The sequence below is a fragment of the Actinoplanes sp. CA-051413 genome (assembly GCF_050955795.1).
Lineage (GTDB): Bacteria > Actinomycetota > Actinomycetes > Mycobacteriales > Micromonosporaceae > Actinoplanes.
In genome coordinates, this window is sequence record NZ_CP192100.1 from 8585856 (window position 1) to 8643526 (window position 57671).

Genomic DNA, 57671 nt, shown 5'->3' on the forward strand with positions numbered 1-57671 from the left:
TCAGCACGTCGACCTGCTCGAAGGCGGTGGTGAAGTCGCGCGTGATGAGCGTGCGGACCTTCTGCGCCTGGCCGTAGTACGCGTCGTAGTAGCCGCTGGACAGCGCGTACGTGCCGAGAATGATCCGGCGCTTGACCTCGGGACCGAAGCCGGCGTCCCGGGTCAGCGACATGACCTCCTCGAGCGAACGGTTGCCGTCGTCGCCGACCCGCAGGCCGTAGCGCACGCCGTCGAAGCGGGCCAGGTTGGACGAGGCCTCGCTGGGCGCGATGAGGTAGTAGGCCGGCAGGGCGTACTCGAAGTGCGGGCAGGACACCTCGACGACCTCGGCACCCAGCTTGACCAGCGCTTCGACCGACTCGCGGAAGGCCGCCAGCACGCCGGGCTCGGCGCCCTCGCCCGCGAACTCCTTGACCAGGCCGAGCTTGACCCCGGTGAGGTCACCGGTGGCACCGAGCCGGGCCGCGGCGACGACGTCGGGCACGGGCTGCGGGATGGAGGTCGAGTCACGCACGTCGTGGCCGGCGATGACGGAGTGCAGCAGGGCCGCGTCCTCGACGGTCCGGGCGCAGGGGCCGGGGGTGTCGAGCGAGGACGAGAAGGCGATGAGGCCGTAGCGGGACGTGCCGCCGTACGTCGGCTTGGCGCCGACCGTGCCGGTGACCGCGCCGGGCTGCCGGATGGAGCCACCGGTGTCCGTGCCGATCGCCAGCGGCGCCTCGTAGGCGGCCAGCGACGCGGCACTGCCGCCGCCGGAGCCGCCGGGGATGCGCCCGAGGTCCCACGGGTTGTTGGTGGGGCCGTAGGCCGAATACTCGGTGGAGGAGCCCATCGCGAACTCGTCCATGTTGGTCTTGCCGAGCATGACCGTGCCGGCGGCGCGCAGCCGCTCGACGACCGTCGCGTCGTAAGGCGGCTTCCAGCCTTCGAGGATCTTGGAGGCGGCGGTGGTCGGGATGCCACGCGTGGCGATCACGTCCTTGACCGCGACCGGCACCCCGGCCAGCGGTCCGAGCTCCTCGCCCCGGGCCCGCTTCTCGTCGACGGCGCGGGCCGCGGCCAGCGCACCGTCACGGTCCACATGCAGGAACGCGTGCACCTGCCCGTCGACGGCGGCGATCCGGTCGAGATGCGCGGTCGCGACCTCGACAGCGGAGGCGTCGCCGCCGCTGATCAGGCCTGCGACCTGCGCAGCGGTCATCCTGGTGACGTCAGTCACGGCGCTCAGTCCTCCTCGTCCAGGATGCGCGGCACGCGGAACCGGCCCTCGGCGGAATCAGGCGCGCCGGAGAGCGCCTCCTCCTGCGTGAGGCACGGCGTCACGACGTCGTCGCGGTAGATGTTGGTCAGCGGCACGGAGTGCGAGGTCGGCGGGATGTCCTCGGCGGCCACATCACCGATCCGGGCGACCGACTGCAGGATGACGTCGAGCTGACCGGCGAACTGGTCGAGCTCCTGCTCGGTCACGGCGAGCCGCGACAGGCGCGCGAGATGCGCGACCTCTTCGCGGGAGATGGCGGCCATCGGTGCCCCCTTGGTATGGATGTCGCTGACCGGGGAAGTCTATTTCTTTCGGCCCGGGCGGCGGGCGGCGGCTCCCCGGTCTGTGGATAACCCGGCAATCCGAAGATCAAATTCTGGATGTCGTGCGTGGTTGCCTGGCTCTGACCGTCGCTCCCGCCGATTGCCGGCTGAGTGAGCCAAGACCTCAGAACCGAACCTCCAATTCAAGCTCGTGACGCAACGGAATCCCGTCCAGCTCGCGCGGAATGGCCGGCTTCAGGGCGCGGGCCCGGGTCACCGCGTCCCGGTGCACGGCGACCAGGTCAAAGCCGTTCCGCTGGTAGAAGCGCAGGGCTTTGACGTTGTCGTTCGTCGTGACCAGCCAGACGCGGGCGGCCCCTGACCTTGCTGCCAGGTCGAAGATCCAGACGAGCAGAGCTCCGCCGGCGCCTGTCCCTGGACGGTCCGCGGCAATCGAGACGATCTCCCAATCCGTCCCGACGGCCCGGTAGGTCAGCAGCCCCACGGGTTCGTCGTCCTCCCAGGCGATCCCGCCGGGAAGATCACTGGCGTCGATCAATTCGCCATGGACGGCGACCGCAGTGCCATGGAACGCGGCAGTCAGTGACTGCTGCACGTACGCGATGTCGGCGGGCGTGACGGGACGCACCTCGATCGCCATGGCACTCCTCAGGACGTCGGCACCGCCAGGGCGCCGGGTTCACGGCCGGGTCGCAGAGGACGATAACGCGACAGCCACACCGCCAGATCCGGTGCGGGCATCGGCCGCGCGTGGAACCAGCCCTGCGCCGCGTGACAGCCGGCCGCGGCGAGCAGCCGCCAGGTCCGCTCGTCCTCGACGCCCTCGGCGACGACCCGCAGCCCCAGCGAGTCGGCCAGCGCGATCACCGACCGCACGATCGCGGCGTCACCCCGGTCGGCGGCCATCCCCAGCACGAACGAGCGGTCGATCTTCACTTCGGCGAACGGCAACCGGCGCAGATGCTGCAACGACGAGTAGCCGGTGCCGAAGTCGTCCAGGGAGATCGCCACCCCCATCCGGTCCAGCCGGGTGATCGTGTCGAGGACCCGGTGCGGGTCGGCCATCAGCGCACTCTCGGTGATCTCGAGCTGCAGCAGGTCGGGCGGTACGTCGTACCGGTGCAACAGGGTGTCGATCTCCACCGCGATGTCCGCCGCATGCAGGTCCCGGACGCTGACGTTGACGGACGCGCGCAGCGGCCGGCCGGCCGTGCGCCAGGCGCCGAGCTGGGCGATCACCTCGCGCAGCACCCGGCTGGTGAGCAGCCGCATGACGGGCGTCTGCTCGGCGACCCGCAGCAGCTCGCTCGGCCCGACCATGCCGCGCACCGGATGCCGCCAGCGCAGCAGCGCCTCGACACCGACCAGCTCACCGGTCGCGATGGCGATCTGCGGCTGGTAGTAGAGCGTGATCCCGTCGGCGGCCGGGTCGCTGCCCGGCTCGGCCTGCACGGCGCGGCGCAGATCGGCGAGCAGGGCCAGGTCGGGCGTGTGGTCGGTGTCGCGCGCGTAGACGGCGACGTGATCGCCGCGCTCCTTGGCGTCGTACATGGCGGCCTCGGCCTGGCGCAGCAAGGAGGCGCCGTCGCCGCCGCGCTCGCCCTGCAGGGCGATGCCGATCGAGGCGCTGACGTCGATCGGCAGGCCGTCGAGGGCGAACGGCCGGCCGAGCTCCTCGGCCAGATGCGCCGCGAGCCGCCGGGCCGCGGCCGGCCCGTCGACCCGGGTGGCCAGCACGGCGAACTCGTCACCGCCGAGCCGGACCACAAGATCATGCGACGGTACGACCGCAGCGAGCCGGCGGGCGACCTCGACGAGCAGCCGGTCCCCGGTGGTGTGCCCGAGGGCGTCGTTGACGGTACGGAACCGGTCGAGGTCAAGCAGGAGGAGGGCGAGCCCGCGCTCGGACCGGTGCAGACCGCGCGCGGCCCCCCGCTCGGCGACGGAGGTCTGCAGGGCGCGCCGGTTGGGCAGCCCGGTCAGGGAGTCGACCCGGGCGGCCCGCTCGTATTCACCGGCGGAACGCACCATCCGATGCACGGCATGCAGGGCAAGAAGTACCAGTGGCACAAGGGCGATGCCGACCTGCGCCGCGGCCAGCACAACGGGCCCGAGCAGCAGGAGCGCGGCGGTGGCGAACAGCTCCACTCCCCAGCGCTGCACCCGGCGACGGCGGCGGCCCGCACTCGCGCAGCGCGCGAAAAGCACGTCGAGGCCGGTGCGGGCGCCGATCCACGCGGCCGCGGCGGCAACGGTGAGCAGGGCGTCGTCCCAGTGCGGCTGGGCGCCGACGTGGAGACCGGCGAGGGCGGCGACGGCGGCGGCTCCGGCCAGGGCCACGGCGTGCTGCACGGCCAGGTGCAGGGCGCGGCGGGGAGACTGGCGCATCCGTACGCCGGCGACGGCCATGGCGGCCAGTTGTACGGCCAGCGCGGGCACGAAACCCCAGGCGAGCACGATGCCGAAGGTGAAGCAGATGGACGGCAGGATCACCGAACTGGCCCGCCGGTTGGCGACTACGTAGGGGCGCGCGTCGACGGCCAGGGCGAGGGCGGCCATGACCCAGAAGGCGGTGGGCAGCTCCTCGAAGGTGCGCGGCGAGGTGAGCCAGAGGACGAGGTCGACCAGGAGGGCGCCGCCGACGGCCGTGACTGCGCCTCGCCGCGCGGTGACCGGGCTGGTCCCGGCCGGCGACGACTCGAACGGCGCTCCGAGCAGCGCCGATGCCGGCGTTTCTGGCGTCGCCGCGGTCTTCCCGGCGCCGGCCCGCCTGCCACCGGGCCTCCAGCCGCGCGACCTCCAGCCTCGCAGCCATCCACCCCGTGCTCCTCGGCCGCCCGACTCCCGCCCGCGCGACTCGCGGTCACGCGACTCCCGGCTGCGGGCCTCGCGGCCGTCAGACCGCCGACCGGCCGTTCCCCCGCCGGGCGATGCATGATCCAGCGAGCCGCCATCCGAACGCACGTCGGTGATCGGCTCGCCGGCCGGCTGCTCTTCACCCGGCATGGAGCTGCGCTGTTCTGCGGCACCCATGCGACCTCCACGGTGGCGTCGACCGAACGATCTTCCTCACCATAGATCCGCATGGACAAAACTACGCGAAACAGACTCGCCGTTACCAAATTGCCGTATCGACCTGAACGTGGAACCTCCCGAGATTCACCCGTTGGTGGATCTTCACCGGCGGCACGCCAACCATCGCGGCCGCCGGCTCGGCGTGTCCTATTCGGCCGGCTCAGCCGCCTTCTTCCTCGGCTTCCGGGTCGCCGCGGCCTTCTTCGGCTCGCCGTCCGCCGCCTCCTTGGGCGCGTCCTCAGCGATCTCGGCCACCGCCCGAGCGGCGTCCGGCCCGTCGGCCAGCAGCACCGCGAACCCGTCCTCGTTGAGCACCGGCACCTTCAGGGACAACGCCTTGTCGTACTTGCTGCCCGGGTTGTCCCCCACCACCACGAACGCCGTCTTCTTGGACACCGAGCCGCTCACCTTGCCGCCCCGGGCCAGCACCGCCTCGGAGGCCTCGTCCCGGGTGTGGGTCGACAGGGTGCCGGTCACCACCAGGGTCATTCCGGCCAGGGGCCGCGGTCCGGTGTCGGTGCGTTCCTCGGCCATCTTGACGCCGGCCTCGCGCCACTTTCGGACGATGTCGCGGTGCCAGTCGACGGCGAACCACTCCCGCAGGCTTTCCGCGATCGTGGGCCCGACGCCGTCGACTGCTGACAGCTCCTCGATCCGGCCTTCCTCGACCGCGGCCTCGATGGCCGCCATCGAACCGAATTCCAGTGCCAGTGCCCGGGAGGCGGTGGGGCCGACGTGCCGGATCGACAACGCCACGAGGACCCGCCACAGTGGCCGGCTCTTGGCCTCCTCGAGCTTCTCCAGCAGCTTGACCGCGTTGGTGCCCAGGGTGTCGTCCATGTTGACGAAGAACGGTGAGCGCAGCAGGTCGTCGGCGGTCAGGCCGAACAGGTCGCTCTCGTCGGTCAGCACCGACGACTCGTAGAGCGCTCGGGCAGCCTTGTAGCCGAGGACCTCGATGTCCAGGGCGTTGCGGCTGGCCAGGTAGAAGAGCCGTTCGCGGAGCTGCCCCGGGCAGTAGTGCTGGTTGGGGCAGCGGATGTCGATGTCGCTCTCCTTGGCAGGAGCGAGCGGGGTGTCGCACTCGGGGCACCGGGTCGGCATCACGAACTGGTGCGCGTCGTCGGGGCGCAGGTCCATGACCGGACCGAGGATCTCCGGGATCACGTCGCCGGCCTTGCGCAGCACCACGGTGTCGCCGATCCACACGCCCTTGCGCTCGACCTCGCGGGCGTTGTGCAGCGTCGCCTGGGCCACCGTGGAACCCGCCACCAGCACGGGCTGCAACACCGCGTACGGCGTGACCCGCCCGGTGCGTCCCACGTTGACCAGGATGTCGAGGAGCTTGGTGGTGACCTCCTCGGGCGGGTATTTGAAGGCGATCGCCCAGCGGGGCGCCCGGCTGGTCGAGCCGAGCCGGCCCTGGATGGCGACCGAGTCCACCTTGACCACCACGCCGTCGATCTCGTGCTCGACGTCGTGCCGGTGCTGACCGTAGTAGGCGATGTAGTCGCGGACCTCGGCCATCCCGTCGACGAGCCGCCAGCGGTCACTGGTGGGCAGCCCCCAGGAGCGCAGGGCCTCGTACGCGTGGGACTGCGAATCCGGCCGGAACCCTTTCCGGGCGCCGATGCCGTGCACGACCATCCGCAGGCCGCGGGACGCGGTGATCCGCGGGTCCTTCTGCCGCAGGCTGCCGGCGGCAGCGTTGCGCGGGTTGGCGAACGGGGCCTTGCCCTGCTCGACCAGCGAGGCGTTGAGGTCGGCGAACGCGGACGCCGGGAAGTAGATCTCGCCGCGCACCTCGAGCAGCTCGGGCGGGTTGTCGTCGGCCAGCCGGTCGGGGATCTCGCGGATGGTGCGGACGTTGGAGGTCACGTCCTCGCCGGTGCGCCCGTCGCCGCGAGTGGCACCGCGCACCAGGCGACCCTTTTCGTAGGTCAGGTTGATGGCGAGGCCGTCGACCTTGAGCTCGCAGATGAACTGCACCGGGCCGCCGGCGTCGCGCTCGGTGCGCTCGGCCCAGGCGCCCAGCTCGGCGTCGTCGAAGACGTTGTCGAGGGACAACATGCGCTCGGCGTGCTCGACCGGGGTGAACAGGGTGGAGAAGGTGCCGCCGACATTCTGCGTCGGGGAATCGGGGGTGCGCAGGGCCGGGAACTGCTCCTCCAGAGCCTCCAGCTCGTGCAGCAGCTTGTCGAACTCGGCGTCGGAGACCGTCGGGGAGTCGAGGACGTAGTAGCGGTACTGATGGCCGCGGACCTCGTCACTCAGCTCGGCGTGCCGGGCGCTGACCTCCGGGGTCGGCTCGGCGCCGGCGGCGGCGACCTGCTCGGCGGTCGGCCGGCCCTCCGCGAGCTGCTCGGCGACCGCAGCCGCCTCGGCACCGTCGGCGGGCGTATCGACAGGCTGCTTTTCCGGCACCGGGAGACCTCCGTGGTTCGTTCTTCTCTACCGGCACGTTAGTCGCCCGGTCCGACAAAACCATCGACATGCGCGGCCGGCGGCGCCCGGGTACGTTCTGCCGGTGGCGGACTGGTGGCTGTGGGCGGGTGGAGCTGCGGTGCTGGTCGCGGCCGGATGGTGGCTGCGCCGGCGGTGGCGGGCCGGGCGGCCGAGCAGCGGCGACATCTGGTGGGCCGACGTGCCCTATGCCCGCGGGCAGGGCTCGAAGCTGCGCCCGTGCCTGGTGCTGCGCCGCCGCGGCGACGGCATCGTGGTCCTGAAGATCACCAGTCAGGACAAGAGCCATCGCCGCGACCACGTGCTGATCCCGACGCGCCGGTGGGACGCGCGGGCGAGCCATGACTCGTACCTGAATCTGGGTGAACCGATCGTCGTCCGCCCGGCGGCCTTCCAGCGCCGCGCGGGCGCGGCGGACCTGCGCACCCGCCGCCAGGTCGCCCGCTTCCGCAGCCGGTCCCGGTGAAGCCGGGGCGTCAGACCTCGGCCAGCCGCCGGCCGGCCTCACGGCAGGCCTTGAGCACGTCACGCACGTAGGACTGGGAAGCGCCGGCGAGCCCGCAAGCAGGCGTGATGACGACTTGCTGCGGCAGCCGGGCCGCCGGGAAGCCGAGCCGGCTCCACAGCTTCCGCGCCCGGTCGGCGACCTGCGCCGACGTCATCGCGCGGCCGTCAGCCGGCGGCCGGGTGGGTGCCGCGCCGGCGAAGAGGCCGAGGCCGGCCTCCAGGGCCTCCCCCAACGGGTCAAGATCCTTGATCAGCGACAGGTCGAGCGCGACGGCGGCGGCCTGGGCATCCCGGACCACCTGCAGCGGTACGGCCGGAGCACAGCAGTGCACGATGACCGGCACCCCGACAGCCTCAACCACCGTCCGCAGCCCCGTAGCGGCATCCGGCCCGTCGACGACCTTGTAAGCCCCCAGTCCGCTCTCCGTGGGGATGCGTCCGGCGAGCACCGCCGGCAGCGAAGGCTCGTCGAGCTGGAGCAGCACCGACGCCTGCGGCAGCCGCTTCTGCACATCGGCCACGTGCCGACGCAGCCCCTCGGCCAGCGACTCGGTCAAGTGACGCACGGCACCGGAGTCGCGCAGCATGCGGCCACCAATCGGCAGATCCAGGCTCGCCGCCAGCGTCCACGGCCCGGCGGCCTGGAGCTTGACCGGCCCGGTGAACCGGTCGGCCTGCTCGGAGAGCTGATCGAGGTCACGTTCCAACAGGTCGGCGATGCGGCGCTGGTCCCGGCCGGGGCGGGGAGCCATCTGCCAGCGGCCGACGTAGATCTGCACCGGCAGCTCGACCAGCAGGCCGGCGGTGCGCCCGATCATGTCGGCGCCGGGACCGCGGTCAGGCAGCTCGGCCAGGTGCGGCAGCTCGGGCAGCTCGCCCATGATCAGGCGCTGCGCCTCGGCGATGTCGGTGCCGGGCAGCGAGCCGACCCCGGTGGCCGCACCGACCGGCCAGGGAAAATCAGGCACGACGCGCCGGCCCGACCCCGTCGGTACTCGCGGACACCCGGTCGGACAAAGCCTCGCCCGAACCGCCAGCGCCCGAAAAACCCGAGCTCGAAAGGCCCACGCTCGAAGCACCCGCGCCTGAACCGCCTGCGCTCGAAGCACCCGCGCCTGAACCGTCCGCGCTCGAAGCAGCCGAGCCCGCACCGGCCCCGCTCGAAGCAGCCGAGCCCGCACCGCCCGTGCTCAGCGTGCCGGAGGCGATCGTCGCTGAGCCGAGAACGATGTCACCAGCCGGATCCGGCCGATAGGCGACGATGGCCTGACCAGCCGCAACCCCCCGAGCCTGCGCACGCAAGTGGGCCACCAAGCCGTCCGGTCCAACGCTCACCACAGCGGGAACAACCTCGCCGTGAGCACGCAGCTGCACGTCGCACTCGACCGGAGTCTGCTCGCCGTGCCAGATCGGCCGGCTCGCCGTCACGGTGTCGACAGCAAGATCCTCTCGCGGCCCGACCGTCACGGTGTTGGTCTTCGGCGTGATCGAAAGCACATACCGAGGACGCCCGTCCGGCGCCGGAACCCGCAGGTCGAGGCCCTTACGCTGACCGATCGTGTACGAGAAAGCCCCGTCGTGCTGCCCCAGCACGGCCCCGGTGCGACCGTCCACGATGTCGCCCGGCGTCGCCCCCAGGCGCTCGGCGAGGAAGCCCTTGGTGTCACCGTCGGCGATGAAGCAGATGTCGTGCGAGTCGGGCTTGTCGGCGACGGCCAGCCCACGCTCGGCCGCCTCCTGCCGGACCCGCTCCTTGGTCGAATCCCCGAGCGGGAACACAGCCCGGTCGAGCTGCGCACGGGTCAGCACAGCCAGCACGTACGACTGGTCCTTGGCGATGTCGACACTGCGCCGCAGCAGACCGTCCGCCCCCAGCCGGGCGTGGTGCCCGGTGACCACGGCGTCGAAGCCCAGCGCAACCGCCCGATCCAGCACCGCGGCGAACTTGATCTTCTCGTTGCAGCGCAGGCACGGGTTCGGCGTGCGCCCGGCCGCATATTCCGCGACGAAGTCGTCGACCACGTTGTCGTGGAACTGCTCAGCCATGTCCCACACGTAGAACGGGATCCCGATGACGTCGGCGGCCCGCCGCGCGTCCCGCGAATCCTCGAGCGTGCAGCACCCCCGCGCACCGGTCCGGTAGGTCTGAGGATTCCGCGCCAGCGCCAGGTGCACCCCGGTCACATCGTGGCCGGCGTCCCGAGCGCGCGCGGCAGCGACAGCGGAGTCGACCCCGCCGGACATAGCTGCAAGAACTCGCACCCGAACAGCCTATCCGCCCCCACCGACATCCCCCATTGCCGCATCGACCGCAAAACCTTTTCCGGTACGCGCACCGCAAAGTCCAGTGGCACACACGCCCAGCACCTGCCGTCCCGACCTCGCCGCGCCCCCATCCGGGCTGAGAGCGGTGGAGAGCTGCTCCGCAGCCGCCGGGCGCCGGACAGCGGACAGCGGGCGCCGGACAGCGGGCGCCGGACAGCGGGCGCCGGGCGCGCCGCGGGCGGTTGGTCGGTTGTGCGCTGGGTCAGCGGGGGGTTTTCCAGGCCGTCGCGCGGCGGGCGCGCTCGACCGCCCCTGGCAGCGCCGCCAGCAGCGTGTCCACGTCCTCGGTCGTCGAGGTATGACCCAGGGTGAAGCGCAGCGACGACCGGGCCCGGTCGTTGTCCGCGCCCATGGCCAGCAGCACGTGCGACGGCTGCGCCACTCCGGCCGAGCACGCCGACCCCGTCGAGCACGCGATCCCCTGAGCGTCCAGGAGCAGCAGCAACGCGTCTCCCTCGCACCCCGGGAAGGAGAAGTGGGCGTTACCCGGCAACCGGTCGGTGGCGTGGCCGTTGAAGACCGCGTCCGGGATCGCCTTGTGGACCCGTTCCACCAGTTCGTCGCGGAGGGCGGCCACCCGCTGGGCGTACTCCTCGCGGGTTTTGACCGCGGCCTCGACCGCCACCGCGAACGCCACCACTCCCGGGGTGTCCAGGGTTCCCGAGCGCACGTCGCGCTCCTGGCCGCCGCCGTGCAGCAGCGGGGTCGCGGCGATGTCGCGGCCCAGCAGCAGCGCGCCGACGCCGATCGGGCCGCCAAGCTTGTGGCCGGTCACCGTGAGGGCGGCCACGCCGCTGGCGGCGAAGTCGACCGGGACCTGGCCCACCGCCTGCACCGCGTCGGTGTGGAAGGGGATCCCGGCCCCGATCGCCAGCCGGGACAGCTCGTCGATCGGCTGGATCGTGCCGACCTCGTTGTTCGCCCACTGGGTGCTGATCACCGCGATCTCGTCGCCGTGCTCGGCCAGCAGGGCCGCCAGTGACTCCGGGTCGACCCGGCCGGCCGCGTCGACCGGCAGCCAGCTGACCTCGGCGCCTTCGTGGGTGGCCAGCCATTCGACCGCGTCCAGGACCGCGTGGTGCTCGACGGCCGAGGCCACCACCCGGTTGCGGCGGCGGTCAGCGCCTCGGCGGGCCCAGTAGATGCCCTTGGTCGCGAGGTTGTCGCTTTCCGTCCCGCCGCTGGTGAAGATCACCTCGGACGGGCGGGCACCGAGCACCGCGGCGATGCGTTCGCGGGACTCCTCGACCTGGCGGCGGGCCCAGCGGCCGGCCGCGTGCAGGGACGACGGATTGCCGACCTCGCGGGCGGCCGCGACGTAGGCGTCGAGCGCTTCGGCGAGCATCGGCGTGGTCGCCGCGTGATCCAGGTAGGCCATCAAGTGAAGCTTATGCCTTGAGCCGTCAACCGAAACGATCCGGCTGGACGGAGCGCGGAACGGCCCGGCGGAGAATCCGCCGGGCCGCTACTTCACGCTGGTTACTTGCGCTTGCGGATCTCGTCGTTGGCCTGCGGTACGACCTTGAACAGGTCGCCCACGACACCGAAGTCGGCCAGCTCGAAGATCGGCGCCTCGGGGTCCTTGTTGACCGCGACGATGGTCTTCGAGGTCTGCATGCCGGCCCGGTGCTGGATCGCGCCGGAGATGCCCAGGGCCACGTACAGCTGCGGGGAGACCGTCTTGCCGGTCTGGCCCACCTGGAACTGGTGCGGGTAGTAGCCGGAGTCGACCGCCGCGCGGGAGGCGCCCACGGCCGCGCCGAGCAGGTCGGCCGTCTCCTCGACCAGCTTGAAGTTGTCGGCGTTGCCGACGCCGCGGCCGCCGGACACGACGATCGAGGCCTCGCTGAGCTCGGGGCGCGAGCCCTTCTGCTCGGCGACCCGCTCGACGACCTTGGTCAGCTTGTCGGTGTCGGACGCGACCACGGTGAGCTGCTCGACGGCCGGGGTGGCCGGCTGCGGGGCCGGGGTGACCGAGTTCGGGCGGATCGTGATGATCGGCACGCCCTTGGTGACCCGGGACTTGACGATGGTGGAGCCGGCGAAGACCACCTGGGTGGCGGTGCCGTCCTCGGCCACCTCGACCGCGTCGACGAGCAGGCCGTTCTCCAGCTTGACGGCGAGCCGCCCGGCGATCTCCTTGCCCTCCTGGGTGGAGCCCAGCAGCACCGCGGCGGGCTGGACCCGCTTGACCAGCTCGGCGACGACGGTGGCCTTGGGAGCCACCAGGTAGCCGTCGATCTCGTCGCTCTCCGCGGCGTAGATCTTCTCGGCGCCGTACTCGCCGAGCTTGCCGGCGAGCTCGGCCGCGGCGCCGGGGCCGCCGAGCACGACGGCCGAGACCGAGCCCAGCGTACGGGCGACGGTCAGCATTTCGAGGGTGACCTTCTTGACGCCGGAAGCCTGCGAGGCCTCGACGACGACCAGTACTTCAGCCATGGTGGGAGCCCTTCTCAGACGAACTTCTCGGCGGCCAGGTACGCGACGAGCTGCTCGCCACCCGTACCCTCGTCAGTGATCTTGGTGCCGGCCGAACGCGGCGGGCGCTTCGCGAACTCGACCACCGCGGAGGTCGCGCCGGCGGTGCCGACCTCGTCGGCGGAGACGCCCAGGTCGGCCAGCGACAGGGTCTGCACCGGCTTCTTCTTCGCGGCCATGATGCCCTTGAAGGAGGGGTAGCGCGGCTCGTTGATGGTGTCCCAGACGCTGACCACGGCGGGCGTGGCCGCGGTGACGACCTCGTAGCCCTCGTCGGTCTGCCGCTCGGCGGTCAGCTGGCTGCCGTCGACGGTGAGCTTGCGGGCGCCGGTGAGCGCCGCGACGCCCAGCCGCTCGGCCAGCATGTGCGGCATGACCTGGACCCGGCCGTCGGTCGACTCGGCGCCGCAGAGCACGAGGTCGGCGTTGAGGGTGCCCAGGGCGGCGGCCAGGACCTTGGAGGTCGCGACGGCGCACGAGCCGTGCAGGGCGTCGTCGGTGATGTGTACGGCCTTGTCGGGGCCCATGGAGAGCGCCTTGCGGATGGACTCGGTGGCGCGCTCGGGTCCCATCGTCAGCACGGTCACCTCGCCACCGTGCGCCTCCTTGATCTTCAGCGCCTCCTCGATGGCGTACTCGTCCATCTCGTTGATGACGTTGCTCGCCGAGGACCGCTCGACGGTGTTGTCGCCCGGGCTCAGGGTGCGCTCAGCACCGGAGTCGGGTACCTGCTTGACCAGTACGACGATGTTCATCGCGCTTCGACGACCCTCCTGTTTGTGGACGCACGCCTGCAGCCGTGGCTGCTGTCCCCCCGGCCGATGTTACCCGTCGGTAGCATAGGGGTCTCCACCACCGAGAGTGACTCACCTCACCGATGGATCTGATCCATCTTCTCCCACGGCAGCGACGGAGGGGCCGCAGGAGCCGGGTGCGAATGTTCACTTGACTGGTCGATAATCACCCGGTGCTCGACCAGTGGTTCAACCCGCAGAAGACCCCGATGGTCGGCGAGAAGCCGGACTACCGGTTCTCGCTGGCCAACGAGCGCACCTTCCTGGCCTGGATCCGGACCGCGCTGGCGCTGCTGGCCGGCGGACTCGCCTGCGCCCAGTTCCTGCCGCCGTTGCCGATCGCCCACCTGCGCGAGGGCATCGCCATCGCGCTGCTGGTGCTCGGCGGGGTGGTCGCGCTGCGGGCGGTGGACCACTGGGCGCGTACGGAACGGGCCATGCGGCTCGGCGCCGATCTGCCCAAGTCCCGCTTCCCGGCGATCCTGGCGCTGGTGGTCGCGTTCGGCGCGCTGCTGCTGGTCGCCGCCGTGGTGATCAAGGCAGTCGGGTGACCGCCGATCCCGGCGCATCGGCGGAGCGCACGCGGCTGGCCTGGCGGCGTACCGGACTGTCGGCGGCCGCGGTCGCTCTGCTGGCGGCGCGGCCTGCGTTCAGCCCCGCGGCGGGGCCCGGCACGTATCTGGTGGCGGCGGGTGCCCTGGCCGGCTGGGCTGCACTGGTCGCTCTCGCGTACCGTCGCGCCCGAGGTCTCGGGTTGCAGCCGCCGCGCCCCGGCCAGCGCGCTATCACCGCCTATGCGGGGATCACGGTGGTCTTGGCGATCCTCGCAACGGTGCTTGTCACGCTCTGATCGTCGCCGATACTCCTCCGGCGCGTCATCATTGCCTCATGGTCCGGTTGTTCGTCTTCCTGGCTGCGGTGCAGCTCGTCCTTCTGGTGCTCGCGCTCATCAGCGCGTTGTCGGTCCCCCGGGTCCGCAACATGCCCCGAGCGCTCTGGGTGCTCGTCATCCTGCTGATCCCCCTGCTCGGTCCGCTCGCCTACTTCCTCTCGGGACGCCCCAAGGCGCCACCGCGTGAGCACGGCCCCGTGCTGCGCAGCAAGCCGCGTCCGGCCGCGCCGGACGACGATCCCGACTTCCTGCGCTCGGTGGACACCGAGCAGTCCAAGCGCGACCGGGAGCTGCTCGCCCAGTGGGAGCGTGACCTGGAGAAGGACGAGTGAACCGGGCCGGTCAGGCCAGGTTCGACGACCGCGGGTAGGCGTCGGCCGGGTCGGTCAGCACGTTGACCAGGTACGGCACGCCCGCCTCGAACGCGCGCTCCAGGGCCGGGTTCAGCTCCGACGACTTCTCCACGGTCTCGCCGGCCCCGCCCAGCGCCTGGACCACCCGGTCGTAGTGCAGGCCGGGCTGCAGGTCCGCGGCCACGTCGTAGCCGTACATGGCCTGCATGGGGTGCTTCTCCAGGCCCCAGATGCCGTTGTTGCCGACCACGATCACCACGGGCAGCCCCTGCCGGGCCAGCGACTCCGCGTCCATCAGCGAGAAGCCGGCCGCGCCGTCGCCCATCAGCACACAGATCTGCCGGTCGGGGTAGGTGACCCTGGCCCCCATCGCGTAACCCATGCCGGTGCCGAGGCAGCCGTACGGGCCCGGGTCGAGCCAGGTGCCGGGCTGGGCGGGCTCGAGGAAGCGGCCCGCGTACGAGACGAAGTCCCCGCCGTCGCCGATGGTGACCGCGTCCGGGGCCAGCACCTTGCGCAGCTCGCCGTAGATCCGGGCGGGCTTGATCGGGTCGCTCTCCGCGACCATCGCCTCGGCGTCGCGGGCCTTGCCGGCGTCCTCGGCGGCGCGCAGGCCCTCGATCCACTCACTGTGATCCGCCCGCTTGCCGCTGTGCTCGGCCAGCGCGGTGAGGATGAGCCGCAGGTCACCGGCGGGTGAGACGGCCGTCTCCACGTGCCCGGCGCGCTGGCTCGGCGCGTCGACGATGTGCACGACCTGAGCGGCGCCGAACTCGCCGAAGCCGAGCCGGAAGTCGAGCGGAGTGCCGATGACGGCCACCACGTCGGCCTCGTTCAGAGCCGGGCGGCGGGCCTTGGCGAAGGCGAGCGGATGGCCGGGCGGCAGCGCGCCGCGGCCCATGCCGTTGGTGAAGACCGGGATCTGCAGCGCCTCGGCGGCCGCCCGCAGCTCGGCGATCGCGTCACCGCCCCACACGTCGGAGCCGGCGATGATCACCGGGCGCTCGGCGCCGGCCAGCAGGGTCGCGGCCTGGGCGACCTGCTCCGGGTCGGGCTGCACGACTGGGATCTCCGGTGCGCCCGGCGCGGCGACGGCCTCGCTGGAGAAGAGCACCTCCAGCGGCAGGTCGAGGAACGCCGGGCCGCGGTGGGCGGTCAGCGCGGCGGTCAGCGCCTTCGCCACCTCGCCCGGGATCTCCTCGGTGCCGGTGACGGTGGCGGCGTACTTGGTGACCGGGGTGACCAATGGGACGTGGTCGATCTCCTGGAGGCTGCCGGAGCCCCAGCGGAAGGCAGGCGCCCGGCCCCCGAGCACCAGCACCGGCGAGGCGTTGAAGAAGGCGCTGGTCAGGCCGGAGATGCCGTTGGTGACACCGGGCCCGGCGGTCAGCACGGCAAAGCCGGGACGGCGCTGCAGCTTGGCGACGGCCTCGGCGGCGAAGACGGCTGACTGCTCGTGCCGTACGTCGTAGATCGGGAAACCGGCCTTGTGCGCGGCGTCGTACAGCGGGAAGACGTGCCCGCCGGAGAGGGTGAACATCTCCGTCACGCCGTACGCCCGCAGCGCCGCCAGCGCCAGGTCCCCGCCGTGGCCCTCGATCATCTCCGCCATGCCAGCTCCCGCCGCTCGGTCCTCGCCAGCACGCTACCGGGCGATCGGGAAAAGATGAATCAGACTCGCTCCAGCAGCCGCCGCAGGTCCTCCGCGATGAAGCGGACGGCGTCCTCCATCGAAACGCTCGCGATCACGCTGTACGCCGCGACCATTGCCACCACCGGCACGGTGACCAGTACCAGCATGCTGAGCAGCACCTGAAGGAAGCGCAGCGGGCCGCCGGTGCGCTTGCGCTGACGCGGCGCGGGTCGCGACGGTGCGTCCCGTTTGGTCGTGCGCGCGGGCCGCTTGACCGCCGCGGGACGCGCCTGCGGCGGCACCGGCCGGGAGGACACCGTGCCCGAGGCGGAGCGCGCGCCGGGCGGGGACACGGGCCGGCCGGCCACGGAACCGGTCGCGAACCGGGCGCCGGAGGGTGAGATCGGGCGCGTCACGGCCGTGGGTCGCCGCGCCGTTTTGTCGGCTGCCCCGGCCGAGGCCGCGTTGTTGGTCGGCGGCGGGGTCCGCGGCAGGGCGTGCACGTCCCAGGAGGGTTCGGACGCGACGGTCTGGTCCGGGTCCGGCACCCAGTGCTGCTGGGCGTCGGGCCACGGGTCGACGGCAGGCGGCGGCAGCAGCTGATCCCGCGCTGACGGCACGGTCTCCGCGTCGTCCAACCGCGAACGCGACGAAGAGGTGGCGGGAGGCCCCGAGCGCGACGCCGATGCCGCCGGAGCGCCCGACTGCGGCGCGGAAGACGCCGGATCGCCCGAGTGCGCCGCGGAAGAAGCTGGGGATCCCGAATGCGGCGCGGAACCCGCCGGAGCGCCGGAATGCGGTTCGGAACCTGCCGGAGCGCCCGAATGCGGCGCGGACGCCGCCGCGTGCGGCATCCCGGCGGCGGCATGCGGCACCGTGGGCGGTGCCGGGAAAGCGGGCGGCGCGGGGAAAGAACCCTGCTGCTGCCGTGAAAGCAGCCGCATCTCAGCGGTGGGTCCGGGCGCGGCCGGCTCCTCAGCCAGCAGCGCCGCGTCCGCGAGGATGCTGCCCTCAGCAACCACCAGCTCGGGCTGCTCGATCGCCACCGGCGCCTCGCCCAGCGCCCGGTGCAGCAGCGTCGCCACCAGCGGGATCCGGCTCGCTCCGCCGACCAGGAACACCCCGGCCAGCCGCCCCTCGGCCAGGTCGGCCCAGCGCAGCAGGTCCCGGGTCACCTGCACGGTCTGGTCCAGCACCGGCCGGGCCAGCTCCTCCAGCTCCTCGCGGGTGATGTGCAGCTCCAGGTCCAGCAGCGGCACCACCACGTCGGCCGACTGGAGCCGGGACAGGCGTTCCTTGGCGATCCGGACGTCGTCCCAGAGCTGCCGCTGGGCGCGCCGGTCCTCCAGGGTCGCCGGCTCGGTCAGCCGCTGCCAGATCGCTGGGTCGCGCTCGGCGCAGAGCTTGCCGATGTGCTCGACCAGGGCGGCGTCGATGTCCAGCCCGCCGAGGTCGTCCCGGCCGTCCACGGCCAGCACCTCGAAACCCTCGGCGGTGCGGGCGACGACGCTGACGTCGAAGGTGCCGGCGCCGAAGTCGTGCACCACCACGACCGAGCCGATCGGCACCTCCCGGCCCAGCACCTGGGCGAAGTAGGTGGCCGCGGCGACCGGCTCGGCCACCAGCCGGGCCCGGGTCAGCCCGGCCCGGGCGGCGGCCTCGGCCAGCAGACCCCGGCGGGTGGCGCCCCAGGTCGCCGGGCAGGTGAGGGTGAGTTCGGGGCGGACCGGGCCGACCGCGCGGTGCCACTCGTCGGCCACCCGGACCAGCACCGCGGCGATCATGTCGACGACTTCGAACTCCTCGTCGCCGAGCAGCACCAGCCCGTCGTCGATGCGGCGTTTCGGGTTGGGTTCGAAGCGGCCCGGGTCGCGCCGGGCGCTGTGCACCGCGTCGCGGCCCACCACCAGGTGCCCGCCGGCCTCGGCATAGACGGCCGAGGGCAGCAGCGGGGAACCGTCGACGAGGATCGGCCGGGCCCGCCCGTCGGGCCAGCGGGCCACCGCGACGGTGTTCGAGGTGCCGAAGTCGACGCCGAGCGAGTGCCGACCCTGGTCGATGGACATGCGCGCCAGTGTAGGCGCAGCCGGGAAGTTGATGATCTCGCTAGACGAGGCGCCAGCGCAGGTCGCCGTTGCGATCGCGCTCACAGCGCACGGCCTTGTCCTCGGCGGTCCGGCCGGTCGCGCCGGCGTCGTCGCAGGGCTCGTCGGCAACGGGGATGGGCGCGTCGTCCGCGGGCGCCGGGGCCGACGGCGGCAGCAGCGCGCGATCCGTCGGTGACGTGGTCGGCGTCGGCGGTGGGACGGGCGCCACCGGCGCCGTGGCGGTCCGGGACGGGCTGATCGACCGGGTGGTGGAGCTCCGCACGGCGGCCGGGGCCGGAGAGGTCGGCCGTTCCGTGCGGGTCTGCTTCGTGCTGGCGGACACCGGCCGCTCGGCCTGCTCGCTGGGCGGTGGCGAGTTCGTGCTCGGCACGACGATCGGCGGCCCGGCGAGCTGCGGCTCCGCGGCCCGCCCGCCGGACTTCGCGTCGTCACCGCCGAATGTGACAAATCCGATGACCCCGCAGAGCAGGGCCTGGCCGGCGACCAGGGCCACGGCCACGCGCACGGTGCGGCGGACCGAGGTCACGCGCACACCGGGCATCGTCACAGAGGGGAACTTTATGGCAACAGATCGATATACGCGAGATCTACCGCAGCGTTTCTCGGTTGAGTCCGGCGTGCCCAGCAGGCCGGCTCAGCGGCCGGTGAACTTCGGCTTGCGCTTCTCGACGAACGCCGTGGTGCCCTCGATCCGGTCTTCGGTGGCGAACAGCCCGGCGAACAGCTGGCTCTCCCAGGCCAGACCCGAGGCCAGGTCGGTGCTCAGGCCGCCGTCGATGGCCAGCTTCGCGGCCCGCAGGGCCAGGGCCGGGCCGTTCAGGTACGGCTTGAGCAGCTCGACCGCGCTCGCGTACACGTCGGCGGCGGGCACCACCCGGTCGGCCAGCCCGATCCGCAGGGCCTCCTCGGCGTCCACCATCCGGCCGGAGAACACCAGGTCCTTAGCCTTGGCCGGGCCGATGAGCCGGGCCAGCCGCTGGGTGCCACCGGCGCCCGGGATCAGGCCCAGTTTGATCTCCGGCTGACCGAGCTTGGCGTCCTGCGCGACGACCCGCCAGTCGCAGGCCAGCGCCAGCTCACAACCGCCGCCGAGGGCGTAACCGGTGACCGCGGCGACGACCGGTTTCGGGATCCGGGCGATCGCGTCGAACGCACTGGACAGGGCGGCCGCCCGGACGGTCATCTCCTGGTACGTCGTGGTGGTGAACTCGGTGATGTCGGCGCCGGCGGCGAACACCTTCTCCCCGCCGTACACGATCACCGCCCGGATCTGCGGCTCCTCGGCCGCCGCCCGGGCCGCCTCGCGCAGCTCCTCCTGCACCTGGGTGTTCAGCGGGTTCATCGGGGGACGGTCGAGCCGGATCGTGCCGATGCCGTCGCTCGTCTCGAGTCGTACGAACTCACCCACGCGCATGCCTCCCTAGCGATCGTTCAGTCACCGACAGCGTAAGGCCCGGCTCGCCAGGGTAAGTAGCATGGGACACCGAGGAGGGGCGATGATCACCTACTACCGCGATCCGGACGTGCTGGTCACGTCGGCCGGGGTCCGCATGAGCGGCCGGGAGTACCGCCTCGGCGATTTCGCCCAGGTGTGGCACCGGCAGGGCCGCCGTTCGTGGAGCGCGGTCGCCGGGCGCGGCGTCCTCGGCATCGCGATGATCGTCCCGCTCGTGATCGGCGCGGTCGGCGTGCTGGTGGCCCTGGTCATCAACGCCTCGACGGCCACCACCGTCGCTCTGATCGGCGGCGGCATTCTGATCGGCCTGGCCGCCGCGCCGCTGTCCGACGTCCTGCTGGAGTTCGTCGACCGCTCGTACGACAAGGGCAGCCGCCGCCGCGAGATCTGGGCCCGCATCCGCGGTTCCGAGGTCCTGCTGCTGGACACGGACAACGCGCAGCGCTTCGGCCAGATCTACCGGGCCTTGCAACGCGCCTTGGACCACGACACCGTCGCCCACTGAGGTGCCGCGGGCAAGGAGTGCCATGACGAACGCCCGGGGCGCGCTGCCGCTCGCCGGCCTGCTCGCGACCTCCGGGGTGCTGCACTTCCTCACCCCGAAGCCGTTCGACTCCATCGTGCCGCGCTCGCTGCCGGGCAGTCCGCGCACGTGGACCCTGCTCAGCGGCGCGGCCGAGCTGGCTGTCGCCGCCGCGGTCGCGAATCCCGGCACTCGCCGGCTCGGCGGGCTGGCCGCCGCCGGCCTGTTCGCGGCCGTTTTCCCCGCGAACGTCAAGATGGCGATGGACTGGCGGGACGCCCCGCCGGCGCGCCGCGCGATCGCCTATGGACGGCTGCCGCTGCAGATTCCGCTGGTGCTCTGGGGGCTGCGCGTGGCCCGGCGCTGATTTCCCGGAAATCGCCGCGCGACGGGCCGCCGGGCAGCGACGATACGAGCATCATGAGGGCCACCCAGGTACGACCGACCGGCGTGGAGCGCACGCTCGGCGAAGACGAACTGATCGTCACGAAGACCGATCCCCGCGGCGTGCTGACCTACGCCAACGACGTCTTCCTGCGCCTGTCCGCGCTGCACGAGGACGAGACGATCGGCAAGCCGCACAACATCATCCGGCACCCCGACATGCCCCGGGCGATCTTCAAGCTGCTCTGGGACGCCATCGGCGAGCGCCAGGAGGTCTTCGCCTACGTGGTCAACCTGGCCACCGACGGCGCGCACTACTGGGTGCTGGCGCACGTCACGCCGTCGTCGGACGCGCAGGGCCGGCTGGTCGGCTACCACTCCAGCCGGCGGCGCCCGGAGCCCGGCCCGGTGGCGGCGATCAGCAAGATCTATGCCGAGCTGCGCGCCGAGGAACGCCGGCACGAGAACTCCGCCGCCGGGCTGGACGCGTCCTGGGCCAAGCTCCAGGGCATCCTGACCGAGCGCAACCAGACATATGACGAATTCGTGTGGTCCCTCACGAACGGTGCGTACTAGTGCAGACCGATGCCCTGCGGCTCATCACCGATGTCTGCGCCCGCGCCGCCGCCGGTGACTTCGAGGCCCGGCTGCCGTCCATCGGCGACTCACCGGAGGCGCAGGCGGCCCGGCACGCGCTCAACGGGCTGCTCGACAAGACCGACTCGTTCGTCCGGGAAGCCGGCGCGGCGCTCGGCGCGGCCGCCGAGGGCCGCTATCACCGGCGCTTCCTGCCACGCGGCATGCAGGGCGCATTCCGCGACGCGGCCGCCCGGATCGCCCAGTCGACCGACGAGATGAGCCGGTCCACGACTCAGCTCGCCGAGGCGGCCCGGTCGAGATCCGCCCTCGCCGACGAGCTGGAGAACGCGGTGCTCACCGTCTCCGAGCAGGTGGCGACGGCGGCGACCGAGATGGGGGCCTCGGCGAACGGGCTCGCGGACTTCGCGCGCGAGGCGGTCACCGGGGCCGAGCGTGGGGTCGAGACGGTGGGATCCCTGCGTACCGCGTCGGAGCAGATCCGTACCGCCGTCGATCTGATCAATTCGGTGGCCTCGCAGACCCGCCTGCTGGCCCTCAACGCCACCATCGAGGCGGCCCGGGCCGGCGACGCCGGCCGCGGCTTCGCCGTCGTGGCCGGCGAGGTCAAGAACCTCGCCAACGAGACCAGCGAGTCCAGCTCGGAGATCCTGGGCCAGGTCAACACGGTGCAGCAGGCGGCCGCGGACGCGGTCGGCGTGCTCGAGGTCGTGACCGGCAGCATCCGGGAGATGAGCGGCCTGGTGAACGGCATCGCGGCCGCCGTCGACGGCGGTCACGACTCCGGTACGGCGGGACTGAGCCAGCTGGCCGAGGTGCTGCGCAGCGAGGTGCACCGCTTCGTGACGATGGCCCGCCAGTCCTAGTAGTTCTGGGCGTAGATCGCGTCGATCTCCGCGCGGCTGGGCAGGGCGTTGCTGGCACCGACCTTGCGCACGCACGCCGCGCCGGCCGCGTTCGCCCAGCGCACCGCCTGCACCAGGTCCCGGCCCTCGCCCCAGGCGACCGCCAGCGCCCCGGTGAAGGCGTCACCGGCCGCAGTGGTGTCGGCCACGTCGACCCGGCAGGCCGGGATGCGCTCGTCATGGCCGTCGCGGTCGGCGTACCAGGAGCCGGCACCGCCCAGCGTCAGCACGACCCGCGGCACCAGCGCCAGCAGGCCGGGCATGTCCGGCTCGGCCGACCCGGTGATCGCGTTCGCCTCGCCCTCGTTGACGACCAGCAGGTCCACCGCGTCCAGCAGCTCCTGCGGCAGCTCGCGGGCCGGGGCCGCGTTCAGGATCATCCGGGTCTGGCCGGCCCGGGCCGCCTGCGCGGCCGCGACCACCGTGTCCGCCGGGATCTCCTGCTGGCACAGCAGCACGTCGCTGTCGGCGATCACCGCTGTCTCGGCCGCGCTCAGCCCGGCGAACGAGTTGTTCGCGCCGGGACTCACGATGATGGAATTCTCGCCCGCGCGGTCGACCATGATGACGGCCACACCGGACGCGCCGTAGCTGGTCCGCACGTTCTCGGTGTCCACCCCGGACGCGTTGAGCCGGGCTTTGATGGTCACGCCGAACGCGTCCGAGCCGATCGCCCCGAGCAGCGCACACCGGCCGCCGGCGCGGGCGGCGGCGATGGCCTGGTTGGCGCCCTTGCCACCCGGTGTCATGACGAAGTCGTCGCCGAGCACGGTCTCGCCCGGCAGCGGCAGCCGCGGCGCGAGCCCGACGAGGTCCATGTTGGCGCTGCCGGCGACGACGATGCGCGGGGAGGTCTCGGCCATCGTCTGCCTCAGGCCGCCCGGGCCATGTACCGGTCACCGGAGCGCTGCACCTGCAGCGGCAGCCCGAACGTCTTGGACAGGTTGGCCGCCGTCAGCGTCTCCCCGAGCAGGCCCGCCGCCACGACCGTGCCCTCGCGCAGCAGCATCGCGTGGGTGAAACCCGGCGGGATCTCCTCGACGTGATGGGTGACCAGCACCATCGCCGGGGCGTCCGGGTCCTCGGCCAGCTCGGTCAGCCGGCCGACCAGGTCCTCGCGGCCGCCCAGGTCCAGGCCCGCGGTGGGCTCGTCGAGCAGCATGAGCTCGGGGTCGGTCATCAGCGCGCGGGCGATCTGGGTGCGCTTGCGCTCGCCCTCGGACAGGGTGCCGAACTCCCGCTCGACCAGCGCGCCCATGCCGAGCTGCTCCAGCAGCCCTCGGGCCCGCGCCTCGTCCTGCGGGTCGTAGCTCTCCCGCCAGCGGCCGACGACCGACCAGGCCGCGGTGACCACGACGTCGAGCACGCGTTCCGACGGCGGCACCTGGTCGGCGAGCTGACCGGTGGTGATGCCGATCCGGGTGCGCAGCTCGGTGACGTCGGTGCGGCCCAGCCGCTCGCCGAGGATCCAGGCGGTGCCGCGGGACGGGTGCAGCCGGCCGGACGCCAGGTTGAGCAGCGTGGTCTTGCCGGCACCGTTGGGGCCCAGCACGACCCATCTCTCGTCCAGCTCGACCTGCCAGGAGAGCCCGCGCAGCAGATGGCTGCCGCCGCGGATGACGCTCACCCGGTCGAAGGAGATGACGGTGTCTTCGTCAGGTGGGGTGGGGGTCGCAGTCGCTGCCTCGAGCACGCATCCATCCAACCATGCAGGGCCCGGGGCCCCGGACGCCGTGCCCGGTCAAGCCGTGCCCGGTCAACCGGTGGTGGATCCGAAGACCTCGTCGCGGACCGACTCCAGCGCCGTCAGCAGCGCGCCGTTGAGGATCGGCTCGACGGCGACCTCGCTGATCACGACCTTGGGCGCGACGAGGGTGATCGCCGCGACCTCCCTCTCGACCCGTTCGGCCAGCGCGGTGCCACCGGCCTGGCTGACCTCGCCGGCCAGGACCACCAGCGGCGGGTCCAGCACCACGCAGGTGGCCGCCACGCCGAGGGCCAGCCGGGCGGCCAGCTCGTCGAGCAGGGGCTCACCCGCCGCGCCGGCCGCGACCGCGGCGCGCACCACGTCGGCGGACTCGGCGCCGCGGAAGCCGTACTTCTTGCCGATCGCCTTGGCCGCGTCCGAGGCCACGAGGGTCTGGAAGGCGCCCTTGGCGCCGCGCTTGGTCACGTCGCGGGGGATCTCGGCGCCGGCCACCGGCAGGTAGCCGATCTCGCCGGCGGCACCGGTGCTGCCGTGGTGCAGGCGGCCACCGATCACCGTGGCGAGGCCGACGCCCCGGCCGACCCAGATCAGCACGAAGTCGTCGACGCCCTTGGCCGCGCCGACGTGCTGCTCGGCGATGGCGACCAGGTTGACGTCGTTGCCGAAGACCACTGGCGTGCTCAGGTCCTTGCGCAGCTCGGCGAGCAGGCCGCGGTGCCAGCGCGGCAGGTCGAAGGCGAAGGAGACCTCACTGGTCTTCGGGTCGACGAGACCGGGGGTGCCGAGGACCACCCGGCGTACGGAGGCCATGTCGGTGCCACCCCGGCCGGCCGCCTGGACCACGGCGCTGTGCACTGCGCGTACCGGATCGTCGCTGTCCTGGGTCGACTGCTCGCTGCGGCCGACCACCTCGCCGGTGATGTCCGCGCAGGCCGCGATGACCCGGTCGGGCAGGACCTCGACGCCGATGACGTGCGCACTACCGGGCGTGACCGCGTACAGCTGGGCGTTGGGGCCGCGGCCGCCGGCCTGCTCACCCACCCGGCGCACCAGGCCCCGCTCCTCGAGCCGCTCGACCAGCTGGGAGGCGGTCACCTTGCTCAACCCGGTCATCTCGCCGAGCTGCGCGCGGGTCAGCGGACCCTTGGCGAGCAGCAGCTCGAGCGCGGCGCGGTCGTTGAGCGCCCGCAGCAGTCGCGGGGTACCCGGTAGGCGGGTGGCGGCCATAACTCGTCCCTTGGTGTTTAGGAGTGCTTCCTATTGCGGTGACCGGCGCAGATCATGTAGCCGCAGCGTAACGGTCAGCGCGCACACTGGTTGCGCCGCGTACCCGATAGACATCTGACGATCATGCAGGCCGGCCGGCCGGAAAACCAGAGCCGGGCCCGAGGAAGGACACCATGGCGACCGACCCAGGACTGCGCCGCTTGGCTCTGCGCACGTTGCTCGCGGCGTTCCCGGGGACCGAGGCCCCGGAGTGGGCGGCCGCGCTGCTGGCCGAGGGCCTGGCCGGGCACACCCTGTTCGGGACCAACATCGCGGACCCGGCCCAGGTGGGCCGGCTGACGGCCGAGCTGCGCACGGTACGGCGGGACGCCCTGATCGCGATCGACGAGGAAGGCGGTGACGTCACCCGGATGGCCCACCGGGTCGGGAGCCCGTACCCGGGCAACGCCGCCCTCGGCACGGTCGACGACCCGCAGCTGACCCACTCGGTCTACGCGGCCATCGGCACCGACCTGGCCGATGCCGGTATCACCCTCGACCTCGCCCCGACGGTCGACGTGAACACGGCCGACGACAACCCGGTCATCGGCACCCGCTCGTTCGGCGCGGACCCGTCGCTGGTGGCCCGGCACACGAGCGCTGCGATCGAAGGCCTGCAGTCAACAGGCGTCGCTGCCTGCGCCAAACACTTCCCGGGCCACGGCGCGACAACGGCCGACTCCCACCTCGAACTCCCCACGGTGGACGCCGAGCTGGAGGTGCTGCGCGACCGCGACCTGCCACCGTTCGCGGCAGCGGTGGCGGCGGGCACGCAGGCGATCATGACGGCGCACATCCGCGTACCCGCACTGACCGGCGCCGGCCCGGCCACCTTCAGCCACGCGGCCCTGACCGAACTGCTGCGCGGCGAGTACGGCTTCCGCGGGGCGGTCATCACGGACGCGCTGGAGATGAAGGGAGCCGCCCAGGCCGCGGGCGGCATCGGCGAGGCCGCGGTGCTGGCCCTCGCGGCAGGCGCGGACCTGCTGTGCATCGGCGCCCGGGTGAGCCTGGACCTGGTCGAACTGGTGGCGGCGGAGATCGTCGCCGGCCTCGGCGACGGCAGGCTCACGCTGAGCAGGCTGGAGGACGCTGCGGCACGAACAGCAGCGCTGACCGCGTGGACCCAACGCCCGGTGACGCCGCTGCGGCACGACGCCGGGCTGGGCTACACGGCGGCCCGCCGGGCGGTACGGGTCGAAGGCTCCCTCGTGGACTTCGCCGACCCGCTGGTGGTGCAACTCCAGTCGGGTCACTCGATAGCGGAAGGCCGCGTGCCGTGGGGCCTGCGACCGCATCTGAACGGAACCGAGCAAGTGTGGGTAGGGGCCGCTGAAACAAACGCGGAGACCCTGATCGAGCAGGCGGGGTCCCGGCCGATCGTGGTCGTCGGGCGACACACCCATCGAGCACTCGCGAGCCGAGCGCTCATCGAAACCCTCGCTGCGCGGCATAATGTGGCGGTGGTGGAGATGGGCTGGCCGGCAAGCTGGCGGCCGGTCGGGGCGCGAGCTTTTGTCACCACGTACGGCGCGAGCCATGCCAGTGGTCGCGCCGCGGCGGAAGCCCTCGGGCTGACCGCAATCAGCTGAGACACCCGGGACCGGGGCAGCGGCGGGCCGCCACCCGCCGCTGCCTCTTTTTGTGCCTTAGATCTCCTTGAACGCGTTCAAATAACGTTCTACGCTGATCACGACACCAGTTGAACGCGTTCAAGAAAGGCGGAGGTCGTGGATCACAAGGTCTGGATGTACCTCGCCTACCTGATCGTCAGCATCGCGCTGACCGTCTGGGTGGCGACCACGCTGTCCCGCAACGGATTGGTCTTCCTGGAAGACGTCTTCGCCGACAACCGTCTGGCCCGGGCGGTGAACCAGTTGCTGGTGATGGGCTTCTACCTGCTGAATCTGGGGTTTGTTGCGGTGGCTATGCGGTCGGATGCCCGGGTGCCGGACGCGGCCCGGGCGTTGGAGACGTTGTCTTACAAGATCGGGTTTGTGTTGCTGGTGCTCGGGGTGCTGCATGTATGCAATGTGTTCTTTTTGGGGCGGTATCGGCGGGGGCGGTTGCGGCACCAGCAGGGGATGCCGCCGTTGCCGCCGGCTGGGCGGTTGCCGATGTATCCGCAGCCTGGGGGGCCGGGTGGCGGGCCTGGTGGGGCCGGGCGTCCCGGCAGGGCTGGCGGTATGGGTGGGCCTGGCGGCATGGCTGGTCCCGGCGGAGTGGCTGGTTCCGGCGGAATGGCTGGTTCCGGCGGAATGGCTGGTCCCGGCGGAATGGCTGGTTCCGGCGGAATGGCTGGTCCCGGCGGAATGGCTGGTCAAGGTGGGTGGGCCGGGCCGGGCGTTGGGGGGCCGAGCGCGGCTGGCCCCGACGGGACGGCTGGACCGGGTGGGACGGCTGGACCGGGTGGGACGGCTGGACCGGGTGGGACACATCTTGGCGCGGCCGGGCACGGCACGGCTGGGCACGGCGTAGCTGGGTCTGGCGCTGCAGGTCCGGGCGGAGGCATTGCCGGGCCGGGCGCTGCCGGGCCGGGCACTGCCGGGCCGGGCACTGCCGGGCCGGGCACTGCCGGGCCGGGCACTGCCGGGCCGGGCGCTGCCGGGCATCCCAGTGCCGGCCAAAGCGGGGCTGGCTATCCCGGTGCGGGCCACGCTGGGGCTGACCAAGGCGGCACCCGGTCGAATGAGTGGCCTAGGCAGGGGATGGCGGGGCCTGTTCCGCCGCCCGCGCCGGCATGACGGAGACCACTGATCCGGCCGGTCACGGGGCCGGCCGGGTCGGGCACTTCACCGTTCTCTACGACGAGGGTTGCCCCATCTGCCGCGCTGCGCACCGGTGGCTTGCGGGCCGCGCTCAGCTCGTACCGCTGGTCTTCGTGCCAGCCGGGTCGGCCGAGGCCCGGCAGCGTTTTCCCGGGCTGGACCATGCCGCCACGCTGCGGGATCTGACCGTGATCACCGACGGTGGCCTGGTCTATGTCTCGGACGGCGCCTGGCTGGCCTGCCTCTGGGCGCTGGCGGACTACCGCGGGATGGCCGAGCGGCTCAGCTCCCCGCGGCTGCTGCCGACGGCGCGGCGCTTCATCGCCGCGGCCGCTGCCGTCCGCCAGTCGACGCGGGCGGACGACTACGGTGACGTGTGTGACGACCAGTGCCGCTGACCCCGCCGCCGATGAGCCCGGCGTTGGCTCTCCGGCGCTCCCCCACAGCCCGTCCCCTGAGCCGGCGACGGCCGCGGGAACGGCTCCGACGGGCGGGTCCGGCGCTGCTCCGAAGGCTGAAAGCGTGAACCCGCTCGAAGCCGCCTCCGGTTCCAGCACGGACGATGGCGGCGCCATCACCGGCGGAAAGTCGGAGGGTGGCGAGGAGAAGCCGCGGCGTCCGCGGGGTGAGCAGACCCGGCAGCTGATCCTGGAGACCGCGCTGCGGCTGTTCCGGGAGCGGGGTTACACCGAGACCACCATGCGGGCCGTCGCCAAGGAAGCCGGCGTCGCGGTCGGGAACGCCTACTACTACTTCGATTCCAAGGAACACCTCATCCAGGGGTTCTACGACCGGAACCAGGCCGCACACCGGGCCGCGGCCGAGGTTGTGTTCGCCAACGAGAAGGACTTCGCTGCCCGGCTGCGGGGTGCGCTGCACGCCGGGATCGACGTCAACCAGCCTTACCACTCGTTCGCCGCCACGTTTTTCAAAACCGCCGCTGAGCCGTCTTCGCCGCTGAGCCCTTTCTCCCGGGAGTCGTCGCCGGCCCGGGAGGCCGCCATCGCGATCTTCCGGGATGTGGTCGACGGTTCCTCCGCGAAGCTCGATCCGGAGCTGCGCAAGGAACTGCCCGAGTTGCTGTGGCTCGGCTGGATGGGCGTAGTTCTCTTCTGGGTCTACGACCGCTCCCCCGATCAGCGCCGAACCCGGCGCCTCATCGACGGCGTCGTGCCGCTGGTCGACCGCTTGGTGGGGCTGTCGCGGCTGCGCGTGCTGCGGCCCGCCCTCCGCCAGATCCTGGCCCTGCTCGACACCATCCGCCGCGAGGACTGATCACGTTCCGCACCGGGAGCCTCCTTTACTCTGAGTTACCACTGGGTGAGCTGGGCGCGCTGCTGGGTGGTGGTTTCCGACCGGCCGGGCAGCTATAGCCGGATCTGTCGCCTGGAATCGGCCAGCCGAACGGTCATATCGCACACCCAGTGCTTCCCCCGTGCACCGATCACCACGTAGCGTCACTTTCGCAGGTGGATCTGGGGATGTCGCAGGGCTTCGAACCTCGGGACCGGTTCGAGACCACCCTGCGGCACGGATGGTGGGCCGGGCGCTCCGATGATTTCGGGAGCAATCATCGGGTGAAGCGCCCGGCTCACACTGCCGCAGCGAATCAGCTGTAGACACGGACACCGAACGAGCGCCGGCGACCATCGGACCGCGCATCGAACGGGTAGCCGTCGACACGGACACCGAACAAGCGCCGGCGACCATCGGACCGCGCATCGAACCAGGCAGCCATCGAACCGGGCAGCCATCGAACCGGGCAGCCGCCGAGACGGCGGCACTGCTCGTCCGGACCGCATCGGTCAAGGCCAGGCACCCCGCAGTCCGCACCGTCGACGCGAACCTTGAGTGCCGGCGCACCCGTTGCCCGGCGACGCCGGCTGACCGGCGCCGCGAACAGGCAGGACGCGGCTGCCCGTGCCATTTGTCGCCGTCGTGGAAGTCATGCGAAGAGCTTGCCGCAATCCGCGGGTCCCGCGGGGACCCCTGTGGACAACGGCGGGGCTGTGGATAACCGGCTATGGGCGTAGGACGGATTCCGTACCTTTGATGAGCGTCGCGAGGCCGTACTCGAAGACCTCGTCGCCGATCGGGCTGCCGGACCGGAGGGCCGCGGCCAGGGTCGGCAGTTCGCTCAGGTCCGGGTGCTCACCGCGCTCGGCCATGGTCGAGGCCACTGCCTGTTCCTGCAGGACGTGGCCGTTGATGTAGTGGCTCAGCGCGGTGATCGTGCGCAGGGCCTGGACGGGGGTGAAGCCGCGCTCAACCATCGCTGCGAGTTCCTGCTCGAAGTGGCGGACCGAGTCACCGCCGCGCACGGCTCCGGAGACCACGCGGGCACCGTCGCGACTGGCGAGCAGTGACGCTCGGTAGGACCGCGCGCGCCGGGCGAGCCACTCCTGCCAGGGCTCGCCGGGGCGGGGTGGTCCCATGCCGGCGCGCACGATGATCGCGTTCGCCATGCCGTCGAGCAGTTCCTGCTTGGTGCGGATGTGCCAGTAGAGGGCCGGCGACTGGACGCCCAGTTCGGCGGCGAGGCGGCGCACGGTCAGTCCCTCCAGGCCCACCTCGTCGAGCAACTTCAGCCCGGCCTCGATGAGCACTTCGCGCGTCAAGCCCTTCACGACGTCACCTTAGCAGTGCTAAATTTCCCTTAGCGGCGCTAAGGAGGAAGTCATGCGAGCACTCGCGGAGGACGGCACGGAAGCACAAGCAGTGGAGGAGGGCATCGGCACGCCGATCCTGGTGATCCACGGCGGCATGGGAGATCGCACGGTCTGGCAGCCGGTCACGGACTTGCTGCGAGACCGCTTCCGGACGGTACGGCTGGAGCGCCGCCGCTACCGCATGGACCTGCCCGGACCGTCGACGATGGCGCAGGAGGTCGGCCACGTGGCGGCGATCGCGGCGCAGCTGGACCAGCCAGTGCTGGTCGGGCATTCGTCGGGAGCGGTGGTGGCACTGGAGGCACTGGTCGCGAACCCCGGGGCGTACGCGGGCGCGGTGCTCTACGAGCCGCCGGTGGTGATCGGCGCGCCGCTGAGTGACGACAAGCTCGCACGGGCCCGCGCGGCGATCGCCCAGGACAAGCCGGGAAGGGCGCTGTCCATCTTCCTGCGGGACGTGGTTCGGATGCCGGCGCCGCTGGCCTGGCTGGCGGGCTTCATCGTCGGGCGGCACCCGGAGTACCGGCAGCGGGTGGTGCGGCAGCTGGACGACAACGACGCGTTGGATGCGCTGGGGGTGCGGCTGGCGGCGTACGCGGAGCTGAAGATGCCGATCCTGTTGCTCGGCGGGGACAAGTCACCGCGGCATCTGGCAGAACGGCTGGACGCGCTCGAGCAGACGCTGCCCAACACCCGCCGGCTGCTGCTGCACGGCCAGGGCCACAACGCCGAGCGCCGCGCCCCGCAGAGAGTGGCGAAGGCCATCGCGAAGTTCATCGACGAAAACGCCGCCCCTCACTGACCGCCGCGGTCGAGCGGGAAGCAAGGCCGCGCCCGGCAGCGCCGGGCGCGGCCTCAGCCCTCACACAGCCGACGAAGTCTTCACCAACGTACGGATCTGCCGCAGCAGCACCGACAACGCCGCCAGATCCGCCGGGGCCTCCTCCACGTTGCCCATCGCGTTTCCCGTACGGGCCATCGACGCCGCGTTCACCTGCTCCCATTCGGCCAGGCGGTCCTCCGGCGCCGCCGATGCCGGAGTCGACTGCAGCACCTCCGCCGTCAGGCCGGCCAGGGCCGCGTACAGGTCGTAGCGCAACGCCATCCGGGCCAGGGTCTGCCAGCGGTCGCCGCGCGGGAGGCGGGAGATGTGTGACAGCAGCACGTCGATCTGGAAGCGTTCCGAGATCACGAAGTAGACCTTCGCCACCTCGGTCGCGTCGTGGCCGGTTGCCCGGGCCGTTTCCAGGATGTCCAGCATGCCGAATCCGTAGACCACCCGGGAGATCGCGTCGGCCAGCTGCTCCGGGATGCCGCGTTCCGCCAGCGTGGTCACGTGGCTCTCCAGGGAGCGGCGTTCGACGCCGATGACCACCGTCGGCAGCTGGGCCAGCAGTGCCTCGACGCCGGGGCGGAGACGGGCGATCTCGCCGGCCACGTCGATCGGCGAGCGGCGGTTGCTGACCAGCCAGCGGACCGCCCGGTCGAGCAGCCGCCGGGTCTCCAGGTAGACCAACGTCTGCGCCGGCGTCGGCACCTCGTTGTCCAGCTGCTCCGCCGCCGCCCACAGGTCGGGCAGGCCGTAGATGTCGCGGACCACGACGTACGCGCGGATCACGTCCGCCGCCGAGGCGCCGCTCTCCTCCATCGCGCGGAAGACGAACGACGTGCCGCCGCGGTTGACAACCTCGTTGACCAGGGCCGTGGAAATGATCTCGCGGCGCAGCCGGTGGCCGGCCATCCGGGCCGCGTAGCGCTCGCGCAGCGGGGTGGGGAAATACCGGGCCAGCACGTCGTTGGTCCAGGCCTCGTCCACCAGGACGTCGGCGAGGACCTGGCGTTCGAGCGAGATCTTCACGTACGCGAGCAGCACCGCGAACTCCGGAGCGGTCAGCCCCTCACCGGCCTCGTGGCGCGCGGCCAGCTCCTTGTCGGTCGGCAGCGCCTCCAGCTCGCGGTTGAGCTGGCCCGACTGCTCGAGGGTGGTGAGCATCCGGCGGTGCACGGGCAGCAGCGAGTGGGCCTGCGACCGGGCGTTGCCGAGCGCGGTGGCCTGCTCGTAGTTGTCCCGCAGGACCAGCGCGGCGACCTCGTCGGTCATCGCGGCCAGCAGCTCGTCGCGGTCCGGCAGGCTCAGCTCGCCGTCGGTGACCGCGCCGCCGAGCAGGATCTTGATGTTGACCTCGTGGTCGGAGCAGTCCACGCCGGCCGTGTTGTCGATGAAGTCGGTGAAGATCCGGCCGCCGTGGCCGCTGCCGCTGTCGTCCGGCGGCCCGCCGACCCGGGCGTACTCGATCCGGCCGCGCTGGGTCAGGCCCAGGTTGCCGCCCTCGCCGACGACCCTGGCTCGCACCTCGTAGCCGTTGACCCGGATCGGGTCGTTGGCCTTGTCCCCCACCTCGGCGTGGGTCTCCGTGCTCGCCTTCACGTAGGTGCCGATGCCGCCGTTGAAGAGCAGGTCGACGGGTGCGGCCAGGATGGCCCGCATCAGCTCGGTGGGGCTCACGGCTTTCGCGTCGCCCAGCCCCAGCACCGCGCGGACCTGCGGCGTGACCGGGATCGACTTGGCCGTCCGCGGATAGACGCCGCCGCCCTCGCTGATCAGTGAGGCGTCGTAGTCGGCCCACGAGGAACGCGGCAGGTCGAACAGCCGGCGGCGCTCCCGGTACGACGTGGCGGCGTCCGGGTCCGGGTCCAGGAAGATGTGCCGGTGGTCGAAGGCGGCCATTAGCCGGATGTGCTCGCTGAGCAGCATCCCGTTGCCGAAGACGTCGCCGGACATGTCGCCGACGCCGACCACCGTGAAGTCCTGCGACTGGGTGTCGACGCCCAGGTCGCGGAAGTGTTTCTTGACCGACTCCCACGCGCCGCGGGCGGTGATGCCCATCTTCTTGTGGTCGTAGCCGGCCGAGCCGCCCGAGGCGAACGCGTCACCGAGCCAGAAGTCCTTGCTCACCGAGATCTCGTTGGCGATGTCGGAGAACGTGGCCGTGCCCTTGTCCGCCGCGACCACCAGGTACGGGTCGTCACCGTCGTGGCGGACCACGTCGACCGGCGGCACGATCTTGCCGCTGTGGATGTTGTCCGTGACGTCCAGCAGCGCGCCGATGAACAGGCGGTAGCACGCGACGGCCTCGTCCCGGTCGCCCGGCTTCTGCTTGAGCACGAAGCCGCCCTTGGCGCCGACCGGCACGATCACCGCGTTCTTCACCATCTGCGCCTTGACCAGGCCCAGCACCTCGGTGCGGAAGTCCTCCCGGCGGTCCGACCAGCGCAGGCCGCCGCGTGCGACCGCACCGAAGCGCAGGTGCACACCCTCGAAACGGGGCGAATAGACGAAGATCTCGTACTTCGGCCGCGGCGCCGGCAGGTCCGGGATGGCCTGCGGGTCGAGCTTGAACGCCACGTACGACTTCGGGCGGGAGTCGGCGCCGCGCTGGAAGAAGCTCGTGCGCAGCGTGGCCTGGATGAGCGTCAGGTAGGAACGCAGGATGCGGTCCTGGTCCAGGCTGTCGACGCCGTCCAGCAGCGTGGTGATCTGCTCGACCAGCTCGTCGCCGCGCCGCGCCCGCTCCTCCTCGCCCAGCTCCAGCCGCGGCGAGAACCGCGCCTCGAAGAGCTGCACCAGCAGGCGGGCGATCTCCGGGTAGGCGATGAAGGTCGACTCCACGTAGCGCTGGGAGAAGACGTTGCCGGTCTGCCGCTGATATTTCGCGTACGCCCGCAGCACCACGACCTGCCGCCAGGTCAGCCCGGCCCGCAGCACCAGCTCGTTGAAGCCGTCCACCTCGGCCTCACCCCGCCACGCCGCCGCGAAGGCGTTCTCCACCTGCGGGCGCACCTCGGAGAGCTCCCGGTGGGCGGCCGGCGGGAGCAGACCGAAGTCGTACAGGTAGACGGTGCCGTCCGGGCGGCGCACCTCGTACGGCCGCTCGTCGACGACCTGGGCGCCCAGCGAGTGCAGCACCGGCAGGACGGCGGAGAGCATCATCGGCTCGCCGTACCGGAAGACCTTGAACCGCACGTCGGCGTCGTCGGGCTCGGCATTGCCGTCGCGGTTGACGTGCCGCTTGCGGTAGAGGTGCATCTCCAGCTGGCCGGTCTCCTCCAGCAGCTCCAGCTTGGCGATGTCCTGCACCGCCTCGTACGGCGTGTGCCCGTCCTTGTAGCTGTCCGGGAACGCGGGCGCGTACCGGTGGAAGAGGTCCTTGGCCGGCTCCTCGCCCAGCTTGCGCTCGAGCACCAGGGAGAAGTCGTCGTCCCACATCCGGGTCGCGTCGGCCAGCAGCTCGGCCAGCACGTTCGGGTCCACCGCGCCCGGCGGGTCGGCCGGGTCGGTGCGCACGATGAAGTGCACCCGGGCGAGCATCCGCTCGGTCACCCGGGTCGTGTAGTCGACGCCGATGCCGTTCAGCTCCCGTAGCAGGATCTCCTGCATCGCCTGGCGGTTGCTGGTGGTGAACCGGTCCCGGGGCAGGTAGATCAGGCAGGAGATGAAGCGGCCGTACCCGTCGCGGCGCAGGAACAGCCGCAGCTGCCGGCGGCCGGCCATCCGCAGCACGCCGACGACCGCCTCGTACAGGTCATCGGTCTTGATCTGGAAGAGCTCGTCACGGGGATAGGTCTCGAGGATCTGCAGCAGGTCCTTGCCGGAGTGCCCGCGCGGCGAGAGCCCGGAGCGGTCCAGCACCTCCATCACCTTGCGGCGGACCACCGGCAGCTCGCGGACGCTGGTGCGGTAGGCCGAGCTGGAGAACAGGCCCAGGAAACGGCGCTCGCCGACCACCTCGCCGGACTCGTTGAAGACCTTGACGCCGATGTAGTCCAGGTAGGCCGAGCGGTGCACGGTGGCCCGGGAGTTGGCCTTGGTGATCACCAGCAGCCGCTTCTCCAGGGCGCGGCGGTGCGCCTCGGGAGCCATCGAGGACAGCTTGCGGGGGGTGCTGTTGTCGCCGCGCAGGATGCCCAGGCCGGTGCCCGGCACGGCGGTCAGCACGTCGCCCTCGAGCTGATACTCCCGGTAGCCGAGGAAGGTGAAGTGGTCGTGGGCGAGCCACTTGAGCAGCTCGATCGTGTCGGTGACGTCCTTGTCCGGCACCGGCAGCTTGCGCTCGGAGCCGCGCGCCGCCGCCAGCTCGTCGGCGATGACCACCGCGCGCTGGCGCATCCGGGGCCAGTCGTCGACCGCGTCGCGCACGTCGGTCAGCACCCGGCACAGCTCCTGGTGCAGCTGGGCGCGGGCCTCCGCGTTGCGGACCGGGTCGACCTCGACCCGGATCCAGCTCTCCACCAGGTCGCCGTCGATCGCGTCGTCGGGCTCCACGTCGGCCTCGACCTGGGTCAGCTCGCCGTCGGGCCCGCGCCGGACCACGATCAGCGGGTGCACCAGCAGGTGCACGTCGAGCTGGTGGGCGACGAGCAGGGCGGTGACCGAGTCGACCAGGAACGGCATGTCGTCGGTGACGATCGACAGCACGGTGTGCGACTGCCGCTCGGTCGGGGCGCTGATGTCCAGCCGCAGCTCACCCGGGCGCCGGGTGTGGGCCAGCTCACGGTGCGCGAGCGCTGCCGCATGCATCTCGGCGGGCGTGTAACCGACCAGTTCCTCGTCGGGTGCGAACCGCCAGAAGCGGCCGACCAGCGACGCGGTGGTGTGGTCCTGCCCCGCGAGCTCCACCGCCTGCGCCACCAGGCGCTCGGCGTTGGGCAGCGGCTCATCGAGCTCATCGTCGGACGTCCCCAGCCGGCCCGTCAGGGCCAGCCCGGGGCCGGGCCCGAAATCCAGCTCGGGATCGGATTCGATCGCTGCCTCATCGGCGACGGCCATGACCTAGGGCTCCCCTCACCCACGACATTGTGGGTTCGACGTTTCGGGCATCAGCCTAGAACGTCCCCCCGACAGTCCGGGCCACACCCGGGGTGCGCGGAAGAGATCCGACACCCGAATTTGATACATCTCACCCACCACGGGTCAACGTGGCGGCCCGACTCCGGTTACCGTTCCGTAGGTTTCTCGAATCGAGCCGAGGGAAGGGTGGCATCATGCGCGGCAACGGACGTGCTGGCCGGGTCCTGGCCGCCATGGCCGGCCTGCTGTTGATCACAGGCGGCGCGGCCGCCTGCTCCGGCTCGGACGGCCCCGGCGACACCCTGGACACGTTCCTCAAGGGCTGGCGCAACGGCGACCTCAGCAAGACCGGCTTCGTCACCGCCGACGGCGCCAAGATCTCGGCGAACGACGTCTTCACCCAGCTGCAGGGCCTCGCCGGCGACCTGAAGAAGTCGTCGCTGCTGCTCTCGGCCGAGGGCAAGCCCAAGGAGACCGGCGAGATCGCCTCGGGCCCGGTGAAGCTCGACTGGACGCTGCCGGGCGGGACCTCCTGGTCGTACCAGAGCACCGTGCGGCTCACCAAGCGCAACGCCGACGGCTGGCGAGTGATCTGGGAGCCGGCCATCGTGCACAGCGAGCTGACCGCCGGTGACCGGCTCGAGCTGCGCCGCAAGGCCGCCGACCGGGCCGACGTGCTCGGCGCCGACGGCAAGCCGATCGTCACGCAGCGTCCGGTCGTCACCGTCGGGGTGACCCCCAACCGGATCACCGACCAGGCCGAACTCTTCACCGAGCTCGGCAAGCTCTTCAAGTCCATCGACGTGGACGTGGACTTCAAACTCATCGGGGAACGCGTCAAGGACGCGACCGACGACGGCGCCTTCATCGACATCGTCACCCTGCGGCGCCCCGACTACGACAAGATCCGAGATCGGGTACGCGCCCTCGAGGGCACCGTCTTCCAGGAGGGGCAGCGCGAGCTCGCCCCCACCCGGCCGTTCGCCCGCGCCCTGCTCGGCACGGTCGACCCCGCGACCCGTGACGACCTGGACGCCAACCCGGAAGCGCTGCGCGAGAACGACCAGGTCGGCCACGGCGGCGTGCAGCAGCGGTACGACGCCCAGCTGCGCGGCACCGCCGGCCAGTCCGTGGTGATCGCCCGCCGCACCCCCGACGACCAGGTCGAGGACTCGCAGCTGTTCAGCAACGAGCCGGTCGCCGGCAAGCCGATCAAGACGACCCTCGACGTCGCAACGCAGAACGCGGCCGACGCCGCGGTGGCCAAGGAGAAGCAGCCCAGCGCCCTGGTGGCGATCCGGATCAGCGACTCCAGCATCGTCGCGGTCGCCAACGGCCCGGAAGGCGCTGGCGTCAACACCGCGATGACCGGCCAGGTCCCGCCCGGCTCCACGTTCAAGATGGTGTCGACGCTGGGCCTGCTGGACAAGAAGGCGGTGACCCTCGACGGCGAGGTGGACTGCCCGAAGACCAAGAAGGTCAGCGGCCGCTCGTTCAAGAACTCGCACGACATGGAGCTCGGCTCGGTCCCGTTCCGGGTGGACTTCGCGAAGTCGTGCAACACCGCGTTCGTCAACCTGGCCCCGAAGCTGGGCGCCGACGGCCTGCAGGACGCCGCGACGAAGCTCGGCCTCGGCGCCAAGTGGGACCTCGGCGCGGACTCCTTCAGCGGCAAGATCTCCCCGGCCAACAGCCCCACCGAGCTGGCCGCGGCAACCTTCGGCCAGGGCGCGACGGCGGTCAGCCCACTGGCGATGGCCGGCGCTACCGCGGCGGTGGCGCGCGGCCAGTTCATCCAGCCGAAGCTCGTGACGGAGCCGGCCCCGGCCGCCCCGATCGCCGACGGCCCGAAACTGGCGGCGACGTCGATCCAGCCGCTGCACACGATGATGCGCGAGGTCGTGACCAAGGGCACAGCGACGGACCTGGCCGACGTGCCGGGCAAGCCGGTGCTGGGCAAGACGGGCACGGCCGAGTTCAAGGACGGCGAAGAGGAAACTCACGCCTGGTTCGTGGGCTGGCAGGGTGACATCGCGTTCGCGGTGATGGTGGAGAAGGGCGGGGCCGGGGCGGAGGCGGCGGTGCCGATCGCGGCCCGGTTCCTGACCGCACTCAACAAGTAGCGGCCGCGGGCCGCTGCTCTCGTGGCCCGGCCGTTTCCCGGGGCCGGGGGCCGTTTCCCGGGGCCGGGGGCCGGGGTTTGGTCAGCCGCGGTCGGCCGGTTGTTCGGGGCCGACCTCGAAGGCCGGGCGCTGCGCCGGGAGGGTGAAGTCCTCGATCTGGCGCGGGCGGAGCATGCCGGGCATGGTCGCGGGTAGCGGCTTGGAGTCCAGCAGCGGCGCGGAGCCGAGCGGCCGCATCGGCGCGGGCTCGGTGGGCGGCTCGTCGGCCTCGGGCTCGGGCTCGGCGGACCGCTGATCGGCCTCGGGCTCAGCAGGCTCGGGCCCGGGGGCCTCGGCGAAGCCTGCTTCCTCGGCGTCCTCGTGGGCCCGCTCGGCGGTCGGCCGGTCGAGATCATCGTGCTCGGGATCGGAATCCGGCGCGGACACGTCGTCCGGCTCCTCGAAGGAGTCCCCATCGCCGTGGTCGGAGACCGGGTCGGGGTCGGTGCGGTCCGGGTCCACCGCCTCGCGCGGCTCGCTCTCCTCGGCATCCACGATCGCCGCCGGGTGATTGTCGCCGCTGTCGACGCCCAGATCAGCCGACCCCGCGTCTCCCCCGGCTGCATCGGGGCCGTCGGTCAGCTCGGCGTCATCCACGGCAACGTCGTGAGCGTCGCCCGGACCCGAGAACGGCGAGGCAACGTCGGGACCGTCATCGGCGTCCGCGAAGGGCGAAGCAACATCTCGACCCGCGCCGGCGGGAAGCGACGCAACGCCGTGGCCGTCATCCGGCGCTGAGGCGGCGCCGGGAGTGTCGTCCGGCTCGGAGAAGGGCGAGGCAACGCCATCCTCGTCACCCGGCCCGGCGAAGGGCGAGACAACGTCCCGGTCATCGCTCGGTTCCGAGAAGGGCGACGCAACGCCCGAGCCCGAGGCGACATCCTCGGGCTCCTGGGAAGAGACGCCGTCCGGATCAGCCCGCCGTGAGAAAGCCTCGAACTCCGCCTGGTCCGAAGCCCCCTCCGCAGCCGGGAACGCCGGCACCTCCCCGGCCTGCGAAACACCAGCCAGAGTCGTCGCCAGGGACTCCCTGTTCGATATCCCCGCCGCAGCCGCTCGCACGTCGTCGCCGGCCGCCGCGGCCCGGCGTGCCTCGACAGGGTCCCGATCGGCCGGCCCCCGCTGCCCCGGACCGAGCCGGCCAGGACCGAGACGGCCGGGACCCGCGAGGTCGCGACGGGCCGCCACCAGGTCCGGGCGGGCGTCCACCAGCTGAGCCGGCTTCAACCCAGCCACGATCGCCGAGGTGATCTCCTCCGCGTACTTGCCGTCCGGGTCGTAGTCCGGGTCGAAGACCGTGATCTCCACGCCCAGGCAGTGCGGCGACTCCACCAGCCCGGCCAGCAGGATCTCCAGCTCCGGGAACGCGATGCCGCCCGGCTCCGGCGCGTCCACCGCCGGCATCACCGCCGGGTCCAGCACGTCCACGTCGATGTGCACCCAGTACCCCGCGCAGTCGACCAGCTGGTCGCGCGCCCACTGGGCGCTACGGGCCGCGCCTTCCACGCGCAGGGTCGGCACCGGGCGGGTCACGATACCGGCCGCCTGCAGGTCGAGGCGGTATTCGTCCTGGGCCCGGATGCCCATCACCACCACGTCGATGTCGCGGTAGTACGGCCGCCGGCCCTCCATCGCCGCCAGGTCGGTCTGGCCTCGGCCGGTGACCAGTGCCAGGTCCTCGCCGGCCGCCGCGCCCACGTAGGACGCGTTGCCGGGGTGGCGGAAGTCCGAGTGGCCGTCCACGAAGACCAGGCCGATCCGGCCGCCGACCGCCTCGCCCAGGCGGTGCATGGCCAGCGCCGAGCCGAGCACGATCGAGCAGTCGCCGCCCAGGACCACCGGGAACTCGCCCTGGTCGAGGATGGCGCCGATCCGGTCGGCCAGCTTCCGCGAGTACGCCGAGATCTCCGGCGCGTGGCACACCCCGTCGCCCGGCCGCCAGTCGCCCGGGTCGTACCGGGGCGGGGTCAGGCAGCCGGCGTCGCGGGCGTTGAGGCGGCGCAGCAGGCCGTGGTCACGGAGGGCTCCGGGCGCCTTGGCGCAGCCCGGCACCGCCGTCGCCGTCGGCGGGCGCAGGCCGAGGTTGGACGGTGCGTCGAGCACGGCGATGCGGCGCATGGAGCCCCCGTACCTTTGCCTAGAAGAGCGCGCGGGCCAGCGCGCGCCGCGCGCTCGCCACGGCCGGATCGTCGGGTCCGGCCACGTTGAAGAGTGACAGCAGATGCTTGCGTACGCTGTCCCGCTCCTCGCCGCTGGACCGCCGCACCGCCGCGACCAGCCGCTCATAGGCCTCCGGGGCCTGCCCGCTGAGGACCTCGATGTCGGCGGCGAGCTGCTGGGCGGCCGCGTCGTCGGGGTCGGCCGCGGCCTTGGCCAGCGCCTTCTCCGCGTCCACGCCGGTGACCCGGCGGTAGAGCTCGACCTGCGCCAGGCCGGACTCCGCCGCGTGGTCCTGCGGCGACTCGGCCAGGATCTTGCGGTACGCCGCCTCGGCCGCGTCCAGGTCCCCGGTCATCAGCGCGTCGTCGGCCGCGTCGAGCCGCGGGTCCTCGGGGGCGGCGACCTCGACGCCGCCGGCCTTGAGCACCGCGTCGATGTACTGCCGGATCTGCGCCTCGGGCAGCACGCCGGTGAAGCCCTCGACGAGCTGGCCGCCGACCACCGCGATCACCATCGGGATGCCCTGCACCCGCAGCGCCTGGGCCAGCCGCGGGTTGGCGTCCACGTCGACCTTGCCGAGCACCCAGCTGCCGCCGCCCTCGGCCACGAGCTTCTCCAGGACCGGGGAGAGCTGCTTGCACGGCTCGCACCACTCGGCCCAGAAGTCCAGGATCACCGGGGTGGTCATGGACAGTTCGAGGACGGTCGTCTGGAAGTTCGCTTCGGTGACGTCGATGACCGCGGGCGGCGCACCACCCGGCTGCGGGGTGGTCGCGGGGCTCGCGGCCGGGCCGGCGGGGCCCGCGGGTGCGGGCTTGTTCGCGGGGCGCAGTGCACCGAGATCGACCGCGCCGCGGGTGAAGATCGACGGAGTGGTCCGTGGGTCGCTCATGGTTATCTAGTCTCGCACGCGCGCCGGACTGTTCGCCGCGCCGCCGGGCTGGTGATATCGGACGTCACAGGGGGTGCGGCCGGTCAGAAGCGGGCGGGCTCGCGGTAGATGCCCCACTCCCCCTTCAGCGCCGCGCAGATCTCGCCCAGGGTGGCCTCGGCCCGGGCCGCGTCGAGCATGGCGGGGATCATGTTCTCCGTCGTGCGCGCGACCGCCACAAGCCGGGCCAGCGCCTGCTCTGTGCGTACCGGATCGCGGCCGGCCTTGCGCTCGGCGAGCGCGCGCTTCTGCTCGATCTCGACCTCGTGGGAGACCCGGAGGATCTCCAGGTCCTTGGCGACCGTGCCGGTGTGCACGTTGACGCCGACGATCCGCTTCTCGCCCTTCTCCAGGGCCTGCTGGTAGACGAATGCGGCCTCGGCGATGTGCGAGGTGAACCAGCCGTCCTCGATGCCGCGCAGGATGCCGGCCGTCATGCTGCCGTCGTGGCCCAGCTCGCGGATGCGGGCGAAGATCTCCTCGGCCTCCGCCTCGATGCGGTCGGTGAGCGCCTCGAGGTACCACGAGCCGCCGAGCGGGTCGGCGACGTTGGTCACTCCGGTCTCCTCCATCAGCACCTGCTGGGTGCGCAGGGCGATCTCGGCGGACTCGTCGGTGGGGAGGGCGAGGGTCTCGTCGAGGGCGTTGGTGTGCAGTGAGTTGGTGCCGCCGAGGATGGCGGCGAGCGCCTCGACCGCCGTACGCACGACGTTGTTGACCGGCTGCTGCGCGGTCAGCGAGACCCCGGCCGTCTGGGTGTGGAACTTCAGCCAGAGCGCCTTCTCGCTGGTGGCGCCGTAGTCGTCGCGCAGGTGCCGGGCCCAGATCCGGCGGGCGGCACGGAACTTGGCGATCTCCTCGAAGAAGTCGACGTGCGCGTCGAAGAAGAAGCTCAGACCGGGGGCGAACGTGTTGACGTCCAGGCCGCGGGAGAGGCCCAGCTCGACGTAGCCGAAGCCGTCGGCCAGGGTGTACGCCAGCTCCTGCGCGGCGGTCGAGCCGGCCTCGCGGATGTGGTAGCCGGAGACGCTGAGCGGCTTGTACTTCGGGATCTCGGCCGCGCAGTACTCCATCAGGTCACCGATCAGGCGCAGGTGCGGCTCGGGGGCGAAGAGCCACTCCTTCTGCGCGATGTACTCCTTGAAGATGTCGGTCTGCAGGGTGCCGTCGAGCTTGCTGATGTCGGCGCCCTGCCGCTCGGCGGCGGCCAGGTACATCACGAAGATCGGCACGGCCGGGCCGGAGATGGTCATGCTGGTGGTGGTCTGCTGCAGGTCGATGCCGTCGAACAGCACCTCCATGTCGGCGGCCGAGTCGATCGCCACCCCGCAGTGGCCGACCTCGCCGAGCGACTCGGGCTCGTCGGAGTCGCGGCCCATCAGCGTCGGCATGTCGAACGCCACGCTCAGCCCGCCGCCACCGGCGGCGAGGATCATCTTGTACCGCTCGTTGGTCTGCCGGGCGTTGCCGAACCCCGCGAACTGGCGGATGGTCCAGGTGCGGCCGCGGTAGCCGGTGGGGTACAGGCCGCGGGTGTACGGGAACTCACCCGGCCAGCCGATCCGGTCGAAGTCCGCGAAGGTGTCCCCGTCGGCGGGCCCGTACACGGGCTCGACGGGCATCCCGGACAACGTGGTGAAGTCTGCGTCGCGCTTGCGGGCGGCGTCGTAGCGCTGCTGCCAGCGCTCCCGGCCGGCGGCGATGTCGGCTGCGTCCATGGCGCACATCGTAGGCCCAAAGCTGAACGATCGCTAAGGCCTCGGGCGTCTTGCTCTCACGAAAGCTATGACGTTTTCAGCATGTTCACAGCATGTGCATGAATCGATATATCTACAGGTGTGGCTACCGCCACGGTCCCCCACCGTTCAGGAGTCCCCGTGAAACGATCTCTCGCTGCTGTCGGCTCCGCCCTGCTCATGGGCGGCCTGCTGGCGGGCGTGGGCGCGACGTCGGCTGCCGCCGCGCCCGATCCCCTCTCACCGTCCGCGCATCGCGCCGCCGTCAAGGCCGGCGCCGCGGACGCCTTCGCACTCAAGGCGACCGCGAAGGACGCCGACGGTACGAGCCACGTGCGTTACACCCGCACGTACGAGGGCCTGCGGGTGCTCGGTGGCGACTTCGTCCTGCACGGCACTAAGGACGGGGCTCTCCGCCAGGCCTCGGTCGGCCTGGCCGCGCCGCTGAGCCTGAGCACCACCCCGAAGCGGGCTGCCGCCACCGCGAGCGCGACCGCCAAGGCCCACTTCACCGGTACGGTCAGCGCGGTCGGCGCCCCGGAACTGGTCGTCGACGCCACCAGCGGCACCGGCACGCTGGCCTACGAGACCGTCGTCGAGGGCTTCGGCGAGGACGGCCAGACGCCGTCGAAGCTGCACGTCGTCACCGACGCCAACACCGGCACGGTGCTGAGCTCGTGGGACACCGTGGAGACGGCCACCGGCAACAGCGTCTACTCCGGGGCGGTGTCGATCACCACGACCCAGGTGTCGACCTCCAGCTTCAGCCTCAAAGACGCGGCGCACGGCAACGGCACCACCTGCGACATGAACAACAAGACCTCGGGCACGTGCACGCTGTTCACCGACGCGGACAACGTGTGGGGCACCGGCGCCACCTCCAACCGGCAGTCGGCCGCGGTGGACGCGCACTACGGCGCGGCCAAGACCTACGACTACTACAACAGCACCTTCGGCCGGAAGGGCATCTTCAACAACGGCACCGGCGTCCCGTCGCGGGTGCACTACGGCAACGCGTACGTCAACGCGTTCTGGGACGGCTCGTCGATGACCTACGGCGACGGCAGCGGCAACACCCGCCCGCTGGTCTCGCTGGACGTGGCCGGCCACGAGATGTCGCACGGCGTCACCGAGCGCACCGCCAACCTGACCTACTCCGGTGAGTCCGGCGGCCTGAACGAGGCCACCTCCGACATCTTCGGCACGATGGTCGAGTTCTACGCGGCCAACAGCACCGACGCCGGCGACTACCTGGTCGGCGAGAAGATCAACATCAACGGCAACGGCAAGCCGCTGCGCTACATGTACAACCCGACCCTGGACGGCAAGGGCATCGGCTGCTGGTCGAGCACCACGAAGAACGTCGACGTGCACTACTCCTCCGGCGTCGGCAACCACTTCTTCTTCAACCTGGCCGAGGGCAGCGGCGCCACCGCGTACGGCACCTCGCCGCTGTGCGGCTCGGCCACCGCGGTGACCGGCATCGGCCGCACCAAGGCCGCCGCCATCTGGTACCGCGCGCTGAGCACCTACTTCACCTCCAGCACCAACTACAAGGCCGCCCGCGGCTACACCCTCTCCGCGGCGACCGACCTCTACGGGCGGTGCGGCACCGAGTACAAGGCCGTGCAGAAGGCCTGGACCGCGGTCAACGTGACCGGCACCGACGCGGCCTGCTGACGCACCGGACAGATCGACAGTGCTGAGGATGCCCGGCGGTGCCACGAGCACCGCCGGGCATTACCGTGTCGCCATGAAGATCATGAGGCTGATCGCCGTCGTCGCGGTGATCGCCGGCGTGGTGCTCACCGCGGCCGGGCCCGCGACCGTGACCGGCCTGCTGCCCTTCTTCACCATCCAGAGCAATGTCGCGTACGGCGTCTTCGCGGCCTGGGCGGCGTTCCGGGGCCGCGACACTCCGGCGGCCCTCAAGGGCGCGGTCACCCTCTACGTGGCCATCACCGGGCTGGTCTACCACCTCGTGTTGACCAATCCCGCCAGCGGCTTCGCCGTCGACCCGGTGCATCGCAACCTGCCGGAGGCGATCGGCAACCAGCTGCTGCACACCGTGGTGCCCCTGCTCGCGGTGCTCGACTGGCTGGTCTTCGACGAGCGGGGCCGCTTCCGGTGGTGCCACGCGTTGTACTGGCTGGCCTTCCCGCTGGGCTACCTGGCCTTCGCGCTGATCCGGGGACTCGTCGTGGACAAGTACCCGTACCCGTTCATCGACGTGAACGAGCTGGGCTACGACGGCGTCTCGATCAGCTCGGCCGGTTTCGCCATCGCCTTCTGGATCCTGGGCCTGCTCTTCGTGGCGATCGACCGCTGGAGCGGCCGGCTGCTGCGCCGGCACCGCGCGGGGGCCTCGACCACTACTTGATGCCGTTCTCCCGGCAGAGGGCGGCGAAGCGACCCGCGCAGACGGCCTTCTTCTCGACGAAGCCGTCCTTGATCACCTTGTTGATGTTGGTGATGTCGATAGCCGTCGGCAGCAGCAGCACCGATTCCACGTACGCGCCCGACTCGGGGTCCTTGACGACCACCCCCTTCGTGTCGGGCTTCTCGCCCTTGTACAGCTTGATGGCGAGGTCGGCGGCCGCCTCGGCTTCCTTCTTGATCTCCTTGTAGACCGTCATGCACTGGTCACCGGCGAGGATGTTCTGCAGGCCCTGGATGGTGGCGTCCTGGCCGGTCACCGGGACGATGCCGTTCTTCTTGTCCTTCTTCAGGACCTCGATCGCCGCGTTGCCCAGGCCGTCGTTGGCGGCCAGCACCGCGTCGATCCGCTTGCCGGTCTGCTGCCACATCTCCGCGAAGACCACGCCGGCCTCCTTGTTGTTCCAGTCGGTGACCGACTGGTCCGGGCCCTTCAGAAAGGAGCCGTCGTCGTACCGCTGCTGCAGGACCGCGTCGTAACCGGCCTTGAACAGGGTGGCGTTGTTGTCGGTCGGGGAGCCGTTCAGGTCGGCCACCAGCGGCAGCTTGGCCTTCTTCTCGGCCAGGCACTTGACCAGACCCTCGCCCTGGAGCTTGCCGACCGCGACGTTGTCGAAGCTGACGTAGTAGTTCGCGCCGCCGTTGAGCGTCAGCCGGTCGTAGTCGATGGTCTTGACGCCCGCGGCCTTGGCCTTGGCGAGCACGGCCTTGCCGCTGACCGGGTCGAGGTTGACCGTCATCAGGACCTTCACACCGCTGGCGATCATGCTCTCGGCGATCTGCACGAACTTCGCCTTGTCGCCCTGCGCGTTCTGGATGTCCAGCGGCACGTCGGCGGCGTCGAAGGCGGCCTTCAGCAGCTTCGGGTCGTCGGTGCCCCAGCGCTGCGACGTGGTGGTGTCGGGCAGGATGACGCCGACCTTGCCGCTCCCGGTGCCACCACGGGGCCCGCCACCGTTGGAGCCGGCGCCGTCACCGTCATCGTCGGTGCAGGCGGCGGTGCCACCGAGGGTGAGCAGACCCACCGCTACCAGAGCGGCCATTTTCGTACGCATCGCGACTTCCTCCCGGGCACAGGGCGGCAAGGTTACCAGGCATCGGCGCTGGGTAACCCGTTGATCGCGACCGCGACTGAATGGATTCGCGTCGCTACCGAAGGTCACTAACAGTCAGATGTCGGCGGGCTTCCTTCACCGCGTACATGGCCATGTCGGCCGCGTGCAGCAGGCTGTCCGGGTCGTGCTCGCCGGGTCGCCCGGTGGCCAGGCCGACACTGGCCCGCAGCGGCACGTCGGCGGAGCGGATCCGCACGATGCCGGCCAGCCTGCCGGTCAGCTCCCGCACCACCTCGGCTCCCCGCGCGGCGGCCAGCCCGGGCATCAGGACGGCGAACTCGTCACCGCCCAGCCGGGCCACGGTGTCGCCCGCGCGTACCCCGGCGCGCAGCCGGCGGGCCACCTCGATCAGCAACTGGTCGCCGGTGGCGTGCCCGAACGCGTCGTTGACCGGCTTGAAGTCATCGAGGTCGATGAGCAGCACGGTCACCGGCCCGGCCGCCAGCCCCTCGTCCAGCAGCCGCATGAACAGCCCGCGGTTGGCCAGGCCGGTGAGGGCATCGTGGTAGGCCAGCTCGGTCAGGCGGGTGGTGAGCTCGTCGCGTTCGCGCAGCAGTTCGGTGATGTGCCGCAACGCGTTCAGCTGCCGGCCGATCACCAGGACCGTGGTCACCGACGCCCCGATGCCGACCACCCACGAACGCGCGTCCAGGCCCCGGGTCACCAGCACGGTCAGGGTCAGGGCCCACACGGCGGCCATCCCCGCGTACGGCAGCACGCTGTACGGCCGGCGCTGCACCCGCGTACCGGACTGCGGCGTGCTGCCCGCACCGAGCTGCTGGGTGCGGGCGACCAGCGCCAGCAAGGTGCTCGCGACCACGTTGCCGGCGAACAGCCAGGGTGTGTACCGCGGCGTCAGGTAGACCGAGCCCGGCACCGTCTGCAGCACGGCCTGCAGGACCGCCGCGGCGCCTCCGACGATCCCGCACATCCGGGTGAACGGGGTCCGCCCGCTGAGCATCAGCCGGAGCACCGCGAAGATCGCCACCAGGAAGATCCCGGGCATCACCAGCAGCGCCACGACCAGGCCGAGCACCCAGCCGGCGTCCCGTGGCCCGGTCGGCACCTCGAAGAGCCAGAGACCGAACGTCGTGGCGGCAGCGAGCACCGTGGCCGCGTCGAGGTGCAGCCGGGCCCGGGCACTGCTCGTCAGCTCGCCGAGCGGGTAGCGCAGCAGGCCGGTGACCAGCAGCACCATCCCGACCGCGACCGAGCCGAACTGGAACTCGGTGCCGACCACGGACGACGGGGCCAGCGGCGCGCGGGCCACCGCCACCAGCTGAGCCACGTCACCGACGAAGAACGCGGCGCCGGCCAGCGAGAACGACAGCCAGAGCCGCCGGGCGACCGCCGGTCCGGCCCGGGCGACCTGCGCCGAGAGGACCGCGAAACAGCCGTGCACCGCGGCCATGAGCAGCCAGAACGTCGCCACCTGGGGCCCGGTCCCGGTGCGCCGGACGCCGAAGCCGACCACGGCGGTCACCGCCAGCACGAGCAGCACCACGACCAGCGGGTCGGCGCGCCGCCACGGGCGCGGGTTCCGCCGGTGCATGGTCACCTCGTTCGTCGGTCGTCACCGCTGAGTCACGGGAGGGCGGAACCGTCCATTCGGCATCGCCGGGGCCGGACTGAGGAGTTCAGCCGATCCGGTGCTCGAAGATCCAGGCCTGCGGGTCGCCCTTGCGGTGCAGCATCCGCATGACCAGCGGCATCAGGGCGTCGCGCACGGCCGCGCCGACCGGACCGGCGGTCTTGGTGCTGCCACTGCGCCGCCCGTACGCGACGACTTTCTCGACCCGCTTGCGGCGCAGTTGCTCGTAGTCGGCCAGCGCCCCGGCGATGTCCGTACGGGCCCGCAGGCAGCGCCCCAGGGTGACGGCATCCTCGATCGCCATCGACGCACCCTGGCCCGAGGACGGCGAGACGGCGTGCGCGGCATCGCCGATCAGGATCGTGCGGTCGTCGCGCCACACCGGCACCCGCGGCAGGTCCCAGGTGTTCCACGGGCCCACGATCTCCTCGCTGGCCCCGATCAGCGCCGCCGCGGGCACCTCGTCCCCGGCGAACAGCTCCAGCAGCCCGGCCCGCCAGCCGGCCGGGGTGAACTCGCCCGGCTCGACCGGGCGCCGGCGCGGTGGATTGGCGAACCACCACACCGAGTCGTCGGGGGCGGTGACCCAGCCGAAGAACGCCCGCCGCCCGAAGGCCATCTGCATGACCCCGGGCTCGGTGCGCAGCTCCGCCGGGACCGGGCCGGTCGTGAGGCCGCCCGCGTTGAGCAGGCCCAGGTAGCGCGGTGCGGGCGCCGCCGGGTCCAGCGCCGAGCGGGTCCGCGAGTGCAGACCGTCAGCACCGACCAGCAGGTCACCGCCGGCCGTGGTGCCGTCGGCGAACTGGGCGGTCACCCCGCTCGGCGTACGGGTGCGGCCGGTGAGCCGTTTGCCGTACCGGATCGGGATGTCGCGCCGCTCGGCCTCGCCGCGCAGGGCCAGGTAGAGGTCGGCGCGCCGGATCGTCGTGGTCGTCGTGCCGTCCGCGTCCGGCCCGCCGAGCGGCAGCCGGGCGAGCTGCCGGCCCGCGGAGTTGCGCAGCACCATGGCCGGCGTCGTGAAGCCCGCGGCGAAGAGCCGGTCCGGGTCGAGGCCCAGCGTGCGCAGGGCGGCCAGGCCGTTCACGGCGACGGTGAGGAAGGAGCCGCGCTCGTCGGCCCCGCGGTCGTGGGCCTCGTGGATGACCGGGGCGAACCCGGCGTCGTGCAAGGCGAGGGCGGCGACGGTGCCGGCGATGCCGCCGCCCGCCACAAGAGCTGTTTTAGTCATGCAATGACTATCCATCTTATGACTATGCGAGGCAACCCCGGGAAAACCCCTAGGCTGAGGCCATGACGTCTGCCGAGCCGCGCCGGTCCACGCTGGCGATGGTGCTGCTGGCGCTGCTGCTCGAGGCGCCCATGCACCCGTACCGGATGCAGCAGATGATCAAGGAACGCGGCCAGGACCAACTGGTCAACGTGGCCCAGCGCAACAGCGTCTACCAGGCCCTGGACCGGCTCGTCCGGGACGGGCTGGCCCGGCCCGGCGGCACCGCACGCGAGGCGGGACGCCCGGAACGCACGGTCTACGAGATCACCGAGGCGGGCGCGGCCACGCTGCGCCGCTGGCTGACGGCCATGCTGCCGGCCCCGGCCCGGGAGTTCCCCGAGTTCCCCGTCGCACTGGCGTTCCTGCCGATCCTGCACCCGGCCCAGGTACGCACGCTGCTGGAGAGCCGGGTGGCCGTGCAGGCGGAGAAGCTGGCCCAGCTCGAACAGCAGGCGCCGCCCGGCCTGCCCCGGCTGTTCCTGATCGAGGACGAATACCGCGCCACGATGCTGCGCGCCGAGCTGGAGTGGCTGCGCGCACTGATCGACGACCTGGGCAGCGGGCGGCTCGACTGGAACGAGAGCCTGATCGCGGAGACGCTCACCCGCTTCGGCTAGAGATCCTTGATGAGGTCGTCCGCGGCGGCGTACGGGTCCAGCCGGCCCGCGGCCACCCGGGCGGCGAGGTCGCTCAGCGCCGTACCCTCGCGCAGCGAGCCCAGCCGGGCCCGCAGCGTGCCGAGCGCGATCGCCTCGACCTCCGCCGCGGCCCGCGCCTCCCGCCGGGCCTGGAGCCGGCCGTCGGACTCCAGCCAGGTGCGGTGCTTCTCGATCGCCGCGACCACGTCGTCCATGCCCTCGCCCTTGACCGCCACCGCCCGCACCACCTGCGGCCGCCAGTCCCCGGCAGCGCGCTCGCCCAGCGAGAGCATGCCCTGGATGTCGCGGTAGGTGGCATCCGCGCCCGGCCGGTCCGCCTTGTTGACCACGAAGACGTCGGCGATCTCCAGGATGCCGGCCTTGACCGCCTGGATCGCGTCGCCCATCCCGGGCGCCAGCAGCACCAGCGTGGTGTCGGCCAGCGAGGCGATCTCCACCTCGGCCTGCCCGACGCCGACGGTCTCCACCAGCACGACGTCGCAGCCCGCGCCCTCGAGCACGCGCACCGCCTGCGGGGTGGCCGCGGCCAGCCCGCCGAGCTGCCCGCGGCTCGACATCGAGCGGATGTAGACCCCCGGGTCGCCGGTGTGGTCCTGCATCCGGATCCGGTCGCCGAGGATGGCGCCGCCGGTGAACGGGCTGGACGGGTCCACGGCGAGCACGCCGACCCGGTGCCCGGCGGCGCGCAGGGCGCGGACCAGCTCGTTGGTGGTGGTCGACTTGCCCACGCCGGGCGAGCCGGTCAGGCCGACGACCTGGGCCCGGCCCGCGTACGGGGCCAGCGCGGCGGCCACCTCGGCCAGCTTCGGGTCGCCGTTCTCCACGAGACTGATCAGGCGGGCCACCGAGCGGGCATCACCCTCCCGGGCCCGGGCCACGAGCGTCGGCACGTCGCGGCCCGGCCGCGCGGAGATGGTCACTCCGCCATCCTCCCCCACGATCCGGCCTGCCCCACGATCAGGCAGCGGGCACCGTGAGGAGCAGCGCGTCGCCCTGGCCGCCGCCACCGCAGAGCGCGGCCGCGCCGAGCCCGCCGCCGCGCCGCTTGAGCTCCATCGCGAGGGTCAGCACCAGCCGGGCGCCGGACATGCCGATCGGGTGGCCCAGCGCGATCGCGCCGCCGTTGACGTTGACGATGTCCTCGTTGACCTTGAGCTCGCGCATCGAGTGCAGCACGACCTGGGCGAACGCCTCGTTCATCTCGATCAGGTCGAGGTCGGCGACGGTCAGCCCGGCCTTGCCGAGCGCGTGCCTGATCGCGTTCGCCGGCTGCGCCTGCAGCGAGCTGTCCGGGCCGGCCACGTTGCCGTGCGCGCCGATCTCGGCCAGCCAGGTGAGCCCCAGCTCCTCGGCCTTGGCCCGGCTCATCACCACGACCGCGGCGGCGCCGTCGGAGATCGGCGAGGCGCTGCCGGCCGTGATCGTGCCGTCCTTGGCGAACGCGGGGCGCAGGCCGCCCAGCGACTCGGCGGTCGCGTCCGGGCGGACCCCCTCGTCGGTGTCGATGAGCTTGTCGACCCCGCGCAGGCCGGCCTTGACCGGCACGATCTCCTCGGCGAAGCGTCCCTCGCGCTGGGCGGCGGCCGCGCGCTGGTGGCTCAGCGCGGCGAAAGCGTCCTGCTCAGCGCGGCTGATGCCCAGCTCGGCGCCGCTGCGTTCGGTGGACTCGCCCATCGAGATGCCGTCCCACGGATCCATCAGGCCGTCGAAGGCGGTGTGGTCGCGGACCAGGATGTCGCCGTACTTCTTGCCCTGACGCTGGCCCATCAGCAGGTGCGGCGCGTTGGTCATCGACTCCATGCCGCCGGCCACCACGATGTCGAACTCACCGGCCCGGATGAGCTGGTCGGCCAGGGCGATGGCGTCGAGGCCGGAGAGACAGACCTTGTTGACCGTCAGCGCCGGCGTGGTCATCGGGATGCCCGCGGCCACGGCGGCCTGCCGGGCGGTGATCTGCCCGGTGCCGGCCTGCAGGACCTGGCCCATGATCACGTACTGCACCTGCTCCGGGGCCACGCCGGCGCGCTCGAGGGCGGCGGCGATGGCGTACCCGCCGAGGGCGGTGGCGGGCACGTTCTTGAGGTTGCCGAGGAGGCGGCCCATCGGGGTACGGGCGCCGCTGACGATCACCGAGCTGGTCACAGGGAGCTTCGCTTTCTACAGGCCTGAACGATGGTTAAGTACAGCCTAGTACACTCTCCAGCATGGATTCTCTGCCGCCTGTCGGCCTGCTGCGAGTGGATCACGTCGGGATCGCCGTGGCCGACCTTGACGAGGCCATCGACTTTTATGATCGCGCGTTCGGGATGCGGTGCGTGCACCAGGAGACGAACGAGCAGCAGGGAGTCCGCGAGGCGATGCTGGCCGCCGGTGACGACGGCACGGGCGCCCGGATCCAGCTCCTCGCGCCGCTGCGCCCCGACTCCGCGATCGCGAAGTTCCTCGATCGCAGCGGTCCCGGCCTGCAACAGCTCGCCTACACGGTGGCCGACGTCGAGGCGGCGAGTGCCGCTTTGCGCGCCCGCGGCCTGCGGCTGCTCTACGACGAGCCGCGACGGGGGACGGCCGGCTCGCGGATCAACTTCGTGCACCCCAAGGACGCCGGGGGCGTTCTAGTGGAGTTGGTGCAACCTGCCTGATTCGTACGCCTTGTGGGTGAAACATCCTGACGGCAGGGCTGCGGACTGGCAGGATCGGGGCCATCATCCCGCGGTGGCCGGTGGCCCTGTGAGACGATCTTCTGCTTCGGGACGGCACAGCAGGTAGCGGCGCGGCAACGCTGTGCGGGCAAGCGCACCTCGGCGCCACCCGAACGGCCGACCTCGGCCTTCGGCAGGCGGGCCGAAGGTGATCACAGGGCGGAATACCCGGCCCGTACGGTCTTGCGTGGCCCCCTGGGGGGTCTGCCAGTATGTCCCAATGCCCCAGCAGCAGGATGCCAATCTCGCGTTCTTCGAGACCGCAAATTCGCAGACCGACTTCACCGTTGTCCTGCGTGGATACGACCGCGGACAGGTGGACGCCCACCTCGGCCGGCTCATCGCCGCCCTGAACCAGTCCGAGCAGGCCCGTGGCGAGGCCGAGCAGCGGATGAACGACGCGCAGCGCCGGCTGCGGCAGGCGGAGCAGCGCCTCAACGCCCTCGAGCAGAAGCTGGCCGACAGCAACAAGCTTCTCGAGGAGAACAACCGGCCGACCCTCTCCGGGCTGGGCACCCGGGTCGAGCAGATCCTGCGGCTGGCCGAGGAACAGGCCAACGACCACCGCAGCGAGGCCAAGCGGGAGTCCGAGGGCATCCTCTCCGCCGCGCGCCTCGAGGCCCGCGAGATCACCGACAAGGCGCGGGCCGAGGCCGCCGCGATGAAGGCGACGGCCGAGCGTGAGGCGGGGCAGCTCCGCACGCAGGCCGAGCGCGAGGCCGCGGAAAACCGGGTGCAGGCCCGGCGCGAGGCCGACACGCTGCGTTCCGACGCCGACCGCGAGACCAAGCAGCTGCGCACGGTCACCGCACATGAGGTCGCCGAGCTCAAGTCGACCGTCGAGCGCGAGGTCGCCTCGCTGCGGGCCACCGCCGAACGCGAGATCACCCAGCTGCGCGCCAAGGCGGCCCGGGAGGCCGAGGAGAAGCGCGCCGAGGCCACCAAGATGCTCACCGACGCCCGCGACAAGCGCGACAAGGACCTGCAGGCCCTCGCGCTGGAGACCGCCGAGCGCCGGGAGAAGAGCGAGCGCGAGGAGTCGCAGCGGCACGCCGCCCAGGTCAACGCCACCCAGAAGATGGTGGCCGAGGCCGAGGGCCGGGCCCGCGCCGCCGAGGACCGCGCCAAGGAGATCGAGCAGCGCGCCGAGAGCCGCCGGGTCGAGTCCGAGCGCACCGCCATCGAGACGGTCGAGAAGGCCCGCGCCCTCGCGGAGAAGACGGTGACCGAGGCCCGGTCCGAGTCGCAGCGGCTGCTCAGCGATGCGCGCACCGAGGCCGAGCTCACCACGCAGGCCGCCAAGCGCGAGGTCGAGGACCTCACCCGGCAGAAGGACGCCGTCACCAACCAGCTCGGTCAGATGCTCTCCGGCCTGTCCGGCCTGGTGCCGACCGTGGGTGCGGCGGCCAAGGCGGCCGAGGCCGTCAAGCAGGCCGAGGCCAAGGCGGACACCCCGGCCCAGCGGCCGGCCGAGGCCGGCGACGCCGGCAAGCCCGAGGCGGTTGCCAAGACGAGCTGAGTCGTTCACCACTCGGTCCCCGGTTGCGCCACCCTTCGGTGTGCGCCACGGTTGAGACGACCGGGTGGGCTGTGCGAAGCATCTGCGGGCCGTGCCGGAGTCCTCCGGTACGGCCCGTTTGTTTCCGCCAGTAGCCTGAGCCCTGACAAATCGCAACCAGACGCATAGTCCCGCCAGGCCGGTGTGTATCGACACGTCACGGGACGATGGGTATGTGAGGATGGAAAGCATGTCGCACGGCGGGGAAATCTTCGGTCTCGGTGGAGACGCTGCCTCGGAGCCCAGCTTCGAGACCGCCCTGCGGGGTTACGAGAAGAAGCAGGTCGAACGCTACGTGGCGCGGGCCGAGAACGAGATCTCCGCCCTGGTCAGTGAGCGCGAACAGGCCTACTCGCAGATCCAGGCGATGGCCGGGCAGATCGACCGCCTACAGCAGGAGGCCGCCCAGTCGCGGCGCCAGCCGGGCCTCGCCGACGTCTCCTTCCGGCACCTCGGGCCGAAGGTCGAGGAGATCCTGGCCAAGGCCGAGGAGGTCGCCGCCGACATCAAGAGCTCCGCCACCGACGACATCGCCGCCCGGCTGGCCGAGGCCGAGCGGATCCGCGCCGAGGCCGAGGCGCACGCCCACGACGGCATCCGCGACTTCGAGATCGCCCTGGCCGCCCGCCGGGCCGAGGAGGAGAAGGTCGACGTCGCCCGCCGCGCCGCCGCCGAGAAGGCCGTCGCGAGCAGCCGCCAGGCCGCCGAGCAGCTGCGCGCCGAGGCCGAGTCCACCCTCGCCCGGTCCCGCGCCGAGGCCCAGCAGCTCACCGAGCGCGCCGCGCAGGAAGTGCAGCGCCAGCGGGCCGAGGTCGAGGGCTACGTCAAGTCCACCCGGGTCCAGGCCGACCAGGAGATCAAGGCCCTGCGCGACAAGACCCAGCAGGACGTGACCAAGCAGCGCGCGGACGCCGACCGGGAGCGCACCGAGCTGAAGGCCGCCGCCGACCGCGAGATCGCGCAGCGCCGCCAGGAGCTGACCCAGGAGCTCACCACGATGCGCGCCGCGGTCGAAAAGCAGTGCGCCGACCTGCGCAGCGAGGCCGACAAGTACGCCGAGGAGATCCTGCGCCGCTCCGACGAGCAGGCCACCGCGATCCGCCAGGAGATCGCCGGCCAGCAGAACAAGATCGCCGCCGCCGGCCGCGACCTGGCGGCCGCGCAGGCCAAGGTCGCCGAGGCGGAGAAGAAGGCGGCCGACGCCGCCGAGCGCGCCCGGCAGGCCGAGCAGGAGACGCAGCGTGTGCAGCAGCGCCTGACCGAGGTCAAGGCGGAGCTGGAGCGCGAGCTCGTGCACGTCGAGGAGGCCAAGCGGGCCGGTGAGGCCGCCGAGCGCCGGGCCACCGAGGTCCGCCGCCAGGTGCAGCGGGAGGCCAAGCGCGTCGCCGAGCTGGCCTCGGCCGCCGTGCTCGCCGCCGCGGCATCGCCGAACCCGGACGACGACGAGGACGACGAGCCGCAGCAGTCAGCGCCCGCGCCCGCCCGGAGTCCGAGTGCCCCGGGTCCGAGTGCCCAGGGTCCGAGTGCCCAGAGCCCGGCCGCCCAGCGGCCCAGTGCCCAGAACCCGGCCGCCCAGAGCCCGGCCGGGACCGCCCAGCCCGCGACTGCCCGGCCGGCGACCGCCGCCCAGCCCGGGACCGCCCAGCCGGCGACCGCCGCCCAGCCCGGGACCGCCCAGCCGGCGACCGCCCGGCCCGCGACCGCCCAGTCCACGACCGCCCGGCCCGGGACCACTCAGCCGGCGACCGCGACGGGGCAGGCTTCAGTGACGCCCCAGGCCGCATCCCCGGCGACGCCGGCCGGCCAGCACGCCGCCCCGGAGAAGCCCGCATCGACCGAGAAGACAGCGCCGACCGACAAGGCCGCCGCACCGACTGACAAGGCCGCCGCGCCCGGCTCGCCGGCCCCGGCCAAGGTGAGCGCCTCGGCCAAGGTCACCACCCGCCCGGCCGGCAGCCGGGTCGGCGTCGACGCCGACTGACCGGCGGCGTCTTTACCCGGAGCGATACTCTGCGCGCCGGGAAGTCCGGTCGCCGCACCGGTGGTCCACCGCTGCCCGGGCCTCCCGCGTTCCTGTGTGGAGGTCCCGGTGACGGCCGATGAGCCCCGCCCGGTCGAGGACGACGCCGACGCGTCGCCGGCGCCCCCGACCGGGGCCGGGCCGGAGCCACCCGTCGACGACCCGCACCCCGACGGGGATTTCGGTCCGCCCGGTCCCCCGCTCAACCGGCGCAACCCGTTCCTGGTCGGGCTGCTGGGCGGGCTGGGCCTGCTCACGGCGTACGGGATCTTCCTCGGCCTGCGCAACGCGGCCTCGATCCTGGTGCTCATCTTCATCGCGCTGTTCCTGGCCATCGGCCTGAACCCGGCCGTCACAAGGCTGCGCAGCTGGGGTCTCCCCCGCGGCCTGGCCGTGACGGTCATCGCCCTCTCGGTGGTGCTGCTGCTCTGCGGCGGCGTCTTCGCGCTGGTGCCGCCGCTGGTCACCCAGACCGGGCAGCTCATCGAGAACGTGCCGGGCTTCATCGAGAGCCTGCAACGCAACGAGACCGTCCGGGACCTGGTCCAGCGTTACGACATCCTGTCCCGGGTGCAGAGCGCCCTGGACGCGGGCACGGTCACCAACGCGCTGGGCGGCGTGGTCGGCGGCGCGCGGCTGCTCTTCGGCACGATCTTCAACGTGCTGACCGTGCTGGTGCTGGTCATCTACTTCCTGGCGGCGTTCGACCGGATCAAGGAAGGCGGGTACGCCCTCGTCCCGCGTTCCCGGCGGCAGCGGGTGCGGCTGCTCACCGACGAGATCCTCGGCAAGGTCGGCGCGTACATGGTCGGGGCGATCGCCATCGCCGTGCTGGCCGGGCTGAGCACCTGGGTGTTCGCGATGATTGTGGGGCTGGCCTACCCGTTCGCGCTGGCGGTCGTGGTGGCCGTCTGTGACCTCATCCCGCAGATCGGGGCGACGCTCGGCGCGGTCGTCGTCAGCCTGGTCGGGCTGGCCGCCTCGCTGCCGACCGGCATCGCCTGCATCGTCTTCTTCGTGATCTATCAGCAGGTGGA

46 protein-coding genes and 3 pseudogenes (2 of these 49 cut by a window edge) are annotated in these 57671 nt (G+C 71.9%); 21 read left to right on the forward strand and 28 right to left on the reverse strand.

The genetic code is table 11. The annotated features are described in order from the left end of the window. The 5 genes from gatA to ligA all read right to left on the reverse strand — a co-directional run. A protein-coding gene (gatA, locus tag ACQP2Y_RS40460) for an Asp-tRNA(Asn)/Glu-tRNA(Gln) amidotransferase subunit GatA (protein WP_433721618.1) crosses the window boundary here: on the reverse strand, window positions 1-1219 show its 5' portion. 263 nt of this gene lie to the left of the window's left edge; only the first 1219 of its 1482 coding nucleotides appear in the window; it begins with the start codon at window positions 1217-1219; the stop codon falls past the left edge of the window. Between the two features lie 5 nt (window positions 1220-1224). Continuing rightward, a complete protein-coding gene (gene gatC / locus ACQP2Y_RS40465; RefSeq protein ID WP_360550146.1) occupies window positions 1225-1524 on the reverse strand; it encodes an Asp-tRNA(Asn)/Glu-tRNA(Gln) amidotransferase subunit GatC in 300 nt (99 codons plus the stop codon). A gap of 184 nt (window positions 1525-1708) precedes the next feature. Continuing rightward, window positions 1709-2185: an N-acetyltransferase family protein gene (locus tag ACQP2Y_RS40470; protein ID WP_433721619.1), complete on the reverse strand. Its 477-nt coding sequence runs from the start codon at window positions 2183-2185 to the stop codon at window positions 1709-1711. An 8-nt stretch (window positions 2186-2193) separates the two neighbouring features. Then, window positions 2194-4578 (reverse strand): EAL domain-containing protein, encoded by a 2385-nt coding sequence (locus ACQP2Y_RS40475; RefSeq protein WP_433721620.1) that lies wholly within the window; start codon window positions 4576-4578, stop codon window positions 2194-2196. Window positions 4579-4767: 189 nt separating this feature from the next. Beyond that, the gene (gene ligA / locus ACQP2Y_RS40480; protein WP_433732258.1) at window positions 4768-6894 is read right to left on the reverse strand and encodes an NAD-dependent DNA ligase LigA; all 2127 of its coding nucleotides are present in this window, start codon (window positions 6892-6894) and stop codon (window positions 4768-4770) included. Between the two features lie 253 nt (window positions 6895-7147). Here ligA and ACQP2Y_RS40485 point away from each other — a divergent pair, with 253 nt between their 5' ends. After that, window positions 7148-7549, forward strand: a complete 402-nt coding sequence (locus ACQP2Y_RS40485; protein WP_433721621.1) for a type II toxin-antitoxin system PemK/MazF family toxin — start codon at window positions 7148-7150, stop codon at window positions 7547-7549. Window positions 7550-7559: 10 nt separating this feature from the next. Here the strand turns inward: ACQP2Y_RS40485 and ACQP2Y_RS40490 are convergent, their stop codons facing one another. The 5 genes and pseudogenes from ACQP2Y_RS40490 to ACQP2Y_RS40510 all read right to left on the reverse strand — a co-directional run bounded on the left by ACQP2Y_RS40490 (window position 7560) and on the right by ACQP2Y_RS40510 (window position 13148). Next, window positions 7560-8558: a methionine synthase gene (locus ACQP2Y_RS40490; RefSeq protein WP_433721622.1), complete on the reverse strand. Its 999-nt coding sequence runs from the start codon at window positions 8556-8558 to the stop codon at window positions 7560-7562. Between the two features lie 232 nt (window positions 8559-8790). Further along, window positions 8791-9852: pseudogene (gene mnmA, locus ACQP2Y_RS40495) on the reverse strand (tRNA 2-thiouridine(34) synthase MnmA); the annotation flags it as partial. 265 nt (window positions 9853-10117) lie between these two features. Then, entirely contained in the window at window positions 10118-11293 is a 1176-nt protein-coding gene (locus ACQP2Y_RS40500; RefSeq protein ID WP_433721623.1) for a cysteine desulfurase family protein, read from the reverse strand. 101 nt (window positions 11294-11394) lie between these two features. Beyond that, complete coding sequence (locus ACQP2Y_RS40505; protein WP_360826292.1) at window positions 11395-12354, reverse strand: electron transfer flavoprotein subunit alpha/FixB family protein; 960 nt, start codon at window positions 12352-12354, stop codon at window positions 11395-11397. 14 nt (window positions 12355-12368) lie between these two features. Continuing rightward, entirely contained in the window at window positions 12369-13148 is a 780-nt protein-coding gene (locus tag ACQP2Y_RS40510; RefSeq protein ID WP_433721624.1) for an electron transfer flavoprotein subunit beta/FixA family protein, read from the reverse strand. Window positions 13149-13396: 248 nt separating this feature from the next. Here ACQP2Y_RS40510 and ACQP2Y_RS40515 point away from each other — a divergent pair, with 248 nt between their 5' ends. From ACQP2Y_RS40515 to ACQP2Y_RS40525, 3 genes are read left to right on the forward strand one after another with little or no spacing between them, the layout of a single operon-like run. Beyond that, complete coding sequence (locus ACQP2Y_RS40515; RefSeq protein ID WP_433732260.1) at window positions 13397-13738, forward strand: YidH family protein; 342 nt, start codon at window positions 13397-13399, stop codon at window positions 13736-13738. After that, window positions 13735-14037, forward strand: a complete 303-nt coding sequence (locus ACQP2Y_RS40520; protein ID WP_433721625.1) for a DUF202 domain-containing protein — start codon at window positions 13735-13737, stop codon at window positions 14035-14037. The genes ACQP2Y_RS40515 and ACQP2Y_RS40520 overlap by 4 nt, the downstream gene beginning before the upstream one ends. 38 nt (window positions 14038-14075) lie before the next feature. Further along, on the forward strand, window positions 14076-14411 hold the full coding sequence (locus ACQP2Y_RS40525) for a PLDc N-terminal domain-containing protein (protein ID WP_433721626.1): 336 nt from the start codon (window positions 14076-14078) through the stop codon (window positions 14409-14411). A 10-nt stretch (window positions 14412-14421) separates the two neighbouring features. Here ACQP2Y_RS40525 and ACQP2Y_RS40530 read toward each other — a convergent pair whose 3' ends face one another. From ACQP2Y_RS40530 to ACQP2Y_RS40545, 4 genes are all read right to left on the reverse strand, one after another. Next, entirely contained in the window at window positions 14422-16044 is a 1623-nt protein-coding gene (locus ACQP2Y_RS40530; RefSeq protein WP_433721627.1) for an acetolactate synthase, read from the reverse strand. 59 nt (window positions 16045-16103) lie between these two features. Continuing rightward, the gene (locus tag ACQP2Y_RS40535) at window positions 16104-18131 is read right to left on the reverse strand and encodes an Hsp70 family protein (protein WP_433721628.1); all 2028 of its coding nucleotides are present in this window, start codon (window positions 18129-18131) and stop codon (window positions 16104-16106) included. Window positions 18132-18171: 40 nt separating this feature from the next. Beyond that, a complete protein-coding gene (locus tag ACQP2Y_RS40540; protein ID WP_433721629.1) occupies window positions 18172-18720 on the reverse strand; it encodes a hypothetical protein in 549 nt (182 codons plus the stop codon). Window positions 18721-18807: 87 nt separating this feature from the next. Then, entirely contained in the window at window positions 18808-19581 is a 774-nt protein-coding gene (locus ACQP2Y_RS40545) for an enoyl-CoA hydratase/isomerase family protein (protein WP_433721630.1), read from the reverse strand. Between the two features lie 88 nt (window positions 19582-19669). On the opposite strand from ACQP2Y_RS40545, the gene ACQP2Y_RS40550 reads away from it, so the two are divergent. From ACQP2Y_RS40550 to ACQP2Y_RS40565, 4 genes are read left to right on the forward strand one after another with little or no spacing between them, the layout of a single operon-like run. Next, window positions 19670-20134, forward strand: a complete 465-nt coding sequence (locus tag ACQP2Y_RS40550; RefSeq protein WP_433721631.1) for a DUF6232 family protein — start codon at window positions 19670-19672, stop codon at window positions 20132-20134. A 22-nt stretch (window positions 20135-20156) separates the two neighbouring features. Further along, window positions 20157-20519 (forward strand): DoxX family protein, encoded by a 363-nt coding sequence (locus ACQP2Y_RS40555; protein WP_433721632.1) that lies wholly within the window; start codon window positions 20157-20159, stop codon window positions 20517-20519. Between the two features lie 53 nt (window positions 20520-20572). Next, entirely contained in the window at window positions 20573-21112 is a 540-nt protein-coding gene (locus ACQP2Y_RS40560; protein ID WP_433721633.1) for a PAS domain-containing protein, read from the forward strand. Continuing rightward, window positions 21112-21999: a methyl-accepting chemotaxis protein gene (locus tag ACQP2Y_RS40565; protein ID WP_433721634.1), complete on the forward strand. Its 888-nt coding sequence runs from the start codon at window positions 21112-21114 to the stop codon at window positions 21997-21999. Before ACQP2Y_RS40560 ends, ACQP2Y_RS40565 begins: the two co-directional genes overlap by 1 nt. On the opposite strand, the gene ACQP2Y_RS40570 is transcribed toward ACQP2Y_RS40565, so the two are convergent. The 3 genes from ACQP2Y_RS40570 to ACQP2Y_RS40580 all read right to left on the reverse strand — a co-directional run bounded on the left by ACQP2Y_RS40570 (window position 21996) and on the right by ACQP2Y_RS40580 (window position 24973). After that, window positions 21996-22901: a ribokinase gene (locus ACQP2Y_RS40570; protein ID WP_433721635.1), complete on the reverse strand. Its 906-nt coding sequence runs from the start codon at window positions 22899-22901 to the stop codon at window positions 21996-21998. The genes ACQP2Y_RS40565 and ACQP2Y_RS40570 overlap by 4 nt on opposite strands. Before the next feature lie 8 nt (window positions 22902-22909). Next, window positions 22910-23731 carry an ABC transporter ATP-binding protein gene (locus tag ACQP2Y_RS40575; RefSeq protein ID WP_433721636.1) on the reverse strand — a complete coding sequence of 274 codons (822 nt, stop codon included), beginning with the start codon at window positions 23729-23731 and terminating at the stop codon, window positions 22910-22912. Window positions 23732-23794: 63 nt separating this feature from the next. Next, entirely contained in the window at window positions 23795-24973 is a 1179-nt protein-coding gene (locus ACQP2Y_RS40580; protein WP_433721638.1) for an ROK family protein, read from the reverse strand. 173 nt (window positions 24974-25146) lie between these two features. On the opposite strand from ACQP2Y_RS40580, the gene ACQP2Y_RS40585 reads away from it, so the two are divergent. From ACQP2Y_RS40585 to ACQP2Y_RS40600, 4 genes are all read left to right on the forward strand, one after another. Continuing rightward, a complete protein-coding gene (locus ACQP2Y_RS40585; RefSeq protein ID WP_433721640.1) occupies window positions 25147-26604 on the forward strand; it encodes a glycoside hydrolase family 3 N-terminal domain-containing protein in 1458 nt (485 codons plus the stop codon). A 550-nt stretch (window positions 26605-27154) separates the two neighbouring features. Continuing rightward, window positions 27155-27490, forward strand: a complete 336-nt coding sequence (locus tag ACQP2Y_RS40590) for a hypothetical protein (protein ID WP_433721641.1) — start codon at window positions 27155-27157, stop codon at window positions 27488-27490. A 262-nt stretch (window positions 27491-27752) separates the two neighbouring features. After that, the gene (locus ACQP2Y_RS40595; RefSeq protein ID WP_433721643.1) at window positions 27753-28178 is read left to right on the forward strand and encodes a thiol-disulfide oxidoreductase DCC family protein; all 426 of its coding nucleotides are present in this window, start codon (window positions 27753-27755) and stop codon (window positions 28176-28178) included. 124 nt (window positions 28179-28302) lie between these two features. Next, entirely contained in the window at window positions 28303-29055 is a 753-nt protein-coding gene (locus ACQP2Y_RS40600) for a TetR/AcrR family transcriptional regulator (RefSeq protein WP_433721645.1), read from the forward strand. A 746-nt stretch (window positions 29056-29801) separates the two neighbouring features. Here the strand turns inward: ACQP2Y_RS40600 and ACQP2Y_RS40605 are convergent. Next, entirely contained in the window at window positions 29802-30407 is a 606-nt protein-coding gene (locus ACQP2Y_RS40605) for a TetR/AcrR family transcriptional regulator C-terminal domain-containing protein (protein WP_433721647.1), read from the reverse strand. A 52-nt stretch (window positions 30408-30459) separates the two neighbouring features. On the opposite strand from ACQP2Y_RS40605, the gene ACQP2Y_RS40610 reads away from it, so the two are divergent. Then, entirely contained in the window at window positions 30460-31251 is a 792-nt protein-coding gene (locus ACQP2Y_RS40610; RefSeq protein WP_433721649.1) for an alpha/beta fold hydrolase, read from the forward strand. A gap of 60 nt (window positions 31252-31311) precedes the next feature. On the opposite strand, the gene ACQP2Y_RS40615 is transcribed toward ACQP2Y_RS40610, so the two are convergent. Both ACQP2Y_RS40615 and ACQP2Y_RS40620 read right to left on the reverse strand, forming a co-directional pair. Next, a complete protein-coding gene (locus tag ACQP2Y_RS40615) occupies window positions 31312-32550 on the reverse strand; it encodes a hypothetical protein (RefSeq protein ID WP_433732262.1) in 1239 nt (412 codons plus the stop codon). After that, window positions 32548-36276 (reverse strand): annotated as a pseudogene (locus tag ACQP2Y_RS40620) (NAD-glutamate dehydrogenase); the annotation flags it as partial. The pseudogene ACQP2Y_RS40620 and the gene ACQP2Y_RS40615, both read right to left, overlap by 3 nt. Window positions 36277-36491: 215 nt before the next feature. Here ACQP2Y_RS40620 and ACQP2Y_RS40625 point away from each other — a divergent pair. Beyond that, window positions 36492-38420: a penicillin-binding transpeptidase domain-containing protein gene (locus ACQP2Y_RS40625; protein ID WP_433721651.1), complete on the forward strand. Its 1929-nt coding sequence runs from the start codon at window positions 36492-36494 to the stop codon at window positions 38418-38420. A 1256-nt stretch (window positions 38421-39676) separates the two neighbouring features. Here the strand turns inward: ACQP2Y_RS40625 and ACQP2Y_RS40630 are convergent. The 3 genes and pseudogenes from ACQP2Y_RS40630 to ACQP2Y_RS40640 all read right to left on the reverse strand — a co-directional run. After that, window positions 39677-40577, reverse strand: a pseudogene (locus ACQP2Y_RS40630) (arginase family protein); the annotation flags it as partial. A gap of 19 nt (window positions 40578-40596) precedes the next feature. After that, a complete protein-coding gene (locus ACQP2Y_RS40635) occupies window positions 40597-41511 on the reverse strand; it encodes a tetratricopeptide repeat protein (protein ID WP_433721652.1) in 915 nt (304 codons plus the stop codon). Window positions 41512-41594: 83 nt separating this feature from the next. Then, complete coding sequence (locus tag ACQP2Y_RS40640; protein WP_433721654.1) at window positions 41595-43268, reverse strand: acyl-CoA mutase large subunit family protein; 1674 nt, start codon at window positions 43266-43268, stop codon at window positions 41595-41597. Window positions 43269-43427: 159 nt separating this feature from the next. Between ACQP2Y_RS40640 and ACQP2Y_RS40645 the strand changes: the two genes are divergently transcribed. Next, window positions 43428-44966, forward strand: coding sequence for a M4 family metallopeptidase (locus tag ACQP2Y_RS40645; protein ID WP_433721655.1), 1539 nt, complete (start codon window positions 43428-43430; stop codon window positions 44964-44966). A 73-nt stretch (window positions 44967-45039) separates the two neighbouring features. Continuing rightward, window positions 45040-45666: a Pr6Pr family membrane protein gene (locus tag ACQP2Y_RS40650; protein WP_433721657.1), complete on the forward strand. Its 627-nt coding sequence runs from the start codon at window positions 45040-45042 to the stop codon at window positions 45664-45666. Here ACQP2Y_RS40650 and ACQP2Y_RS40655 read toward each other — a convergent pair. The 3 genes from ACQP2Y_RS40655 to ACQP2Y_RS40665 all read right to left on the reverse strand — a co-directional run bounded on the left by ACQP2Y_RS40655 (window position 45659) and on the right by ACQP2Y_RS40665 (window position 49656). Next, window positions 45659-46777 (reverse strand): sugar ABC transporter substrate-binding protein, encoded by a 1119-nt coding sequence (locus tag ACQP2Y_RS40655; RefSeq protein ID WP_433721659.1) that lies wholly within the window; start codon window positions 46775-46777, stop codon window positions 45659-45661. The genes ACQP2Y_RS40650 and ACQP2Y_RS40655 overlap by 8 nt on opposite strands. Window positions 46778-46871: 94 nt before the next feature. Beyond that, window positions 46872-48389 carry a diguanylate cyclase domain-containing protein gene (locus ACQP2Y_RS40660; protein WP_433721660.1) on the reverse strand — a complete coding sequence of 506 codons (1518 nt, stop codon included), beginning with the start codon at window positions 48387-48389 and terminating at the stop codon, window positions 46872-46874. Window positions 48390-48474: 85 nt separating this feature from the next. Further along, window positions 48475-49656 (reverse strand): FAD-dependent oxidoreductase, encoded by a 1182-nt coding sequence (locus ACQP2Y_RS40665; RefSeq protein ID WP_433721662.1) that lies wholly within the window; start codon window positions 49654-49656, stop codon window positions 48475-48477. Between the two features lie 62 nt (window positions 49657-49718). Between ACQP2Y_RS40665 and ACQP2Y_RS40670 the strand changes: the two genes are divergently transcribed. Next, window positions 49719-50315, forward strand: a complete 597-nt coding sequence (locus ACQP2Y_RS40670) for a PadR family transcriptional regulator (protein ID WP_433721663.1) — start codon at window positions 49719-49721, stop codon at window positions 50313-50315. Here the strand turns inward: ACQP2Y_RS40670 and meaB are convergent. Continuing rightward, complete coding sequence (gene meaB / locus ACQP2Y_RS40675; RefSeq protein WP_433721665.1) at window positions 50312-51277, reverse strand: methylmalonyl Co-A mutase-associated GTPase MeaB; 966 nt, start codon at window positions 51275-51277, stop codon at window positions 50312-50314. The two genes, ACQP2Y_RS40670 and meaB, sit on opposite strands and share 4 nt — an antisense overlap. Before the next feature lie 37 nt (window positions 51278-51314). Next, the gene (locus ACQP2Y_RS40680) at window positions 51315-52460 is read right to left on the reverse strand and encodes an acetyl-CoA C-acetyltransferase (RefSeq protein WP_433732264.1); all 1146 of its coding nucleotides are present in this window, start codon (window positions 52458-52460) and stop codon (window positions 51315-51317) included. 101 nt (window positions 52461-52561) lie between these two features. Here ACQP2Y_RS40680 and mce point away from each other — a divergent pair, with 101 nt between their 5' ends. The 4 genes from mce to ACQP2Y_RS40700 all read left to right on the forward strand — a co-directional run. Further along, window positions 52562-52996: a methylmalonyl-CoA epimerase gene (gene mce / locus ACQP2Y_RS40685; RefSeq protein ID WP_360550221.1), complete on the forward strand. Its 435-nt coding sequence runs from the start codon at window positions 52562-52564 to the stop codon at window positions 52994-52996. A gap of 280 nt (window positions 52997-53276) precedes the next feature. Further along, entirely contained in the window at window positions 53277-54575 is a 1299-nt protein-coding gene (locus ACQP2Y_RS40690) for a DivIVA domain-containing protein (RefSeq protein WP_433721667.1), read from the forward strand. A gap of 229 nt (window positions 54576-54804) precedes the next feature. After that, window positions 54805-56595, forward strand: coding sequence for a Laminin subunit beta-1 (locus tag ACQP2Y_RS40695; RefSeq protein ID WP_433721669.1), 1791 nt, complete (start codon window positions 54805-54807; stop codon window positions 56593-56595). 108 nt (window positions 56596-56703) lie between these two features. Further along, window positions 56704-57671 carry the 5' portion of an AI-2E family transporter gene (locus tag ACQP2Y_RS40700; protein WP_433721671.1) on the forward strand. The gene runs 187 nt beyond the window's last position, so 968 of the gene's 1155 nt are visible here — the first part of the coding sequence; its start codon is at window positions 56704-56706; the stop codon falls past the right edge of the window.

Bases quoted from the DNA above. Each gene is read 5' to 3' on its own strand.
- gatC (WP_360550146.1), bottom strand. From the start codon at position 1,524: ATGGCCGCCATCTCCCGCGAAGAGGTCGCGCATCTCGCGCGCCTGTCG.
- ACQP2Y_RS40470 (WP_433721619.1), bottom strand. From the start codon at position 2,185: ATGGCGATCGAGGTGCGTCCCGTCACGCCCGCCGACATCGCGTACGTG.
- ACQP2Y_RS40475 (WP_433721620.1), bottom strand. From the start codon at position 4,578: ATGGGTGCCGCAGAACAGCGCAGCTCCATGCCGGGTGAAGAGCAGCCG.
- ACQP2Y_RS40500 (WP_433721623.1), bottom strand. From the start codon at position 11,293: ATGGCCTACCTGGATCACGCGGCGACCACGCCGATGCTCGCCGAAGCG.
- ACQP2Y_RS40505 (WP_360826292.1), bottom strand. From the start codon at position 12,354: ATGGCTGAAGTACTGGTCGTCGTCGAGGCCTCGCAGGCTTCCGGCGTC.
- ACQP2Y_RS40510 (WP_433721624.1), bottom strand. From the start codon at position 13,148: ATGAACATCGTCGTACTGGTCAAGCAGGTACCCGACTCCGGTGCTGAG.
- ACQP2Y_RS40515 (WP_433732260.1), top strand. From the start codon at position 13,397: ATGGTCGGCGAGAAGCCGGACTACCGGTTCTCGCTGGCCAACGAGCGC.
- ACQP2Y_RS40525 (WP_433721626.1), top strand. From the start codon at position 14,076: ATGGTCCGGTTGTTCGTCTTCCTGGCTGCGGTGCAGCTCGTCCTTCTG.
- ACQP2Y_RS40530 (WP_433721627.1), bottom strand. From the start codon at position 16,044: ATGGCGGAGATGATCGAGGGCCACGGCGGGGACCTGGCGCTGGCGGCG.
- ACQP2Y_RS40535 (WP_433721628.1), bottom strand. From the start codon at position 18,131: ATGTCCATCGACCAGGGTCGGCACTCGCTCGGCGTCGACTTCGGCACC.
- ACQP2Y_RS40550 (WP_433721631.1), top strand. From the start codon at position 19,670: ATGATCACCTACTACCGCGATCCGGACGTGCTGGTCACGTCGGCCGGG.
- ACQP2Y_RS40555 (WP_433721632.1), top strand. From the start codon at position 20,157: ATGACGAACGCCCGGGGCGCGCTGCCGCTCGCCGGCCTGCTCGCGACC.
- ACQP2Y_RS40560 (WP_433721633.1), top strand. From the start codon at position 20,573: ATGAGGGCCACCCAGGTACGACCGACCGGCGTGGAGCGCACGCTCGGC.
- ACQP2Y_RS40570 (WP_433721635.1), bottom strand. From the start codon at position 22,901: ATGGCCGAGACCTCCCCGCGCATCGTCGTCGCCGGCAGCGCCAACATG.
- ACQP2Y_RS40580 (WP_433721638.1), bottom strand. From the start codon at position 24,973: ATGGCCGCCACCCGCCTACCGGGTACCCCGCGACTGCTGCGGGCGCTC.
- ACQP2Y_RS40585 (WP_433721640.1), top strand. From the start codon at position 25,147: ATGGCGACCGACCCAGGACTGCGCCGCTTGGCTCTGCGCACGTTGCTC.
- ACQP2Y_RS40595 (WP_433721643.1), top strand. From the start codon at position 27,753: ATGACGGAGACCACTGATCCGGCCGGTCACGGGGCCGGCCGGGTCGGG.
- ACQP2Y_RS40610 (WP_433721649.1), top strand. From the start codon at position 30,460: ATGCGAGCACTCGCGGAGGACGGCACGGAAGCACAAGCAGTGGAGGAG.
- ACQP2Y_RS40615 (WP_433732262.1), bottom strand. From the start codon at position 32,550: ATGACCGACGAGGTCGCCGCGCTGGTCCTGCGGGACAACTACGAGCAG.
- ACQP2Y_RS40625 (WP_433721651.1), top strand. From the start codon at position 36,492: ATGCGCGGCAACGGACGTGCTGGCCGGGTCCTGGCCGCCATGGCCGGC.
- ACQP2Y_RS40635 (WP_433721652.1), bottom strand. From the start codon at position 41,511: ATGAGCGACCCACGGACCACTCCGTCGATCTTCACCCGCGGCGCGGTC.
- ACQP2Y_RS40640 (WP_433721654.1), bottom strand. From the start codon at position 43,268: ATGGACGCAGCCGACATCGCCGCCGGCCGGGAGCGCTGGCAGCAGCGC.
- ACQP2Y_RS40650 (WP_433721657.1), top strand. From the start codon at position 45,040: ATGAAGATCATGAGGCTGATCGCCGTCGTCGCGGTGATCGCCGGCGTG.
- ACQP2Y_RS40655 (WP_433721659.1), bottom strand. From the start codon at position 46,777: ATGCGTACGAAAATGGCCGCTCTGGTAGCGGTGGGTCTGCTCACCCTC.
- ACQP2Y_RS40660 (WP_433721660.1), bottom strand. From the start codon at position 48,389: ATGCACCGGCGGAACCCGCGCCCGTGGCGGCGCGCCGACCCGCTGGTC.
- ACQP2Y_RS40665 (WP_433721662.1), bottom strand. From the start codon at position 49,656: ATGACTAAAACAGCTCTTGTGGCGGGCGGCGGCATCGCCGGCACCGTC.
- ACQP2Y_RS40670 (WP_433721663.1), top strand. From the start codon at position 49,719: ATGACGTCTGCCGAGCCGCGCCGGTCCACGCTGGCGATGGTGCTGCTG.
- ACQP2Y_RS40680 (WP_433732264.1), bottom strand. From the start codon at position 52,460: ATGGGCCGCCTCCTCGGCAACCTCAAGAACGTGCCCGCCACCGCCCTC.
- mce (WP_360550221.1), top strand. From the start codon at position 52,562: ATGGATTCTCTGCCGCCTGTCGGCCTGCTGCGAGTGGATCACGTCGGG.
- ACQP2Y_RS40690 (WP_433721667.1), top strand. From the start codon at position 53,277: ATGCCCCAGCAGCAGGATGCCAATCTCGCGTTCTTCGAGACCGCAAAT.
- ACQP2Y_RS40695 (WP_433721669.1), top strand. From the start codon at position 54,805: ATGTCGCACGGCGGGGAAATCTTCGGTCTCGGTGGAGACGCTGCCTCG.